The following is a 49,429-nucleotide window of genomic DNA, read 5'->3' on the forward strand; positions in this document are numbered from 1 at the left end:
GGCGGGCGGGGGGGGGGGCCCGGCCGGCCGGGGCCCGCCGCGGGGGGCGGGCGGCGGCCCCGGGCCGGGGTCAGATCACTCCGAGGTCCAGATGTCGCCGAGGGCCGACTCGTCCGCCGCGCCGCCGAGCGCCGGCAGGCCGTACATGTCCTCCAGCGTGCGCAGGACGCTGTAGTGGTTGATCTGCTGCTGCGACTCGTAGCCGGCCTTCACATGCGCGCCCACGAACGAGGTGTAGATCTGGTTGACCGAGGTGAAATTGTCCTCGTCGAAGGTCACCACGAGCAGGCTGTTGTGGGTCTTGGCCCACTGCGCGTAGTCGTCGAGGTTCTCCTTGAGCCAGCTGTCCCCGGTCCCGACCGAGCAGTCGTGCATGTCGTGGCACATGTCGGGCACCACGTACGACACCGTCGGCAGCTTGCTGTAGTCCGAGGGGAAGCTGGAGAACGGCAGGTGGTGAGTGGAGTCGCCGACCGTGGGGAAGTCGGCCCAGGGGGCGTGCTTACGGCGGTAGTCGCCGCTCTTGCAGCCGGTGTAGCCGGCGCTGGGCAGGTCCTCCGAGTACGCCTTGAAGGTCTTGCCCGCGTCGATGAGCTGCTGACCGAGGTTGCCGGTGGAGAAGTCGTTCGGGCAGCTGTCGTCGTCGACGCCCTGCATCGAGCCGGAGAACAGGCCGATGTAGTTCGGCTGACTGGGGTGGGTCAGGCCGAACGAGTTGGCGGACAGAGCGCCTTGCTTGGTGAGCGAGTTGAGGTAGGGCGCGGAGGAACTGCCCTTGATGGACGTGTAGTTCTTGTTCTCGAACGGCACGATCACGATGTGGTCGTACTGCGGCAGCGAGGCGTCCGCCGCCGTGGCGGAGGCGGCCTTCGTCGTGCGCGGACCGCTGCGCTGCCCGGGTTCGGACGCGAAGGCGCTGGCAGCCATCAGGGTCAGGGCCACCGCCGCGGCCGTGGTGGCGAGAGGGGCGAAACGCATGGGGTACCTCCTGAGGACGGAACGGAAAGGAACGGAAAGGAACGGAAAGGAAGGGGGCGGAACGTGCGGCGGAAGGTGGGCGCCGCGGCTGCGGCGAGCGTCAGGGCGCGCCCAGGCCGCCGGTGAAGAGCATCCGGTTGGGGCTGTCGCTGCCGGCGTCGGAGACCTTGCCGTCCGTGGCATGGTCGACGAGGGCCTGCTGGACCTCCGCCGGGGAGGCGTCCGGGTGCGCGGAGAGGTAGAGGGCGGCGGCGCCGGTCACATGCGGTGCGGCCATCGAGGTGCCAGTGAGGTTGTGGGTGTCCGTGTCCCCCGTGTTCCAGGCCGAAGTGATGCCCGTTCCCGGGGCGAACAGGTCGGTGCAGGGGCCGTAGTTGGAGTCGGAGCGGCGCCGGTCGTCGGAGGTGGCGTTGTTGACGACGAGGGCGGCGGCGATGTCGCCGGGTGAGTTGTCACAGGCGTCGGCGTCGTCGTTGCCCGAGGAAACGACCCAGGTGACCCCGGAGGCGATGGACTTCTTGATCGCGGTGTCCTCGCTGCTGTTCTTGCCGCCGTTGATGCTCATATTGACCACGGCGGGCTTGGCGGCGTGGGCGGTGACCCAGTCGGCGGCCGCGATGATCGACGACGAGGAGCCCTTGCCCTGGCAGTTCAGGGCACGCACGGACACCAGCTTGACGCCCTTGGCCACGCCGTAGTCCTTGCCCCCGATGGTGCCGGAGACGTGGGTGCCGTGACCGGCGCAGTCCTGTCCGTTCTGCCCGTCGCCCACTTCATCGGCCCCGACGGACGCCCGGCCCTGGAACTGGCTGTGCGAGGTGCGGATACCGGTGTCGACGACATACGCCGTGACGCCGCTCGCCGTCGTGGCGTACGAGTAGCTCCTGTCCAGCGGCAGGGCTTCCTGGTCCACCCGGTCGAGCCCCCACGACGGCGGGTCGCTCTGGACGGCGGAGCCACGGACCTCGGCGTCCTGCTCCACGTAGGCGACGCCAGGATCGGCCGCCACCCGCTGCGCCTGGCGGGTTGACATCGCGGCCGCGTAGCCTTTGAGCACCGTCCCGTAGGTCTGCCGGACGGTGCCCCCGTGCGCCTTCACGAGGCGGGCGCTCTCCTCCTCCACCGAACGGGCGGACAGCGTACGGTCCTTGAGGACGACGATGTACCGGCCCGGGAGGGCATGGGCGGAGGTGCGGACGGCGGGAACGGGCGGCGTGTCCTCCGCGTAGGACACGTAACCGGCGAGCAGAGGGACCGCCGTCGAGAGGGCGACGACCGTGGCGAGCCTTGATATTCGCAGGGGCACAGCTACTCCAAGGGGGTGCGGGAGCCCGGAAGCCCCGGGCTCCCTTTGTGTACCGGCCACCGAGGCGCAGTGGCGGCACAGCTGTGTCAGTGGCACAGATGCGCAACCCGCGCCCGGCCCTGCTCCCCCGCCGGGTCGGGAGGCCGTCAGATCCACTCCTTGCGGGCGGCGTGCAGGGCGAGCTGGAACCGGCTGGTGGCGCCGGCCAGTTGGTAGAGCCGCTCGGTGTGCCGGGAGAGGGTGCGGCGGCTGATGCCCAGCAGCTGCGCGATGGTGTCGTCGGTGACCCCCGTCCCCATGAGCTCCAGGATGCGGCGCTGTACGGGACGCAATGCGCGCGGCACCTGCTCGCTGAGGTGCATGGGGTGGCCGGAGCGCCACGATGTCTCGAACAAACCCAGGAGCGCGGTCAGCAGGCTCGACGGCCGCACCAGCAGCAGGGCCTCATTGGATTCCGCTTCGACGGACGACATCGAGACGATCGCCAGCCGCCGGTCGAAGACCGTGAGTTTGACCGGGACCGTCGTCAGCACCCGGGCCTGTTCGCCGGCCGCAATGCACGGCTCGATATTGACTGCGTAGTAGGCACAGTTCCGCACCGCGGAGCTGGAATACACCACGCGGTATTCCACCCCCCGTCGGAGATTCTCCACCTCGACGTCATTCGCGCCGCCATCCGTGTGATAAGGCGGCGAATCGAAGCGAATCACCTCGGACTCCACGGCCTTCTCGAACTGCCATATACGGTCCACGATCTGCGGCCCCGTCACCACCTCGACCAGATCATCGGTGGTCTGCGCACCGGTGCAGCGCCGGTAGTCCTGATAGGCATGCAGCGCGGCCATCTGGGCCCGCCGGACCTCGGCCGACCGGACATGGACGAGGCGGTCCAGCGCCATGCTCGGCTCAGCGGGAGACAGCGGCGCCGCGTGATCCGGGCCGCCGGCGACGACCAGCCCCAGGTCAATCAGCTGGTCGACGGATTCCTCCACCCGCTCCCGCTCCCAGCCCAGTTGCTCCCCCAGCTTCCCGGCGCTGCTGCGCCCGGCCTGAAGCAGCACCTGAAACACCTCGGCCTCCTGCCGAGCCACTCCGAGGTCCCTGAGATATGCCGTCAAATCCCTGTCATTCACATGAACTCCCCTCAGCAAGCGCACATCCGATAGCCGGCCGGATGCGGACCAAGAAGGCAAATGCGGTGAAGTAGATGGAGTTGTTCCGGTTGGCGAACGGGTCCCGCGTGGCCGACATCGTGCCACGGAAAGATCAACTGTCAAGTTGAATGCGCAATTAATTCCAAAAACACGCAGGAAGGATTCTTTTACGCCTGGACCGGACTCGGAAGTCATCGGCCCTTAGCTCCGCAAATTGCCCTGAGAGCAGTGATTCTGATGGCGCCACAGCCATCGGCTCGTCGCCGACCTCGTTCACCCACGCCAGGCCACCGAGGCCGCGGACCCGACGATCGCCGACGCTCCCGACGGCGTCGCACCGGTCGCCGGGGGCCGGACCGTACACCCCTCAGGCCCCCAACTCTCGAACTCAACACCCCTTGAACGAATGCAAGTTCGACCCCCGGTGGCCCCATCACACCCCTTGGCGTCTTCTTGTTCCGAATTCCTGGGTTACGGGGGTGGGTTCCGTCAGGATGTCGCGCACATCGCGTACCCGAGGCAAAGGGATCCCAGAATGAGAATGACCGATATATCGCTGGACTGGCTGGTTCCCGGCGCCTTGCTGCTCGTCGGTGTGTTCGCGGCCGCGGCGCTGGTGGTGCGTGGGAAGCGGGCGGCGGCCCGGGCCGCCGGTGAGGATTCCTGGGAGCGCAGTGAGGAGCGCCGCCGCCGTAAGGAGACCGTTTTCGCGTCGGCCTCCTATCTGCTGCTGTTCTGCTGTGCGGCGGTCGCCGCCGCGCTGTCCTTCCACGGGCTGGTCGGCTTCGGTGTGCAGAACCTCAACCTCTCCGGGGGCTGGGAGTATCTGGTGCCGTTCGGGCTCGACGGTGCGGCGATGTTCTGTTCCGTGCTCGCCGTGCGGGAGGCCAGTCACGGCGATGCGGCGCTCGGCTCCCGGCTGCTGGTGTGGACGTTCGCGGGCGCGGCGGCGTGGTTCAACTGGGTGCATGCGCCGCGCGGCCTGGGGCACGCGGGCGCACCGCAGTTCTTCGCCGGGATGTCGCTGTCGGCCGCGGTCCTCTTCGACCGGGCGCTCAAGCAGACCCGCCGGGCGGCGCTGCGCGAGCAGGGACTGGTGCCGCGGCCGCTGCCGCAGATCCGGATCGTCCGCTGGCTGCGCGCGCCCCGCGAGACCTTCGCGGCCTGGTCGCTGATGCTGCTGGAGGGCGTACGGACGCTGGACGAGGCGGTCGAGGAGGTCCGCGAGGACCGGCGGGAGAAGGAGCAGAACCGGCACCGCCGGCGCGAGCAGGGCAAGCTCGACCGGGCCCGCATCAAGGCCATCAACCGGCAGCACCGCAGCTGGGGCCTCGGCCGGGCCGGCGGCCGGCAGCTGGCGGTGCCCCAGGCGGCGGGCGCGGAGGTGGCCGGCCCCGACCCCGCCATAGTTGGTACCCCCCAGCCACTGCTCACCGGAGAGTCGCCGGTGCGCTCCCGCCCGGCCCTCAAAGCCGTGGCGGGCGCTGAGGCGGAGGGTGCCGGGGCTCCGGCCGGGCCCCCGCGGACCGTGGATCTCACCGCCGAGGACGACACCCAGACGATTCCCCGTCTGGACTCCCTCGAGGAGAAACTCGCCGAGATCGAACGGCAATTCGGCTGACCGGTGGCGGACCGCGCCGACCGACGCCCCCGCCCATGGGTCAGGCCGGTCCGCCGCCCAGCTCGAACCACACGCTCTTCCCGAGGCTCTCGGTGCGTATCCCCCATGCGTCGGCTAAGGAACGCACCAGCATCAGCCCCCTGCCGGAGGTCCCGTCGGTGGTCGGTGGGCGCGGCTCGGGGCGTCCGGGGACGAAGTCCCGGACCTCCACCCGCAGCCGGTCGCTGACCCGGGCGGTGACGACGGCGCCGCCCTCGGCATGCACCAGGGCATTGGTGACCAGCTCGCTGGTGAGCAGCGTCGCGACCTCCGCGAGCTCGCCGCCCCCCGGCACCGTCCAGCGGCTCAGCAGCTGGCGCAGCTCCCGCCGCACCTCACCGACCGCCTTCAGATCCGCATGCCGCACCTTCCGCTCCAGCACGCGTGGCCCTCGCGCGGTGGTCCCCCCGTTCCGGCCCCCCTCGGCCGTTTCCTGCCTTCTGTCCCGTTCCTCGCGCCGCACAGGCTGACGCATTTTCTCCCCCGCCCCCAACGAACCTCGGCGCTCTGCCTCGAACAGCCTCACGGTCAGCATGCCCATCGGATCTGCCGCCATGCTTCCGCGCGCCACGTCGCCGGTGCGCCGCCCGCGCGCCGGGTGGGCCGGGCCGGGCCCCAGTGGGTATGCCTGACCCCGAGCCTGTCGCGAACCCGGCCGCGCCCGGACACGAGGAAGCACCCCCCGGTTGCCGCCGGGGCAGCCCGCCCGCGTCCCGGGGCGTGGGAGTACGAGCGTGAGGAGCCGCTGTGCACGACGACCGACTGCTGGTGGAGGGGCGCCTGGAGCGGGCGCTGGGGCAGTTCATCCGGCCCGCGCAGTACGCGGCGCGGGTGCCCCTGCGGCTGGCCGTCTGGCACGCGCCCGGGGAACCGGGGCCGGTGAGCGAGGCGCTCGCGGCCACGTACGAGCCGTTCACGGTCGGCGAGCCCTGGGGGCCGCCGTGGTCCACCAGCTGGTTCCGGCTGGCGGGTGAGGTGCCGCAGGAGTGGGCGGGGCGGCGGGTGGAGGCCGTCATCGATCCCGGCTTCAGCGGCGACGGGCCCGGCTTCCAGGCCGAGGGGCTGCTGTACGACGCCGACGGGGTTCCGCTCAAGGGCATCCATCCGCGCAACCGGCACCTCCCCGTCGGCGCGCCGGTCAGCGGCGGCGAGGAGGTGCGGCTGCTGCTGGAGGCCGCCGCGAACCCGGCGGTGCTGCGGGATTTCCGGCCCACCGACCTCGGCGATGTACGGACCGCTCCGCACCGGCCGCTGTACCGCTTCGCCTCGGCGGACCTCGCGGTGCTCGACGAGACCGTCTGGCAGCTGATCCTGGACATCGAGGTGCTGTCGGAGCTGATGCACGAGGTGCCGGCCGACGGCTCGCGCCGGCACGAGATCCTGCGGGCCCTGGAGGACATGCTGGACGCGCTGGATCTGCACGATGTCGGGGGCACGGCGGCCGCGGGGCGGGCCGCGCTGGCGGACGTACTGAGCCGCCCGGCCACCGCGAGCGCCCATCGCGTGTCGGCCACCGGGCACGCCCATATCGACTCCGCCTGGCTGTGGCCACTGCGCGAGACCGTGCGCAAGGCGTCGCGCACCTTCGCCAATGTCACCCAACTGGCGGAGGAATACCCCGAGTTGGTGTTCGCCTGCTCGCAGGCGCAGCAGTACGCCTGGGTCAAGGAGCATCAGCCGCAGATCTGGGAGCGCATCAAGGAAGCCGTACGGAAAGGCAATTGGGCGCCGGTCGGCTCGATGTGGGTGGAGTCCGACGCCAATATGCCCGGCGGTGAGGCGCTGGCCCGGCAGCTCGTGCACGGCAAGCGCTTCTTCCTGGAGGAGCTGGGGGTGGAGACCGAGGAGATCTGGCTGCCGGACTCGTTCGGCTACACCGCCGCCTTCCCGCAGCTGGCCCGGCTGGCCGGCGCGAAGTGGTTCCTCACCCAGAAGCTGTCGTGGAACCAGACCGACAAGATGCCGCACCACACCTTCTGGTGGGAGGGCATCGACGGCACCCGCGTCTTCACCCACTTCCCGCCCGTCGACACCTACAACTCCCGCTTCCACGCCCGCGAACTCGCCCACGCCGCACGCAACTTCGCCGAGAAGGGCCGCGCCACCCGGTCCCTGGTCCCCTTCGGCTGGGGGGACGGTGGCGGCGGCCCGACCCGCGAGATGCTGGAGCGGGCCCGCCGGCTGCGGTCCCTGGAGGGTTCACCACGGGTCGAGATCGAGCCGCCGGCCCGGTTCTTCGAGGCCGCCCATGAGGAGTACGGGGCGGCGGCGCCGGTCTGGTCGGGCGAGCTGTACCTGGAGTTCCACCGCGGTACGTACACCTCACAGGCGAAGACCAAACAGGGCAACCGGCGCAGTGAACATCTGTTGCGCGAGGCGGAGTTGTGGGCGGCGACGGCGGCGGTACGGGCGGGCACCGACGGCTCGTACACCTACCCGTACGACGCCCTCGACCGTCTCTGGAAGACCGTACTGCTGCACCAGTTCCACGACATCCTGCCGGGCTCGTCCATCGCCTGGGTCCATCGCGAGGCCCGGGCCACGTATGCGGCCGTCGAGGCGGAGCTGACCGGGATCATCGAGACGGCGCTCGGCGCGCCGGCGGATCCCGGGGCCGCGCCGGCCGAGGTGCCGACGGTGTTCAACGCCTCGCCGTACGCCCGGGACGAGATCGTCACCCTGCCGGCCCCGGGACCGGACGGGGCGGCCGCCGTCGCGGTCCACGTACCCGCGCTGGGCTCGGCGCCCGTCCGCCCGCCCGGCCCGGACTCCCCCACACCACCGCCGCCGGCCGTACGGGCGAAGGCCGCCGCCGAGGGCACCCTCATCCTCGACAACGGCCTGCTGCGGGTATGCGTCGACACCGACGGTCTGCTGACCTCCGTACGCGATCTGCACGCCGGACGGGAGGTGCTGGCACCGGGCGCCCGCGGCAATCTGCTTCAGCTGCACCCCGATCACCCCACGCAGTACGACGCCTGGGACCTCGACCGGCATTACCGCCGCCGGCACACCGATCTGACCGACGCCGAGTCCGTGGAGCTGGCCACGGCCGGGCCGCTGTCCGCGACGGTCCGGGTGACCAGGGCGTTCGGCGCCTCCCGGATCACCCAGGAGCTGACCCTGCGGGCCGGCTCACACCGTCTCGACATCACCACCGACATCGACTGGCACGAGTCCGAGAAGGTCCTCAAGGCCGCCTTCCCCCTGGATGTGCACGCCGAACGGTCCACCTCCGAGATCCAGTTCGGACACGTCCACCGCCCCACGCACACCAACACCAGCTGGGACGCGGCCCGTTTCGAGATCTGTGCGCACCGCTGGCTGCGGGTCGCCGAGCCGGGTTACGGCGTCGCGCTGCTCAACGACTCGACCTACGGGCATGACGTGACCCGCACCCCGCACCCCGAGGGCCTGGGCACGACGGTACGGCTGACCCTGCTGCGCGCCCCGCACAGTCCCGACCCGGAGACCGACCAGGGCGCCCACCGCTTCACCTACGCACTGCTGCCGGGCGCCGGGGTCGGGGACGCGGTCGCCGAGGGCCTGGCCCTCAACCTGCCCCTCCGGACGGCCGACGTGCCGCCCGTGCCCCCGCTGATCCGCGTCGACCATCCGGCCGTCACCGTCGAGTCGGTCAAGCTCGCCGAGGACCGCAGCGGCGATGTGGTGGTGCGGCTGTACGAGTCCCACGGCGGCCGTGCCACCGGCACCGTCTCCCCAAGTTTCCCGGTGGCACACGCCACCGTGACCGACCTGTTGGAGCGTCCGCTGCACGAGGAGGAGGAAGGCCCGACGTCCGATGTGGCGGTCGAGCTGCGCCCGTTCCAGATCCTGACCCTCCGGCTCCGGCCGCAGCATCCGCCTGCCGGGTGAGCCCGGGTGTTCGGTGGACCGGCGGCGGACCGGCCGCGCGGGAAGGGGCCGGACAACGCGCCGGCCGGGGCCCCGTGGAACGGGACCCCGGCCGTGTGCCGGTGAGCGTGCGTGATCGTGGAGAGCCTCCTCACCGTGCGGTGCGGGCCCTTATCGGCGTAGGCCGGGCCCGCGGCGCGGTGCACGCACGCTTGCAACGATCAGATGATCCAAGCGAGCGGCCTAGCGCTCGACGTCGACCAGACCGCCACCGCCGGTGTGCACGCCACCGGACGGCCGGTGGTGGTGCTTCTTGTTGTGGTGCTTCTTGACGTGGTGCTTCTTCTTGGCGTGCTTGACGTGGTGGTGGTGCGTGACGTGGTGGTGACGGTGCACCTCCACCCGGCGCTCGATGTGACCGTTGAGGCAGGTGTTGCCGAAGGCCGGGTTCAGCAGCGCCACGATATTGACGGTGTTGCCGCACACGTTGATGGGAATGTGGATCGGGACCTGAATCGCATTGCCCGACACCACTCCCGGCGAATTGGCCGCGCCGCCGGCCGCGCCGGCGTCTGCGAACGCTGCCGACATGCCCCCCAGGGCGGTGCTTGCCGCAAGAGCGGCCACAGCAGTCACCCGCGTGATCCGTGACATAACAATCTCCCGATCGCTCCAAGCGGCTCACTGCCGCTTCCTGTTACTTCCCTTCGGCGCGTACGGCCCCATACTGAGAGAGTTTGCTAACATTTCACTCTTTCCGGGGATAAGTGTGGTTTAGAGATCGCGTGGCGAGGTCAAGGACATCGGCCGAACCCCGGGCGAGAAGCGGGGAAGCGGGCAGGTGAGCCCGTTCCGGCACGGTGTTCGACGTACGCTTGCGGCGTGACGCCGCACCACATCGTCGACGCAGACATCGACGCGATGACCGAGGACCTCAGGACGCTCGTCGAGGTCGAGTCCCCCTCCCGCGATCTCGACGCCTTGCGGGCGTCGGCCAAGGTTGTCGCCGGCGTCATCGAGCGTCGGCTCGGCGGGCGGGCCGTCCTCGTCGAGAGCGAAGCCGGGCCGCACGTCCACTGGTCCGGCGGCGGCGATCCGAAGGTCCTGATCCTCGGTCACCATGACACGGTGTTCCCGCTCGGCACGCTGGCGCGCCGCCCGTTCACGGTCGCGGACGGGCGGGCGACCGGCCCCGGCGTCTTCGACATGCTCGGCGGGCTGGTGCAGGCGATCCATGGCGTGGCGATGGCCGAGGACCGCTCGGGCGTCGAGATCCTGGTGACCGCCGACGAAGAGGTCGGCTCCCACTCCTCCCGGGCCCTCATCGAGGAGCGCGCCCTCGCCTGCGGCGCCGTACTGGTGGGTGAGGGTGCCGCGGAGGGCGGGGCCCTCAAGACCGCCCGTAAGGGCTGCGGCACGTTCCATGTCTCCCTCACGGGCCGGGCCTCGCACGCGGGCCTGGAACCGGCGGCCGGGGTCAATGCCCTGGTCGAAGCGGCCCACCAGGTCCTGGATATCGCGGCGCTCGGCCGGCCCGAGATCGGCACGACCGTGACCCCGACGGTCGCCTCCGCGGGAACCCTGGACAACGTCGTGCCCGCGGAGGCGACCATCACCGTCGATGTCCGGGTCGAGTCGGCCGAGGAGAAGGAGCGGATCGAGGCCGCCTTCGCGGCACTTGCTCCACACGTCGACGAGGCGGAGATCGCGGTGACGGGCGGCGTCGGCCGGCCGCCGATGCCCGAGTCGGCGGCGGCCGGGCTCTTCGCGGTGGCGCAGCAGCTGCTTCCCGGTATCGAGGCCGTGGCCGTCGGCGGCGGAAGCGATGGCAACTTCACGGCCGCGCTGGGGGTGCCCACCCTCGATGGCCTGGGAGCGGTCGGGGGCGGTGCCCACGCCGATCACGAGTATGTGGTGATCGACGCCATGGCCGAGCGGGCGGCGCTGATCGCCGGGCTGGTGAACGCCCTTCAGCGCCCGGAGGGGAACGGGTCCGTCCGCGCGCGGTGAGGGAGCGGGCGGCGGGGCCGCGGTACCGATCGCGTACCGGATCTCAGCGGGCGCTGCCCATGTTGCGGTCGGCGTCGGCGCCCTGGAGCATCAGGGTGGTCTCCTCGATACGGCGGAACCGGCCGTCGGGCGCGAAGTCGGCGAACACATAGACCTCCATGCGCACGGTCGAGCCGTCCTTCTTGGTGATGTCGACGGTGTGCCGGTCGGCGTACTTGCTGCCGTCGCACAGCTCCTCCTGGACCTGGACCTGACCGTCGGCGACGAGGGTGCGCAGGTGGGTGATGTGCTCGACGAACCCGGCGCGGTCGATCCACTCGCCGTCCGTGCGCTGGCGGTACTCCGGGGCGAAGTGGCGGTCGGCGGCTTCCTGCACGGTGATGTCGCGGGCGAAGAGCAGGTCGTTCATGGCGGCTTCGATGCCGGTGTGCGTCATGGGAGGTCCCCTCAAGGAAGAAGAAGTGCGTGCGTTGCGCACGCATCTCCCGCACTGTAGCAGCAGACGCGTGCGCAGCGCACGCTATTCTGGTGAGGTGGAGAACGAAGCAGGACATGAGATCGCAGAAGCGCTGGGCATCCTGCTCAGGCGCACCACCCGCACACAACTGCACCAGCAGCTCACCGAGGGCATGGGGGAGGCGGTGGACGAACTGACGTACCCGGTCCTCAGCGCACTGGCCCGGACCGGGCCCCGCAGCGCGGCCGACCTGGCGCCCGACGCCGGGGTCGACCGCTCCGGTGTCACCCGGCGGGCCTCACGGCTGGAGGCCGCCGGCCTCGTCCGCCGCGAGGCCGATCCCGCCGACCGGCGCGCGCAGTTGCTCGTCCTCACCGAGCAGGGCCACCGCGCGGTGGCCGAGCTGCGGGAGCGGCTGGCCGCCCACATCATGGCGAGTCTGTCCGAGTGGCCACCGGGCGAGGCCGAGGCGTTCGCCCGTCAGCTGCGGCGGTTCACCGTCGACGGCCCGTTCGGTTAGGGCGGCGGGCGGCGAAGGGCCGCGGGGCCCCGCACCACCGCCCCTCTCGGGCGTTTGACAGCGGACCCGGTCGTTCGGGCCTCCTTGTCAGCGCACCTGGTCGCTCTTCGGCCCGGCGTCTTTGATCCTGGTCGGAGTTCCGTCCGGGGCGAACGAGTGGTGGAAGGTGAAGGCGTGCGGTGCGGGGCCGTGGTCGTGGAGGTGTTCCAGGTGGGAGACCCCGTCCCGCCAGGTGGGTATCACGCCGTCGGAGACCCACCAGCACACGTAATTCGGGTGCTCTGTCCTCTCGAACCAGTCGTAGCGCCTGTTCAGTGCCTCGCGGTGCAGACCGGTGTAGATGGCGTCCAAGGCGGGGCGCAGGTCGGTCCAGAGGGAGAGGGTCGCGTCCAGGGCGGTGGTTTCCACCGTGCGGCCCTTGCCGTACCAGGTCGGTACGGTGAACTCTCCCCAGGCACCCCAGTCCAGGTCGAAGTGTGTGCCCCGGCCGCGGTTCACCGCTTCGGCGCGAGCGAGGTATCCGGGGTGCCGGCTGATCTTCCGGTAGATGGCCTCGCCGCGGACGTGGAGTTCGCGCGTGAGAGGGCCGGGATCGGTGAGAGGCGACTTCAGGACGCCGAAGGTGTACAGCGCAAGATGGGGCATGGTCTCTCCCTGGTCGGGGTGCCTGGTGTGGACCCGGTTCGGTGGCTTACGCATGGGGGCGAGGATTCCTGGGGCGTGACCAATGCATCCCGTCACGGGTGGCTCAGCCCGAAGGAACTCCTGTGCGACCGTGGGCGATCGCCGAAGACCAGGTGAAGGTAGCTGCCTCCGCGAGCCATGTCGAAGTTGCGTTTTCCCTGCCCAAGTGGCTTCGTGCACCGGTCATTTCGGGGGCTGGGGGGTGACGGGCGGGGCAGGCTGCGGGGTGCCATTGATCTGCTTCGGCCGGTCGGCTCGGCCGCCATGTGCACAGGTGGTGCGGCACGCCGCGCGTGGACGCTCCCACCGGCGGGGGATCGCCCCGTTCTTTACGGCGCCGACCCCTAAGGCCGCGGAATGTTCCGCAAGTTGGAGCGGGCCATTTGCAGCATGCGGCCGACTCCGCCGTCCAGCACCATCTTTCCGGCCGACAGGGCGAAGCCGGAGACCATCTCGGCGCTGATCTTCGGCGGCATGGACAGGGCGTTGGGGTCGGTGACGATGTCGACCAGGGCCGGGCCCTTGTGGCGGAAGGCGTCGCGCAGGGCGCCGCGCAGCTGCTTGGGCTTCTCCACCCGGACGCCGTGCGCCCCGGCCGCGCGGGCGATGGCCGCGAAGTCCGGGTTCTGGTTGGTGGTGCCGTACGACGGCAGACCGGAGACCAGCATCTCCAGCTCCACCATGCCCAGCGAGGAGTTGTTGAACAGCACCACCTTCACCGGCAGGTCGTACTGGACCAGGGTGAGGAAGTCCCCCATCAGCATGGAGAATCCGCCGTCGCCCGACATGGAGACGATCTGCCGCCGCCGGTCGATGAACTGGGCGCCGATGGCCTGTGGGAGCGCATTGGCCATCGAGCCGTGGCTGAACGAACCGATCACCCGGCGGCGGCCGTTGGGGGTGAGATAGCGGGCGGCCCAGACGTTGCACATGCCGGTGTCGACGGTGAAGACGGCGTCGTCGGCGGCCTCTTCGTCCAGGACGGAGGCCACGTACTCGGGGTGGATCGGGGTGTGCTTCTCGACCTTGCGGGTGTATGCCTTGACCACGCCTTCCAGCGCCTCGGCATGCTTCTTCAGCATCCGGTCGAGGAACTTACGGTTCTCCTTCGGCCGGACCTTGGGGATCAGCCCGCGCAGCGTCTCGCGGACATCGCCCCAGACGGCCAGGTCGAGCGTGGTGCGGCGGCCCAGGTGTTCGGGCCGGACATCGACCTGGACGATCTTGACGTCATCGGGCAGGAACGCGTTGTACGGGAAGTCCGTGCCGAGCAGGATCAGCAGATCGCACTCATGGGTGGCCTCGTAGGCCGCGCCATAGCCGAGCAGCCCGCTCATGCCCACGTCATACGGGTTGTCGTACTGGATCCATTCCTTGCCGCGCAGCGCATGTCCGACCGGGGACTTCACCCGCTCGGCGAACTCCATCACCTCGGCATGCGCGCCCGCCGTGCCGCTGCCGCAGAACAGCGTGACCTTGTCGGCCTCGTCGATCATCGTGGCCAGTGCGTCGAGTTCGGCGTCTCCGGGGCGTACGGACGGGCGCGCGGTGACCAGGGCGTGTTCGATGGCGCGCTCGGGGGCCTGCTCGGCGGCGATGTCGCCGGGGAGCGAGACGACCGCGACGCCGCTCTGCCCGATGGCGTGCTGGATCGCGGTCTGGAGCACCCTCGGCATCTGCTTGGTGCTGGAGATCAGCTCGCTGTAGTGGCTGCACTCGGTGAACAGCCGGTCGGGGTGGGTCTCCTGGAAGAAGGTGGTGCCGATCTCGCTGGAGGGGATGTGGGAGGCCAGGGCGAGGACCGGGGCCATCGAACGGTGGGCGTCGAACAGGCCGTTGATGAGGTGCAGATTGCCGGGGCCGCAGGAGCCGGCGCAGGCCGCGAGGGAGTTGGTGAGCTGTGCTTCCGCCCCGGCGGCGAAGGCGGCGGTCTCCTCGTGCCGGACCTGGATCCAGTCGATCGCGGAGTTCCGGCGGATGGCGTCCACCACCGGGTTCAGGCTGTCGCCGACGACGCCGTAGAGCCGTCGCACCCCTGCCCGCACGAGGATGTCCACGAACTGCTCGGCCACGGTCTGCTTCGCCATGTCGCTGTCGCTCCTTCGACGGGTGTGCGGCGGGCGGGTGACGGCCCGCTGGTGCGGTGGGCCCCGTTCCGGGAACCTCCGGGGCCCTGTCCCATGTACCCATGCGGCGCCCCGCACCGCCTCCGCTGCGCGGCTCCTTCCCGCCCGCGCTCCGGAACCGCGTGTGCCCGTCGCTACGACTCCCACACCCCGACGGCCGTACGGTCCTTCGAGTGACCCGCCACCTGAAGTTGCGCGGCGGCGAGGAATGCCACCAGGTCCGGGGGCTCGGCGGCGGACCACTGTCCGGCCAGCCGGGCGGCGAACGCGGGCTCCTGCTGGAGCGGCTCGGCGAGCCCGGCGCTGCACAGCAGCAGGGTGTCGCCCGGACGGGCGAAGGCCGTCCGGAAAAGGAACGGATCGGACCGGTCGGGGCCGTCGGCAGCTGACCGGCCGGCGGCGGAACGCGGCCGTCCGCCGGTGCCGTCCGCTCCCCCGTACACGGTCTGGTCCGGCGCCGCGGGCTCCAAGTCCTCCCAGGCGCCGTCGCGGAGCCGGAACAGGCCGCCCGCGCCGATGCCGAAGAACACCCGGGTACGGCAGTCCGGGTCGGCGGGCAGCAGCAGACAGCGCAGCACGGGGGTGTACCGCTCCGCTGCGGCGTCCGGCTCCCGGGACCGGCCGCGCAGCCTGCCGTAGCTGCGATCGGTGAGCCGCTGAAGCCCGGACTTGAGGGCGCTGCGGTGGTCCGTACGGATGTCCTCCGCCAGTCGGGTGTAACTGCGGCCGACCGCGCTGCCGATCCGGGCGCAGGCTTCGTGGGCGGCGCGATGGGCACCCTCACCGGCCGGCCGGCCGGTGGCGACGGCGACCAGGATCAGGGCGTGCCGGCCGGCCCCGAAGCGGGCGGTGAGCAGCGCGTCGCGGCGTACGTCACCGCGGTGGCGGGCGAGGTCGCCGCGCCGGGAGGTGGCGAGCAGGGTCAGCGAGCCGTACCGGGCACCGTCCAGCGCGGTGTCCGGCACCAGTTCGTCGAGGGCGGCCGGGTCGGCGGCGGGCAGGGTGCCCAGCTCGGGTCCGGACGGCGACGGCCGGTCGGCCGGGATTCCGGCGGGGGCCGGTTCGATGTCGCGGGGTGCCTCGGGCGTGGACGGGGCGGCGGGCCGGGCGGGGGATGCCGGGCGGGGGCCGGTGGCCTGGAGCGGGATCGGTGCCGGCGGGGAGGACGCGGCACGGGCCGGGGGCGGCTGGGGGGCCGGCGTCGGCCGCCGTGGTGTGGCGACCGCCCGGAGCGCCGAGGCGACCCGGTCATCGAGGGTGTCCGGGGCGTCGGACGGCCCGGCATCGCGCACCGCGGCGCGTCCCGGTGCGTCGTCGCCCCCTCCCTCGCCGTACAACTGCCGCCACCAGTCGTCCTCCTGGCCGCAATCGGCCCCCTGCTGGTTCATGTGCCGTATTGTCCCTGCGCGGCCGCGCCCTCAACAGGGCGCGAAAGAGCGTCCACCGGGCGTTCGGCCCCCGAAGGGTGACCGGCCGGCAGGTCGGTGATCAGCGCATGTCATCGGTGGGGGCGGGTCGGGTCGGGGGTGGGCCTGGGCTCCTTGGGTGGCGGCCGGTTCGGCCTCGGGGTGACGGATACGTCCGTCGCCCTCTCCGGCCCCGTGTTCCGGCCCGTACTCCGCCCGCCCGCCGGCAAGCGCTTCCGGGCCGCTTCCGGCACGCTGGGCCCATGAGAGTGTGCAGCGTACGAGCCGTCACGGGGCCTGCGCCCGCCGGGAGTGAGGCCGGCGCGTGAGCGAGCGCAGCGAGCGGACGGTTCAGGGGTGCGCGCGTCACGAAGGCAGGCGGGCCGAGCTCAGCGGGGGCGGCACATGAGCGAGCGGGCGACGCGACGGTGCGCGCGGGGCGACGGCGGGTGGGCCGGGCGGAACGCGGCCGGCGCATGAGTGCGTGGCAGCTGGTCGCGGCCGGTCTGGTGATGCTGCTCGGGCTGCTCGGGGTGCTGGTGCCCGGCATTCCCGGGCCGCTGATCGTCTGGGCGGGCGTCATGTGGTGGACGCTGTCCGAGAAATCCGGGCCCGCCTGGGTGGTGCTGATGTCCGCCACCGCCGTGTTGCTGCTCAATCAGGTGGTCAAGTGGCTGCTGCCGGCCCGCGATCTGCGGGCCGTGGGCACGCCGTACCGGGCCCTGTTCCTGGCGGGCGTGGCCGGCATCGTGGGCTTCTTCGTGATCCCGGTCATCGGGGGCCTGCTGGGCTCGGTCGGCGGTCTCTATCTGCTGGAACGCGTCCGGCTCGGCAGCCATGGCGACGCCTGGGCCTCGACCCGTACGGCCCTGCGCGCCATCGGGCTGAGCGTGCTGGTCGAGCTGTTCGCCTGTCTGCTGGTCGTCGGCGCGTGGACCGGGGCCGTGGTGGCGGGCTGAGGCGTCATCCGGCGTGGCCGGCCAGGGCGTAGGGGGGTGATGGCGGCGCCGCCGATGGCATCTCGCCCGCCGACGGCATCTCGCCCGCCGGCAGCAGCCCGGCCCGCCAGAGATGGTGCAGGGCATAGGCGCCCCAAGGCCGCCAAGCGGCCGGGCCCGCCGTCCCGCCCCGCTCCGCATCCGCCTCCGCCGCCGTCCCCACGTCGGGGTCGCCCAGGGCCCGCATCCTGAGGTACGCGGCGGTGCGCGGGCCGATGCCGGGCAGGGCGGCCAGGGCCCGTTCGGTGGTGCCGCGGTCCGCGCCCGCGTCCAGCGTGAGCGCGCCGTCGGCGAGTGCGGTGCACAGGGTGCGCACCGGCTCCGCGACCTCCGCGCCGGTCAGTTCCCCGGGCGCCGGGAAGAGGTGGGTGAGCCCGCCGTCCGGCGCGTCCAGCGGTTTGCCGTACGTCCGCACCAGTGCGGCGGCGCGTTCCGGCGGGCCGCCCAGCACGGTCCGGACCGCCAGTTCCTCGGGGTCGGCGGCGCCGGGTGACCGCAGTCCCGGCCGCTCGGCCACCAACGGGCCGAGCAGCGGATCGGCGCCCAGCCGCTCGGCGACCGCGTACGGGTCGGCGTCCAGGTCGAACAGCCGGCGGAGGCGCCGTACGGCCGTCGACAGATCCCGCAGGTCGGTCAGCCGCAGCCGGCACTCCAGCCAGCCGCCGTCCGTACCGCGCGCCGCCGGACACACCAGGCCCGCCGGTGGCCGACGCCGCCGGTGCGGCCCGGCGGGCTCGTCGACCTCGGCGATGCCGCTGCCATGGGTGAGCCGCAGCGTACGGCGGTAGGTGCGCCCGCCGCGGGGGCCACGGGTCTCCTCGACCCCCGGCACCGCCCGTACCTGGAGGAAGTCGAAGATCTCGGCGGCCGCGTACGGCCCGCGGTAGGCGAGCCGGAGCGGAATGCCGGTGGGCTCGGCGCGGTTCGCGGGGCCGGGTGCCGGGCCGGTCGCGGTCCCCGGACCGGCCGCGGCGGGGTGGCGGGCGGCGGCACCCCCGTTCCCGGCCGCCGCCCGCAGTTCGCTGGGCGTGCCCGCGTAGATCTCCCGGATCGTGTCGTTGAACTGCCGGATGCTGGCGAAACCGGCCGCGAACGCCAGCTCGGTGACCGGCAGCGCGGTGGTCTGGAGCAGCACCCGCGCGGTGTGTGCCCGGCGGGCCCGCGCCAGCGCCACCGGGCCCGCGCCGAGCTCCGCGGTCAGCTGCCGCTGTACCTGGCGCGGGCTGTAGCCCAGCCGGCGCGCCAGCCCGCCGACGCCCTCCCGGTCGACCACGCCGTCCCCGATCAGCCGCATGGCCCGACCGACCAGGTCGGCGCGTACATTCCACTCCGCGGATCCCGGCACGGCGTCCGGCCGGCAGCGGCGGCAGGCCCGGAAACCGGCCGCCTGCGCGGCGGCGGCCGACGGGAAGAACCGCACGTTCACCCGCTTGGGAGTCACCGCGGGGCAGCTCGGCCGGCAGTAGATACCGGTCGTCACCACGGCGAAGAAGAATTCCCCGTCGAACCGCGCATCCCGGCTGGTCACCGCTTCGTACCTGGCCTCGTCGTCCCTCACGCCCCCAGTGTGCGCCGGGTGCGGCGCACCGGGCTGGCGGAAATCGGACATGGCGTTTGGGGCGGTGAGGGCGGCCCCGGGCGGCCGCCCCCACCCCTTGTCTCACCGCTGCGGACCGCGCTTGCGCTCCATCAGATGGCGGCCCAGGGCCTGCTTCTGCTTCCAGTCGCGGCGGATCTCGGCGCGCAGCCGGGCGTCCGTCTTGGCCACGATGCGCTGGTTCTCGCGCTGTAGCTTCCGGTAGCTCTCCAGCCGCCGGTCGGACAACTCTCCGCATTCAACGGCCTCTTGGACGGCGCAGCCCGGCTCCGACCGGTGTGCGCAGTCGTGGAAGCGGCACTCCTCGGCCAGCGCCTCGACCTCCGAGAACGCCCGGGCGAGCCCGGACCCGGCGTCCCACATCCCGACGCCGCGCAGCCCGGGGGTGTCGATCAGCACCCCGCCGCCGGGCAGCGCCCGCAGATCCCGGGTGGTCGTGGTGTGCCGGCCCTTGCCGTCCCGGTCGCGGATGGCCTGCACCCGTTGCAGGCGCTCCCCGAGCAGGGCGTTGACCAGCGTGGACTTGCCCGCACCGGACTGCCCGAGCAGTACGGAGGTACCGCCCGCGAGCACGGCGGCGAGCACATCGATGCCGTCGCCGGTCTCCGAGCTGACCGCCAGCACCGGCACCCCGGGCGCCGCGGCCTCCGCGTCCTCGACGAGATGCGCCAGACTGCCCGGATCCCCGGCGAGGTCGGCCTTGGTCAGCACGACCACCGGCTGCGCGCCGCCCTCCGTGGCCGCCGCGGAGTCGGGCAGCGGTCCGGCATCGCCCGCGCCGGACATGGCCAGCGCGAGGAACCGTTCGATCCGCCCGAGGTCCAGCTGGTCCGCGAGCGAGACACAGATGACGATGTGGTCGATGTTGGTGGCCAGCACCTGGCCCTCGGACCGCTTCGACGAGGCCGACCGCACGAACGCCGTGCGGCGCGGCAGCAACGCCCGTACGACACCGTCGACATGATCGCCGCTGCGCCCGTTCTCCAGGTCGAGCACGGCCCAGTCGCCGGTGCACGGCACCCGCATCGGGTCACCGGTCGCCACCAGCGCGGTGTCGGCCAGAACGGTCCGGATGCCGTCACCGTCCGCCACTACGGCGTCCACCCGCCCGCGGTCCACGCGGACGATACGGCCGGGCACGAGCCCCTGCCCGGCGAAGGGGGTGAAGCTCCGCGCGAATCCGTCGTCCCAGCCATAGGCGGTCAGCGGGTGCGCAGCGGAGAAATCGAGGTCGAACAACGGGATGGCCCTTCGAGAAGGAGCGGTCCCGGCCGTGCGCGCGATACCCGCGCGCAGAAGTGAGGTCGAGTCAGCCGGAGACCACAGGGAGGAAGTTGATGATCTTCTGCATGCGGGCAGCGCCCTGCGCAACGACAGTCATCAGTACTCACCTCCGCGTATCTCAACAGGCCACGAGGGACAGCCTCAGGCCGTCGTCCTCTCGAACGCTGCGACTGTAGACCGGCGCCACGCGTCGGCGCCAACCATTTTTCCTGGCCCGGTTTCCATCCGTGCGCCCATGGGAGCGCGGCAGCTCACGGGCCACGGCCGTCCGGACGGCGCCCGGACGACGCCCGGACGGCGCTCGTGAAGGCGTCCGGACGGCGCGCCCGGGCAGCCGTGGCAGTCCTCGGTAGCGGGCCTTGCCCCTGAAACCCCCCGTCCTCAGGCGCCCGTGACGCCGTCGATGCGCTCCCTGAGCAGATCCGCATGCCCGTTGTGACGTGCGTACTCCTCGATCATGTGGACCAGGATCCAGCGCAGCGAAACCCGCTGGTCCCCGACGAAGCCGGCCTCCCGCTCGGAGAGCGTGCCGGAGTCGTCGAGCGAGGCGGTGGCGATCAGCTCACGGCTCCGGGCGACCTCCGCGCGCCAGTCGGCCAGCGCCTCGTCGATCCCGCGGTCCGGGTCGAGGAGGAACCCGTCGCCCTTCTCCGCCTCATACACCGGCGGTATGTCCTGGCCGGCGAACACCCGCTGGAACCAGTTGCGTTCGACCTCCGCCAGATGCCGGACCAGGCCCAGCAGCGTCATGGTGGACGGGGCCACCGAGGTCATCCGGACCTGCTGGTCGTCCAGTCCCGCGCACTTCAGCGGGAGCGTGGCGCGGTGAAACTCCAACCAGCTCTCCAGCATGGCGCGTTCATCGGCGTGTGGGGGCGGAACGAGCCGCCCGTCCGGTGTCATTCCCATGCTCCTCAGCCTCGCACAGGCCACTGACAACGGCGCGGACGAGCGGCACGGCGCGAGGGCGGGGGTGCTTCTGACGTGCGGCCGGGCCGACCGCACGGGTCAGCCGGCGCGCAGGGCCTTCTTGAGGATCTTGCCGGTGGGGCCTTTGGGCAGTTCGGCGACGATGCGGATCTCGCGGGGGTATTTGTAGGCGGCCAGCCGTTCCTTGCAGTGGGCGGTGAGGTCCTCGGCGGTGGCGGCCGCGCCCCGCTTGAGGCTGACCACGGCGATGACCTCCTCGCCGAGCCGGTCGTCGGGCCGGCCGATGACCGCGGCCTCGGCGACGGCGGGGTGGGTGTGCAGGACCTCCTCGACCTCGCGCGGATAGACGTTGTAGCCGCCCCGTATGACCAGGTCCTTCTTGCGGTCGACGATGAAGAAGTAGCCGTCCTCGTCGCGGTGGCCGAGGTCGCCGGTGTGCAGCCAGCCGTCGCGCAGCGTCTCGGCGGTCTCCTCGGGGCGGCGGTAGTAGCCCTTCATGACGCGTCGAGGACCGCGCCGGTCTCGAACCGCGGTACCAGGGCGAGGGTGCCGCCGTGGCATACGGCCAGGTTGAGGACGCTGGAGAGACCGAAGACGTGGAAGAGCGGCAGTACGGCGAGGGCGATGTCGTCCGGCCGGAAGCCGAACAGCTCGCCGGAGACGGTGCAGTTCATATGGAGCTGGAAGTGGGTGAGCTCGGCGCCCTTGGGGCGGCCGGTGGTGCCGCTGGTGTAGAGGAGAACGGCGGTGTCGTCGGCGTGGGTGGGCGCGGTCTCGCCGGTGTCGTCAGCGGCGTACAGCTCGTCGTACGGACGGGTGCCCGCGATCCGCCGGCCGCTGCCGGGCGGGTGGACGACATAGGTCCCGACGTCGCCGGGCCAGCTCCGCCCCCTTGACCGCTTCGGCCGCGAACTCCTCGTGGGCTATGAGGAGTTCGGCCTCGGAGTCCTGGAGGTGGTGGGCGATCTCGGGGGCCTTCAGGAGGGGGTGTTTGACTGCTGGTCTTCGAAGTCGGGTATGTGAGCGTAACCATGTATGAGTGAGTGTCATTGTCAGAGCGTGAATCTGACGGAGTGGGCGAAGATGCAGGGCGTGCATCCGCAGACCGCGTATCGCTGGTTCCGCGAGGGGACGCTGCCGGTACCGGCTCAGCGGGTCGGGCCGCGCACGATCCTCGTGAACGTGGATGCCAACACCGCGCCCGAAGCGGCCGGCGGTCTGGGCCTGTATGCCCGGGTCTCCTCCCACGACCAGAAGACCGATCTGAGGCGACAGACTGTCCGGCTTGCCGAGTGGGCGGCGAAGGCCGGTCACCGTATCGTCCGCGTGGAGGCGGAGATCGGCTCGGGCGTGAACGGCGGCCGGTCCAAGGCCCGTCGCCTGCTGGCTGATTCGGAAGTGACCACGATTGTGGTGGAACACAAAGACCGGCTCGGCCGGATGAACGTGGAGCTGATCGAGGCAGCGCTTGCCGCGCACGGCCGTCGCCTGGTTGTGCTGGATGACGGCGAGGTCGAAGACGACCTGGTGCGTGACATGGTGGAGGTACTGACCTCGTTCTGCGCTCGCCTGTACGGCCGGAGGTCGGCGAAGAACCGTGCGCGCAAAGCACTGGAGGCCGCCGAGCATGGCTGAGAAGAAGCCGCTGCGGCAGATCGCGCGTCCGTTCGTCGCCGACGGCCCGTCGGGTGTCAGCATCCGCGACCGGCTCAAGGGCCTGACGCCCGAGGATGAGAAGGTCTTGCGCCTGGTTGGCGAACACATGGGACGTCTGGCCTCCGCGGATCTGGCGCGGCGTTGCCGTGACGGGCTGGAACACTCCACCGGCACGTGGGCGGCCCGTAAGCGGGAGCTGACCGCGCAGTCCTCCTCCCGTTGGGCTGGTTCGGTCACTTCCCACACGCATGATCAGTGGGGCCTGTCCCGCCGAGCCCAGCACCAGCACTTGCAGTCGCTGGACGCCGGTATCCGCACCATCAGGCACCGTCTGTCCCTGCCGGTCGGCGAGAAGGGCAGCGGGGGCAAGCCCGGCGGCTACCGCTCCCGCTTCGAGTGGTTCCAAAAGACTCGCCGTCTGGCGATCCTCGAAACCCGGTACGAGCAGGGCCGCGCAGAACGGGAGGCCGGGAAGGTCTCCGTCGTACGCGGTGGGCGCCGGCTGCTCCACCAGCGACACAACCTGGATGCGGCCCGCAAGACGACCGAGCAGTGGCGTGCCGAGTGGGAAGTCGCCCGCTGGTTCCTGACCGCCGATGGCGAGTCCGGCAAGCGATACGGGAACGAGACGATCCGCGTCACCCCGGACGGCGAGGTCAGTATCAAACTCCCCGCGCCGCTCGCCGAGCTGGCGAACGCCCGGCATGGCCGCTACGCGCTGGCCGCCCGCGTCACCTTCCCGCATCGGGGCGCCGAGTGGCGCGACCGTATCGCCGGCAACAGGGCCGTGGCCTACCGCGTCCACCTGGACGTGGCCGCGACCGCTGGTACCTGAATGCCAGTTGGACCCGCAAAGACCTTCGCGTGATCCCGCTCGATGCCCTGCGGGCCGGGGGCATGATCGGCGTGGACACCAACGCCGACCACCTGGCCGCATGGCTGCTGGACGAGCACGGCAACCCGGTCGGCTCTCCACACCGGTTCGACTACGACCTGTCCGGCACCGCCAACCATCGCGACGCCCAGCTCCGCCACGCCCTCACCCGCCTGCTGCACTGGGCGCGGGACTGCGACGTGCAGGCCATCGCGATCGAAGACCTCGACTTCACCGACTCCACAACCCGCGAGAAGCACGGCCGGCGTAAGCGATTGCGGCAGCTCATCTCCGGCATCCCCACCAGCAAACTCCGCGCACGCCTGCTGTCCATGTGCGCCGAGGCCGGTATCACCGTCATCGCCGTCGATCCCGCATACACCTCGATGTGGGGCACAGAACACTGGCGGAAGCCGCTGACCAGCAAAAACCGTAAGACCAGCCGACACGCAGCCGCCTCGGTGGCGATCGGCAGGCGCGCCCTTGGGCACCGTATCCGGCGACGGACGACACCGCCCCGCGACGACCAGAGCGATCGCCGCGTGTATCGGACCGCCCAGGCCGGACCGCGTGACCGAGGGAGCGAGGGAAACCGCCCCCACATCCCCGGACCACGGACACGATCCGTAGGGGCCGGATGCGGACGGAAACGCGGTGGACCAGAACGCCCAAGACCGTTCGGGGTGTTCGGCTGAGCACGGGTTCTGGCAACAGGACTCACTCCCGCTCAGTATTTAGGAACGGTTGAGCGGGACCATGACCAGTCCCGCCTTGAGGATTCCGTAGTACGTGAACAGGAACTGCGGCACGTTGGGCAGCTGGACGGCGACCTTGGCGCCCCGCCGGAGGCCGAGCCGGCGCAGGGTGGCCGCGATCCGGCCGGACGCCTCGTCGGCACGGTCGTAGGTGACGGTCACATCGCCGAGGAGACACAGAGGTTTGCCGGGGTGGGAAAGACGGGACTCACGAAGGGCGGTCGCGAGATTGAAGGTCATCCGGGCTCCTGGCGTGCGGCGGCTCGTACCACGGACTGCATCGGACGCGCCGAGCATAGAGAGCGGCTGAGCGTTGCTCAATAGCGCGTACCGGCACGCCGCGGCAGCGCACGGCACCGCACGGCCGGGCACCTGGCACCTGGCACCTGGCACCTGGCACCTGGCACCTGGCACCTGGCACCTGGCACCTGATCGGCCGATCACCTGGCGCCGCACGGCCGAGCACCGCACGGTGGAGCACAATGCTAAATATGGGTCATGACGGAAATTTTCGGGCGAGAAGGTGACGATTCGCCGGCGTCACCACGCTCCCCGGGAACGCGCCCGCGCGCGCCGCTGAACGGTCATCGCGCCGCGGGCCGGATGGGCGTACGGCAGCTCGCCCGCGCGGTGCTGCTGGCGGTCGTGGCCGTCCTGGCGCTCGCCTTCCAGGCCCCCGGCGCGAGCGCCCGGGAGGACCGTCAGCTCTCGGCCGTCGGGGCCCGGACCTCCGCCCAGGTGCCGGAAATCCGTGCCGCCGTGCGCGCCGCCCACCCCCCGCAGCCCCGGGAAGCGGCGGCCCCGGAGCGCGCGGACGCCCAGGATCAGGACCAGTTTCCGGTGCTGCTCGGATCCGCCGCCGGGGTGCTGCTGCTGGTGGCCGGCGGGGCGGCCCTGGTGGCGTGGCGGCTGCGGCGGCAGACGGGCGGGCTGCCGCCGGCCGAGGTGCGGCGGAGGTACGACCACCACGACGCGGTGCTGCACGCCGTACGGGAGGGCGTGCTGATCCTCGGCAGTGACGGGCGGCTGCTGCTGGCCAACGACGAGGCCCGGCGGCTGCTCGAACTGCCCGCGGACGCGGAACGGCGCCCGGTCGCGGACCTCGGACTGGAACCGCAGCTCAGCGCGCTGCTCGCGTCGGGGCGGGCGGCGACCGACGAGGTGCTGCTGGCGGGCGACCGGCTGCTCGCGGTGAACGTCCGGCCGACCGCCCCGCGCGGCCGGCCCGCCGGGACCGTGGTGACGCTGCGGGACACCGGCGAGCTGCGCGCCCTGGCCGGCCGGGCGGGCGTGGCCCAGGAGCGGCTGAAGCTGATCTACGACGCGGGGCTGCGGATCGGCACCACACTGGACGTGGGCCGGACCGCCGAGGAGCTGGCCGCGGTCGCGGTGCCCCGGTTCGCCGACGTGGTCACCGTCGAGCTGCTGGAGCCGGTGCTGCGCGGCGATGAACCGACGACCGGGACGAGCGCCGAGCTCCAGCGGATGGCGGTCAAGGGGGTCGCCGAGGAATCGGCGATCTACCGGGTCGGCGAGGTGCTCCGCTATATGTCCGGCACACCGATGGCGACGGCCCTGACGAGCGGCCGGCCGGTCCTCGTCGGCGACCTGCCCGCCTCGGACGCCTGGCGGCAGCAGGATCCGGACGGCACCCAGCGGGTCCTGGACGCCGGCATCCGCTCGCTGATCACCACACCGCTTCAGGCGCGCGGCGTGGTGCTGGGGCTGGCCAATTACTGGCGGTCCGGCACGTCCGGCACCTTCGAGGCGGAGGATCTGGCCTTCGCCGAGGAGCTGACCGCACGGGCCGCGGTCGCGGTCGACAACGCCCGCCGCTACACCCGCGAGCACACCACCGCCGTCACCCTCCAGCGCAGCCTGCTGCCGCAGACCCTGCCCGAGCAGTCCGCGCTGACGGTCGCCCATCGCTATCTGCCCGCGCACGCCGGGGTCGGCGGCGACTGGTTCGATGTGATCCCGCTGCCCGGTGCCCGGGTCGCGCTGGTCGTCGGCGATGTCGTCGGACACGGTCTGCACGCCGCCGCCACCATGGGCCGGCTGCGGACCGCGGTCCACAACTTCTCCGCCCTCGACCTGCCGCCCGACGAGCTGCTGAACCACTTGGACGAACTGGTCACCCACATCGACACGGACGAGGCGCGGGCGGCCGGCCTCGGGACGGGCACCGGCACCGGGACCGGCACAGGCACCGGGGCCAGGGCCGGGACCGGCGGCACGGGTGGTGCCCCCGACGGCGCGGGGACGTGGCCGGGCGGCACGGACGGCGACCCCGACGGGGCGCCGACGCACCTGGGGCGCACCGGCATCACCGGCGCAACCTGTCTGTACGCCATCTACGATCCGGTCACCGGCCGGGTCACCCTGGCCACCGCGGGGCACCCCGGCCCGGCCGTGATCCACCCCGCCGGCACCGTCTCGTTCCCCGAGGTGCCCGTCTCCCCGCCCCTGGGCCTGGGCGGCAGCGTGCCGGTGGAGACCACGGAGCTGACGCTGAGCGAGGGCTCCCGGCTGGTGCTCTACACCGACGGGCTGGTCGAGAACCGCGACCGCGATATCGCCACCGGCCTGGAGCTGCTCCGTACGGCCCTGGCGACCGGGGCGGACCGTACCCCCGAGGAGACCTGTACGGCGGTCCTCGACGCGATGCTGCCCGCCCACCCCAGCGATGACATCGCCCTCCTGGTGGCCCGCACCCGGCTGCTGGACCCCACACGGGTCGCCGAATGGGAGGTGCCCTCCGACCCGGCGGCCGTCGCCCCCGTACGGGCGGCCTGTCTGCGGACGCTGGAGTCCTGGGGCCTGGCGGCGATCGACTTCACCACCGAGCTGATCCTCAGCGAACTGATCACCAACGCCATCCGCTACGGCGCCCAGCCGATCCGGGTCCGGCTGCTGTACGACCGCGCCCTGATCTGCGAGGTCTCCGACGGCACCAGCGCCTCCCCGCATCTGCGCCGCGCCGCGACCACGGACGAGGGCGGCCGCGGCCTCTTCCTCGTCGCCCAGTTCGCGCACCGCTGGGGCACCCGCTACACACCGGGCGGCAAGGTCATCTGGACCGAACAGTCCCTCGACGGCGGCCGCCCGGAGCCCGGCCCCGACTCGACCGAGGACGTCCTCGACCAGTGGGACGACGTGCCGGCGCTGTGAGGGGGCGGGGGCCGGGGGCCTGGGACCTGTGGCCCACGGCTGCCGGATGCAGCCCCCGTACCCCCTGGCTAAGCTCGTTGAGGGGGCCGACGACTGATCTTGGAGGCTCCCATGGTGCAGTTGCCCGAAGCGCGTGATCTGGCTCCGCGGCTGGCCGTCGGTGCGTTCATCCTGGACTCCGGGCTGACGCTGCTGCGGGCCGACGCGGCGACCGCCGAGGGCGTGCACGGTATGGCCCAGGTGGCCTATCCGTTCCTGGAGAAGATCCCCGCCGAGCAGTTCACCCGGCTGCTGGCGTGCTCCGAACTCGCGGTCGGCGGCGCGCTGCTGGCTCCGTTCGTCCCCACCCGGCTGGCCGGACTCGCGCTGACCGGCTTCTCCGGCGGACTGGTCGGGCTCTATCTGCGGACCCCCGGGATGCGGAAGCCGGGGAGCCTGCGGCCGACCCAGAACGGCATCCCCTTGGCCAAGGACGTCTGGATGCTGGGCATCGGCCTCGGCTTCCTGGGCGCGGCGAGCCGCCGACGCCGGGCCGCGGCCGCCCGCCACCGCCGCGCGACCCTCTCCCGGCGCCACAGGTGCTGGTGCCGGGGCTGACCCCTTCCCCGGCCTGCGGCCCCGTATGTGTTCCCCGTCCCGCGCCCCGTACGAGCCCGACGACCGGCCGGGCGGACCGGGCGCCGGCCGCCGCCCGGTCCGCCCTCCCCTACCGGCGCACCAGCCAGCCCGCGATCTCGTCGACCACCGCCGGGTCCACATGTCCGGGGCGCGCGTATTCGGCCGGGGTGGGCCGGCCGCTGCCGGAGAAGAAGAGGTGGTTGACGTCCCGGTGAATCCGGATCGCCACCCCGGGCCAGTGCGAAAGGCCCTCCTGCCAGCGGATCAGGTCGTCGGCGACGGTCACTTGGTAGTCCCGCCCGCCCTGAAGGATCAACATCGGGCAGACCAGTCCGGCTGCCGTGGCCACCGGATCGTAGGCACGCAGGTCGAGCCAGTAAGCAGCGGAGAAACCCAGCGGCAGCAGCGTTGGCGGTGTGTCAGGGGTGAGGTCCGGGCCGGCCACCAGCGCGGCCTGCCGTATGAGCGCCGACACCCGCTCGTCCGCGCTCGGCCCGGGGGCGAGTTCCGCGAGATAGCGGGCCACCCGGACGGCCGCCTCGTGCATCGGCTGGGTGTCCGCGGCGAGCAGGACCAGGCCCGCGACCGACGGGTCGGCGGCGGCGATCCGGGGCGCCACCTTGCCGCCCATACTGTGGCCGAGAAGGTGGATGCGGTCCGGGGCCACCTCGGGTTGCTGCCGGAGCAGCTGGACGGCGGCGCGCGCGGCCGGCAGGTACTCGTCGGCCATGGTGAAGTCCGAGGGCAGACGATCCGGGTGCGCGAAAGCCGCCTTGTCGAAGCGCAGCACGGCCACGTGCCGGGTGGCGAGCCCCCAGGCGAGGTCCTTGAGCGGCTTGTTCGGGCCGCTGCTCCCGTCCCGGTCGAACGGGCCGCCGCCGCTGAGCAGCACCACGGCGGGCCACGGTCCGGGACCGGCGGGCAGGCTGAGGGTGCCGGGCACGGCGAGCGGCCCCGTCCCGAGCATGACGTCCCGTTCGGTGAACCGGTCCTCGTCCGCGTAGTGCGGCGGCTGCCACTCGGCGTCACCGTGCGGATCGATCCGCAGTCCGTGCAGCAGGCCGTCGCCGCCGACCGATGTGACCACGGTGAAGCGGCCGTTGGCGCAGGTCACCGGGGTGCACATGCGCCCCGGGCCGGCCTCGCGGGCCGGCTCCCCGACCGCCGTGACCCCGCCGTGTCCGGCAGCCTCGGCCGCCCACGCCAGCCGCAGCGCCTCGGCGGAGACCGCGGCCCGCAGCGGCGGCGCGAAGAGCTCCACGATCTCGTCGAAACACTCCGTCCGCAGCAGCGCGGCGACGTCGCGCGCCACCTCCAGCGCCCTGCACTCAGCATCCGTTCTCATGATTGAGAACGGTAGCAGCCATGAGAAAGTTGAGGCATGGACTCCCTCGAACTGCTCGCCCACCCCATCCGGCTGCGGATCGTGCACGCGATGGGCGGTGGACGGCTTCAGACCACCGCTCAGCTCTGCGCACGCATCCCCGAGGCCTCCAAAGCCACCGTCTACCGGCACATCGATCTGCTGGTGGGCGGCGGGATCCTGGAGGTGGCCGAGGAGCGCCGGGTGCGCGGCGCGGTACAACGGCACTACCGGCTGCGACAGGACCGGGCCGTGATCGGTTCCGAGGCGGTCCGTGCGCTCACCCCCGAGGACCATCGGCATGCCTTCGCCACCGCGATGACCGCCCTGCTGGCCGAGTTCAACGCCTACCTCGACCGCGAGGGCGCCGACCCGGTGGCGGACCAGGTGGGGTACCGGCAGCATGCGCTCTGGCTCAGCCCGGCGGAGCTGACGGAGATGATCGGCGAGCTGCGCGCGGCCATCGCACCGAGGCTGGCACACCGGCCGAGCCCCGAGCGGGCGCAGTACCTGCTCAGCCCGATCCACTTCCCCGTGGAGGTCCCGCAGCGGGAAGCCGAGCCGTCATCGGGCGCCGGCGCCGGTCAGGAGACGGGCACCTGACCGGCCGCCCCCTCAGGCGGCCGGCCTCCGCCGCACGGTCCGTACGACGGCCGCGCAGCCCGCGCCCACGGCGGCGGTGAGGAGGAGGATGAGCAGGCTCGTCCGGTCCGGGGCGTGGAAGGCCAGTTCGGAGTGCTGGTGGAGGACGAAGCCGTCGTAGAACATCCAGGACACCAGGGCGGCGACGGGGGCCAGGGCCGGGCGGGTGCGGAGTGCCACGGCCAGCGTCAGCAGGGCGAAGAGGGCCAGTACGGCGGAGGTGTGGGCGGTCCCGCCGGTCAGCAGCAGGGCGGTCACCAGCAGGGCCGCCCCGACGGCGCCGAGCGGTAGCGCGAGGTCACGGCCGAGGGTGCGGTCCGGCGGCACCCGGTGGGCCGGCTGCGTTGCCTGCGGCCTGACCTGGGGGAACTGCGTGGTGTGGGGGCGGAGCGGGGGCGCCGGGCGGTGAAGGGTGGTCATGGGGAGCACCTCCTGCTGCGGCCCGTGCGGCGGACCGGGTGTGGCGGACCGATGTGGCGGGCCGGTGTGGTCCGGTCCCGTGGTTCCGCGGTGGGCCCTTGCCGCCAGGTTGCGCCCCAGGGGCGGGGCGGGAGCGTAGTGGCGCGGTTCTTAACGTCCTGCGTACGGGCAGTGGACGCTTTCTGACACCGCCTTGACGCCAGGGCGGGAACCGCCCGATGTCGCCGGACGCGGGGTGGGGCGGGGCGCCGCGCACGCGGTGATGCATACTCGCTCCTCGTTGCCCGAACCGACGACCGATGATCGGCAGGACGTACCCGCATGACCAGTGTCCAGGCGGACCCGGCGCCTCCCGCCACCCCCACTCCCCGACGCTGGCGCGGCTGGCTTCTGGACGGGCTGAGCAGCCAGGCCGCCCGCCACCCCGGGCCGCACGGCACCCCGCCGGCCGAGCACAAGGGGCACTCCTGGTGGCGGGTCATGTGCCTGACCGGTGTCGACTACTTCTCGACCCTGGGCTACCAGCCGGGTATCGCCGCGCTGGCGGCCGGGCTGCTGTCGCCGTTCGCCACGCTCGTGCTGATCGCGCTGACGCTGTTCGGCGCGCTGCCGGTCTACCGCCGGGTCGCCAAGGAGAGCCCGAACGGCGAGGGTTCGATCGCCATGCTGGAGCGGCTGCTGCCCTGGTGGGCGGGGAAGCTGCTGGTGCTGGTGCTGTTGGGGTTCGCCGCCACGGACTTCGTCATCACCATGACGCTGTCCGCCGCGGACGCCTCGGCGCACGTCGTGGAGAACCCGTTCGCCCCGCCGCTGCTGCACGGCGCGAACCTGTGGATCACTTTGGTGCTGCTGGCGGCCCTGGGCGCGGTGTTCCTCAAGGGCTTCCGCGAGGCGATCGGGATAGCCGTCGGCCTCGTCGGGGTCTATCTGGCAATGAACGTCGTCGTGCTGGCCGCCTCGGCCTGGCAGGTGCTGTCGCATCCGGTGGTGGTCGGTGACTGGTGGGGCGCGATGACCGCCGGGCACTCCTCGCCGCTGGCGATCGTCGGGGTGGCGCTGCTGGTCTTCCCCAAGCTGGCGCTGGGCATGTCCGGCTTCGAGACGGGCGTCGCCGTCATGCCGCAGGTCCAGGGCGATGCCGCCGACACCGCGGCGCACCCGGCCGGCCGGATCCGCGGCACCCGCCGGCTGCTGACCACCGCGGCGCTGGTCATGAGCGGTTTCCTGCTGCTGTCGAGCCTGGCCACCACCCTGCTCATCCCGCAGCACGAGTTCGAGGCCGGCGGCTCGGCCAACGGGCGGGCGCTGGCCTACCTGGCGCACCAGTACCTCGGCGAGGCATTCGGCACCGTCTACGACCTCTCCACCATCGCCATCCTCTGGTTCGCCGGTGCCTCGGCGATGGCGGGACTGCTCAACCTCGTCCCGCGCTATCTGCCGCGCTACGGCATGGCCCCGGAGTGGGCGCGGGCGGTGCGCCCGCTGGTGCTGATCTTCCTGGCCATCGCCTTCGGCATCACCGTCCTGTTCAACGCCAGCGTCGATGAGCAGAGCGGTGCGTATGCGACCGGTGTGCTGGTGCTGATGCTCTCGGCGTCCTTCGCCTCCACGGTCGCTGCCCGCCACCGCCGCCACCGGGCGGCCGCCGTCGGCTTCGGCGCCATCACCGTCGTCTTCGGCTACACCCTGATCACCAATGTCATCGAACGGCCGGACGGCCTGAAGATCGCCCTGCTGTTCATCCTGGGCATCCTGCTGACCTCGTTCGCCTCACGGGTGCACCGGGCCTTCGAACTGCGCGCCGTACAGGTCGACTTCGACGGGACCGCGGAGCGGCTGATCGACGCCGCGCTGGCGGCCGGGCCGCTGCGGGTCATCGCCAACGAGCCCGATGAGCGGGACGAGGCGGAGTACCGGGAGAAGGAGTACAGCCAGCGCGAGGAGACCCATATCCCCGACGGGCGGCCGGTGTTGTTCCTGGAGGTCACCGTCCGGGACTCCTCGGACTTCACCACGGACCTGCACGTCCAGGGCGAGGAGCGGTACGGGGCACAAATCCTGCGGGTGGAGGGCGCCGGCGTGGCGAACACCATCGCCGCCGTCCTGATGCAGCTGCGCGAGCACACCGGCCAGGTGCCGCACGTCTACTTCAACTGGACCGAGGGCCATCCGCTCAGCCATCTGCTGCGCTTCCTGGTCTTCGGCGACGGCGAGGTCGCGCCGGTCACCCGTGAGGTGCTGCGCCGCGCCGAGCCCGACCCGGCCCGGCGGCCCCGGGTCCACGTGGGCTGACACGCCCCGGTGCCCGGCGAAGGCTGACACACCCCTGGCCGGTGCCCGGCGAGGGCTGACGCACCCCGGCCGGTGCCCGGCGGCGCGGGCCGGGGCCCCGGCTCCCCCGCCCGCCGGCTGTGACAGGCTGCGCACAGATGCCCGGCCGTTCCGGTCGCCGGGCCGGAGAGATCGGGAACCACCGGCCATGCACACCTCTCACCCCGCGGGCCGGGCCGTCGGTCCCGCCGGACACCGCGCCGCCGTCGCGACCGAGACCGCCGCATTCGTGGCGGCGCTGGACGGCGCGGACCTGACGGCCCCGGTGCCCGGTTGCCCGGAATGGAACCTCCGCGACCTGGTCAAGCACACCGGGAGCGTGCAGCGCATGTTCTCCGTCCTGCTGCGCCGGCGGGTCCAGGAACCGCCGCGCAGCCGGGAGGTGGAGCTGCATCTCCCGACGGCGGAGGGCGGCTGGGCCGACTGGCTGTCGGCGAGTGCCGCGGAGGCCGCGGACGCCTTCGCCGGCACCGACCCGGACGCCCCGATGTGGGCGTGGGGCGCCGATCAGCACGCCCGGTTCTGGATGCGGCGGATGCTGTTCGAGACGCTGGTGCACCGCACGGACGCGGAGCGCGCGCTCGGCCGCCGGCCGGTGATCGACCCCGCCCTCGCGACGGACGGCGTCGACGAGTTCCTGACGAACCTGCCGTACGCCACGTTCTTCGCGCCTCATGTGGCCCGGCTGCGCGGCGAGGGCGAGACCCTCCGCTTCCGGTGCACCGACACGGACGGCGACTGGCTGGTCCGGCTGCGCCCCGACGGCTTCGCGGCCGAGCCGCCGGCCGGGTACGCGGCAGCCGCCTCCGCCGACGCCGGCGTCCGGGGCACCGCGGCGGATCTGCTGCTGCTCCTGTACGGGCGCCTGGACCGCGGCACGGACGCCGTCGAGACCATGGGCGACGAGGCGCTGCTGACGCGCTGGTTCACCAACTCCGCGTTCTGAGGCGGGAGTTGCCGGTTCGTCGGTCTCCGCGGACCGGCAACTCCTCCCTGTGCCGGACGGTCAGCTCCGTCGGCCGAGCGCCTTCGCCCGGGTGTGGGACCAGCCCGTCAGCAGCACGCCCACGGCGACCAGCGCCAGGTGCGCGGCCAGCGTGAGGGCGAAGCCACCGTCGAGCCGGCCGAGAAATCCGGTGTCGCTGTGGTCGAAGAGCAGCCGGATCGCGCCCTGCGCGAAAAGCACCATCATGACGGCGCCGGCGATCTGCAGGATGTCGTACTTCATCGGTCCCCCACGTTCTGTCGACAAGTCCTCTGTGCCCCGAGGGCGTTACGAACGTATCATTCAGAAAGTGGCCATCGGCGGCCTAATTGCAGGGGAATTCGATTTACGTCACACAATTTAGGGTTCCGGAAGGGGAATTGTGCGTGCGGAAATAGGGCGGACGAAAGGGCCCGTGTGCCGTATGTGCCGCACGGCTCTCCCTCCGGCGGGCCGGGGCCGGCCGGCGCTCTACTGCTCGCGCAGCTGCCAGGCCAAGGCGTACCGGCGGCGCAGGCAGACGCCGATCCCGGTGACCGAGCGGCAAGCGGCGGGTGACCCGTCGGGCAAGCGGCTGCGGATCGCCGAGGCGCTCTGGCGGATCGCGGCCGAGCGGGGACTGCACGCGGCGAGCCTGCGGGAGGTCGCGGCCGAGGCCGGGGTCTCACTGCGCTCGGTCCAGTACCACTTCGGGAGCAAGCACCGGCTCCTGGTCGACGCGCTGCATCTGCTGCACACGGAGAACGAGCGCATCGCCCGCTCCCGTATCCCGTTCGACGCCACGGAACCCCGGGGTCTGCTGCGGGGGGTACTGGAGGAATTCCTGCCGGTGGACGCCCAACGCGCCACCGCGCTGCGGGTGTTCGCCGCGTACTACGCCCGCAGCCTGACGGACCCGGACCTCGCCGAGGTCTTTCTGCCCGCCGAGCAGCCTCTGGAGCGGCTGGTGGCGGACCTGATCACCACGGCGCAGGCCGACGGGCGGACCGCGCCCGGTCTCGATCCGTGGTGCGAGGCCGATCTGCTGGTCTCCGGCGCGGTGGGGCTGGGCAGTGATGTGCTCCACCGGCGCCGCACGCTGGACGAGGTGCGCCGCACCCTGGACCACCACCTCGACCGGATCTTCGCCGGAGACCGGCGCGCAGGGCGCTGATCTCCGGCGAAGATGACGGGTCCGCCGGCCGCGGGCAGCGAGTGGCCGGGCCGGCCGCGGGCAGCGAGTGGCCGGGCCTGCCGCGGGCAGCGAGTGGCCGGGCCTGCCGCGGTCAGCGGGTGGCCGGCTCCGGGTAGAACTCCCGCGGCCGGCCGCGGTGGTCCTTGAGCCGGCTGAGGAGGCTCGCCGGATATTCGATGAGCCAGTAGCTCGCCGCCGCCACGGGCACCGCCACCAGGAACACGATCAGCAGGGCCGGCAGGAAGCCCGACTGCCCGGTGGGCAGCAGTCCGGCGTTGTGGAGCTGGAGCATGACCGGCTCGTGCCAGATGAAGAGGCTGTAGCTGACGAGTCCGGCGGCGGTGAGCCAGCGGGTCGTCAACAGGCCCTGCCAGAAGGTGTTTTGACGTACATGGAGGGTGCTGAAGATCAGCACCACCCACAGGACCGAGGCGATCGGGTGGTAGAAGGTGAAGGTGAAGTTCTCCGGGCCGGAGTCCAGGGAGAGCGCGAACAGTCCGGCCGGCGCGAGCGCGGCCAACGGCAGTGCGGTGCGCGGCCCGAGGCGGCCCCGGTCACCGAGGGCGGCCGTCAGCACGGCCAGCCCCATCCCGGCCGCGAAACCGCCGAAGCGGGCCTGCGGGCCGAAGTACACCACCCAGTCGGTGTGCGGCACCCCGAACCGGTAGTGGGCGACGGCGATCCAGGCGAGCGGCGCGGCGTACAGGAACAGGCAGCCCGCCGCGCACACCGCCACCCTGGTACGGCGCCGGCGCAGCGGTCGGCAGGCACGGACCGCCAGCGGCCCGAGCGCCACCAGGACGAGGTAGAAGAGCACCTCCAGCGACAGCGACCAGGTGGGGCCCAGGGTGTAGAAGATCCGCTGCTGGTCGAAGACATGGGTGAAGGTGAGGTGCTCGACCAGGTCCCGCCAGTTGCCCGGCAGGGTCGGATTGCGGGTCGCCCAGACGACCAGCACCGCCAGGAAGTACAGCGGCAGGATCCGGATCGCCCGCCGGAAGAGGAACAGCCGGGCCGGCCGGGTCGATCCCCCGTCGAGGGCGGCCCGTGCGTACGACAGCGTCAGCAGATACGCCGACAGCACGAAGAAGAGGTCGATGACTTCGAGGGAGAGGACGGCGCCGAGGGCCGGGTTGTCGACCGGCGGGTGGCTGCCCTGTGCGTCGTAGCGGAAGTACTGCTGCCAGACGTGGAAGGCGACGGTGCTGAGCGCGGCGAGCCCGCGGAAGCCGTCGATGGCGCTGGCCCGGCCGCGGGCCGGAGCGGCGTCCGTACGGCTCATCGGCGGGCCACCGCCTTCGCGCCGGCGGCCCGCGGGGTGACCCGCCACTGCCGGTCCCCCAGCGCCTCCTTCAGATGCGCCTGCCGGGCCACCATGTTCTTGAAGTGGCTGTAGAAGAAGGTCGAGACGAGGAGGTAGGACCAGAACCACCGGGTGCGGGCGCGGAGTTCGGGCACGGCGAGCCGCCAGGCGAAGAGAGCCTGCACCGGTCCGGCCGCCATGGTGAACAGCACCGCCAGTACGCATACCGGCACCGCCCAGTCGAGCCGGTGCAGCCCGCCGGCCTTCCAGGCCGAGTACAGCAGGATGGGCAGGATCTGTAGCGTCAGCCACGGCTGCACCTCGCGCCAGCCCAACAGGACGCAGAGGCCCAGTTTCTGACGGGCCGTGAAGGCAGGGGAGCGCAGGCTGCGCCACAGATGCCGGAGCGAGACCTGGAGCCAGCCCTGTGCCCAGCGGGAGCGCTGGTTCCACAGCGCCTTCAGGGTGGTGGGCGCCAGTTCGCGGGAGATGAGGGTGCGGTCGACGGCGAACCGGGCGCCCTCGCCCAGGGCGCGCAGGGTCGAGTCGATGTCCTCGGTCAGCATCGAGCCGTGCATCCGGGTCCGGGCGAGCAGATCCGTACGCCAGAAGCCGTTCGAGCCGCCGAACACGCCGAAGCCGTACAGCCGGGTGCGGCCCGGGTGGCTGACCGCGTAGATCGCCTCGAACTCCACCGCCACCAGCTCGGCGGTCCGGGAGCTCTCGCCGTTGCGGATCACGCAGTGCCCCTGGACGACGTCATGGCCGTTGGACAGCCAGTGCCAGGCGTCCCGGAACGCGGTCCGGGCCGGGTGGTGGTCGGCGTCGAAGATGCCGACGAACTCGCCGCGGACCCGGGTGACCGCGGCGTTGATGTTCTGCGCCTTGGAGGTGCTGCCCGCGACCGGCAGCAGCACCAGCCGGGGGTCGCGGGCCGCGATCTCGCGGAGGGTGTCCTCGACGGGCAGCGGATGCGGCGTGTTGTACGCCAGCAGGATCTCCAGCTCGCCGGGGTAGTCGAGACGGAGGAAGGACTCGACGGTCTCGACGATGGTCGCGGCCTCGTTGGGCAGGTACGCGGCGATGACGGCGCTGGCCGGCGGGTAGGGCGCGCCGGGTGACTCGGGCCGGGCGGCCGCGTCGAGGGAGAAGAGGCACTCCAGGACGATCAGCAGCGCGGACAGCACCAGTCCGGCCACCACCACCCAGTACATGGCGGAGCCGAGGTCCCAGCCCAGCGCGTACGTCTGGAGGTAGAGCGCGAACGGCACCGCGACGCCGAGCAGCAGCGCCAGGACCGGGGAGAGCGCCGAGAGGGCGGGCCGGACCAGCGCGCTGAACGACGGGCGGCGGTGGCGGTGCGGGGTGCCGCGCATCCACGGGGCGTACCGCACGGGGCGCAGATCCCGGTGCCGGAGCGCCTCTTGTACCGCGTCCCGGGCCTGGCCGGCGGCCCGGCCGCCGTCCGCGCAGCCGGCCAGCGGCAGCCAGCCGATCGCCGGGGTGAGCCGGACGTTCTCGTCCGCGACGATGAACCGGGTGCCGGCCACGGTCGCGGCGAACTTCTCCAGCCCGCGGCGGGCCGTCTCCTCGTCGACACCGGGCAGCAGCATCAGCAGCTGCCCGTCGTCGTCCCAGCCGAGCCGGTCGCAGAAGCTGCCGAGCCGCTCCGCGACGCCCGCCAGGCGCTCGGCGACCTCACGGCGTATTCGCGGTCCGAGCCGGGCCTCCAGCGCGGCCATCTCGGCCAATCCGACCACGGCGAGCACCCCGCCGTTGCGGGCGGCCTCGGGGCGCCGCAGTTCACGGTTGAGCTCGTCCAGGAAGTGCGCGTGGGAGTAGAGGCCGGTGCGCGGGTCCCGCGGCAGGTTCTCGACCGGTACGGGGACGCGGCGGAGCTTGGCCTCGATACGGGCGGAGAGTTCGTCCGGGTCGGAGGCTTCCGGAACGCAGTCGTCGGCGCCGTGGCGCAGCAGGTCCACCACTCCGGAGGGTTCCGGGCCGGTGGTGACCATGAGCAGCGGCAGCGCCCGGCCGGCGGGGACGGTGCGGACCTCGCGGATCACGTCGAGGCCGCTGTCGTCGTGGGTGCCGGGTGCGCCCGGGTCGTCGAGGGCCACGATGGCGTCCGGGTGTGCCTGCCCCATCCGCCGGTCGACCTCGCCGGGCGGGGCGTGGCTGACCTCGTGGCCGGTGGCGCGCAGGGTCCGGGTGAGGCGCTCCAGGCGGGGCCCGGGGGCGCCGACCACCAGCACATGCCCGCCGCCGCGGGAGCCGTCGGCGGGGAGGGTGGGGGCGGAGGGGTCCGCGGAGTCGAGCAGGGCCATGGGGGAGCCCTGGGAGGTGGTGGGGTGCGAAGTGAGCACCTGGGGATGTCCTTTCGTGCAAGGAGGCATGCGAAAGCGGGCCCGGGCCGCGCCGCGTCGGCGGCAGCGGTCCGGACCTCTCAGCCGGCTGTCGGATGCAAGACAGGGACACGGAGCGCGGTCGCTCTTCGGGTCCGTCTCTCGGCGGTACGGACCCGGGCGCGCGGGCGCACGGCTGCTAAGGCAGGCTCCAAGCCTCGGAACGCATGGGCGCGTTCCAGCACTGATCGCATATATGGGGTCCCATCCTGATCGGATTGTGGGGGAGGACCGGATGTCGGGTGTGCCGTCGCCGGGCCCGCGCTGCGGCGCCCGTCGACGACTTCAGCCTCGACGCGAACTGTGACGCCACTCCTGCTTCCGCGTAACGCTCTGATTACGTCCCGCCGTCCGCACGGTCTCAACGCATCGCTACCACCCGGTAAACACCGGGGCTTCGGCTATACCCAGTAAGCGAGTTGCGGCGTGAAATCGGACAGATAGCGCACATCTCCCGCAGGCGCGTCCGCACGCCGCCGCCTGCCTTCGAGTCGAAGGGGAACTGTGGATTCGTACCTATCGACCATCTGTTAATCTGCCCGCTCCTGGATGTTCCTCCATGCCCTCTCCCCCCAAGCACCCCTCGTTCGCCGGGTGCAGCGAGGTGTCCCGTACGTGTACAGCACTCCCTTCTCCCCCGCCGAGGCCAGATCCGCGCGGGCCCGGGTGGGCCTGAGTACGGCTCAGGTCGCCCAGTCCATGACGGCCTGCGGTACGCCGGTCCGCCCCGAGCTGGTCGAGGCATGGGAGTACGGATCCCAGATGCCGACCGAGGCGCAGCTGTTCGTCCTGGCCGATGTGCTGTGGTGCCCGCCGACGGTGCTGATGGGCGTCGAGCCGCGGACCCTGGCCGAGCACCGGATGGCCCGCCAGCTGAGCGTGGAGCGGCTGTCGCAGCTGATCGGGATGACCCCGGAGCTGTACTGGGCGGCCGAGTCGGCACGGCAGTGGAGCGGCGACTACCGGCAGACCAAGGCACTGGTGGAGGCGCTGGGGCTGTCGCTGCGGAAGCTGATCGGGGTGATGGGGCGGGACGAGGAGCTGTCCGGGCATCTGCGGGCGGCCATCGACGGGCGCTGGAAGTCACATGTCGGGCCGGTCACCAAGATCACCACATTGAACAAGACGCGGGTGAGCGACGCACTGCGCACGATGCACGGGGAGTTCGCGGAGTTCTCCGAGCGCTACATGGGGCATGTGGTGGCGCGGAACGACGACTCCCGGCTGAAGGAGGTCGCGGCCGAGCGCTCGGCGTATCTGCGCCGGCTGGTGGACCACTTCTGGGACCTGATCGGGGACGCGGGCGAGGCGCCGCCGTTCAACACGGTGCCGACGCACTGACGCGGGCCGCGCGGACACTTACCGGCGGACAAGCGGGCGGGGAGGGAACCGGACATCGGTTCCCTCCCCGCCCGTGGCCGTCGGCGGACTCAGTGGCCGGGTATCCCCCAGTCCGGTCCGCCCTGCGGGTGCTGCGGCCCCGGAGGGCGGGGCGGGCCCGGGCGGTGGTGCGGCTGCGGGGCGTAGGGGTCGGCCGCCTGCGGGGCGTAGGGGTCGGCCGCCTGCGGGGCGTACGGGTCCGCCGCCTGCGGGGCGTAGGGGGCCGCCGGAGCGGGCGCGCCGAACGGCACATGCGCTTCCGCCGGTTCGTCGCCCTCGATCTCGTCCCAGTCGATCTCCATCGTCTTCCGGCGGGTGAAGACGTTGAAGAAGAGGTTCAGCAGGACGGCGGTCAGACTGCCCAGCGTGATACCGCTGTTGAGGACCGCCCGGACGTCCTCCGGCATCCGCGCGAAGAACGGCTCGACCGCGTTCGGCAGGAGCGCGGCGGCGAGGCTGACCGCGAGGATCAGGGCGTTGCGCTCCTCGCGCAGATCCACCTTGCCGAGGATCTGGACACCGACCGCGGCGACCATGCCGAACATCGCGACCGCGGCACCGCCGAGCACCGGATGCGGAATGGCGGCCACCACACTGCCCGCCTTCGGCAGCAAGCCCATGACAATCATGAAGCCGCCGGCCGCGACCACCACGAAACGGCTCATGACCTTCGACATCCGCACCAGGCCGATGTTCTCGGCAAAGGCCACGTAGGGGAAGGAGTTCAAAATTCCGCCGAGGACGGTGGCGACTCCGTCGGCGCGCAGCGCATTGGCGACGGTGTCGTTGTCGACCTTTTTACCGGTGATCTCCCCGATGGCGTAGACGTCTCCGGTGGTCTCCACCATGGTGATCAGCATGACGACGACCATGGCGATGATCGGGAACAGCTCGAACTTCGGCATTCCGTAGTGAAAGGGCGTGCTGACGCCGAACCAGGCGGCATTCTTCACGCCGCCGAAATCCACATCGCCGAGGAGCCAGGCGACGCCGGTGCCGGCGACCAGGCCGAGCAGCACGGCGAGGCTGCTCAGGTGCGACTTCCCGAACCGGACCACGAGCAGAATGAAGAGCAGGGTGCCCAGCGCGTAGGCGAGGTTCTTGGGATCGCCGTATTCGGGGTGGCCGATCAACTGCGCACCGCCGGCCGCGTCCTTCAGTCCCTGCGGGATCAGGGTGAGGCCGATGATGGTGAGGATCGTGCCGATGACGATCGGCGGGAAGTACTTCACCAGCTTGCTGAAGAAGGGCGCGAAGAGGAAGGTCGCCATGCCCGCGGTGATCACCGCGCCGTAGACGACGAGCAGACCGGCGGTGCCGCCGCCCGCGCCCAGCCCGATGGCGATCATCGGGGAGACCGCGGTGAAGGTGACGCCCTGGACCAGCGGCAGCCTGGCACCGATCCTCCAGACGCCGAGGGCCTGGATGATCGAGGCGACACCGCAGGTCAGCAGGTCCGCGTTGATCAGATAGACGAGCTCCGCGCGGGACAGACCCAGGGCGTTCCCGAGAATGATCGGGACGACCACCGCTCCCGCGTAGAACGCGAGGACGTGCTGGAAACCGTAGAGGGTGAGTTTGCCGGCGGGGAGTACCTCGTCGACGGGGTGAGCCCGCTGCTGGGAGAACTGCTCGGGGTCTTGTCGGGAGACTCGTGCCATCTCTGCCTTGCCTTCGGGAGGTAGGTGAATAAGAAGGGACCGGCCCGTCATGTCCCGGAGGACGGACGGGCCGGCTGGGTCTTACTGAGCCGACGTTCAGCGGTGTTACCGACACCACGTAGCCCTGCACCGCACTGTGCGTCCCGGGTTCCGCAGGACTTCTTTCGACCAGCGCGGCAAATTCCGGCATTTCCATGGAATTTGCAGGTGGGACCAATCGGAGCGCTCACCCTAGTTGACCTGTGCCGTTTCTCGCGAGTAACCGGCCGTATTCGCTCGTATAAAGGGCGATCATGCCCCGAAATACCGTTTTGGGAAGGGGACTTTGTCTGCCGCGGGCGTTCTCGTGCCGACAGGCGGAGCCCGGCTCGCGGCCGTAGCATTTTGGTATGGCTGAGCGGCAGGATGCGCCCACCGCGCCGGAACTCGTCATCGAGTCCGACGGCAGCACCCAGGTGATGAGCCCCAGCCGCACCTATCACGTCGGGCGGGACCCGGCCTGTGAACTCGTGCTGCACGATGCGCGGGTTTCCTGGCATCACGCGGTGCTGCGGACCAAGTCGGGCCACTGGACGGTGGAGGACGAGGACAGCACCAACGGCACGTTCGCCGACGGACGGCGGGTGCACGAGACCGGTGTCGGGCCGGGCAGTGTGATCCGGTTCGGCAACCCCGCGGACGGTCCGTGTGCGGTGCTCTCCAAGGCGTCACCACCACCGGCGCCGCCCACCCCGCCGGCCCCCTCGGCACCGTCGCCACCGCCCACCCGCGTCGAACGGCCCTCCGCCGTCTCGCACCCCGCCGGCACCCACACCTTCCGTCAGCCCAGTTCCGTACGCCCGCTGCCCGCCGCCCGGACCACCCGCATCGGCCGCGCACCCGACAACGACCTGGTCGTCGACGACCTCTCGGTCTCCCGCCGGCACGCGGAGCTGCGGGCCGGTGCCGAGGGCTTCGAGATCGTCGACCTGGGCAGCCACAACGGCACCTACCTCAACGGCCGGCCGGTGGACCGGGCGCCGATGATCCCCGGCGATATCGTCGGCATCGGCCACTCCGCGTTCGCCCTGGTCGGCGACGAACTCCAGGAGTTCATCGACACCGGTGAGGTGTCGCTGGACGTGCAGGATCTGGCCGTCCGGGTCGACAACGGCAGAAAGACGCTGATGGAGCAGGTCTCCTTCCCGGTGGGCGAGAAGACGCTGCTCGCCGTGGTCGGACCCAGCGGCGCCGGCAAGTCGACCCTGCTCAACGCGCTGACCGGACTGCGCCCCGCGGATGACGGCACGGTGCTCTACGACGGCCGTGACCTCTACCGCGACTACGCCGAGCTGCGCCAGCGCATCGGGCTCGTACCGCAGGACGACATCCTGCACCTCCAGCTGACCGTGCGCCGGGCCCTGAGCTACGCCGCGGAGCTGCGCTTCCCCGAGGACACCGCGAAGGCCGAGCGGCAGGCGCGGGTCGACGAGGTGATCCATGAACTGGGCCTCGACCAGCGGACGAATCAGCCGATCCACAGCCTCTCGGGCGGCCAGCGCAAGCGCGTCAGCGTGGCCCTGGAGCTGCTGACCAAGCCGTCGCTGCTCTTCCTCGACGAGCCGACCTCCGGTCTCGACCCCGGGATGGACCGCTCCGTGATGCATATGCTGCGCGGGCTGGCGGACGACGGCCGTACGGTCATCGTCGTCACCCACAGCGTGCTGAGCCTGGACGTCTGTGACCGGCTGCTGGTCCTGGCGCCGGGCGGCACCATCGCCTACTACGGGCCGCCTGAGGAGGCGCTGGCCTACTTCGGGTACCAGCAGTGGCCGGAGGCGTTCGAAGCCTTCGAGAACGACAAGGAGCGCGACTGGGCGGGGCAGTTCCGCGCCTCGCCCCAGCACCGGCGCTATGTCGCCGCGGACTCCCATCAGCCCACGCGCACCCCCGAGGCCCCGGCGGGACCGGTGACCGCGCCGAAGGCGCAGAGCTGGGCCAAACAGCTGCACACGCTGGTCCGGCGCTATGCGGCGGCGCTGACCGCCGACCGGACCTTCCTGATCATCATGGTCGCGCTGCCCTTCGTGATGGGAGCGATGGCGCACGCCCTGGCCGGGTCCGCGCTCACCCAGGACTCGGCGGTCAACGCGCTGCTGATCCTGTGCGTCGGGGCGGTGCTGACCGGTGCCGCCAACGCGGTGCGGGAGCTGGTCAAGGAGCGGACCATCTATCAGCGGGAGAGAGCCGTCGGCCTGTCCCGCTCGGCGTATCTGATGTCCAAGGTGCTGGTGCTGGGCGCGATCACGATCGTCCAGGCCGTGGTGCTGACCCTGGTGGCGCTGATCGGCGTCAAGCTGAACGCGCCCGGCGGCAAAGGGGTGTTGATGCCGCCACTGATCGAAATCACCCTCGCGGTGGCGCTGTTGGCGTTCACCGCCATGATGCTCGGCCTGTTCGTTTCCGCGCTGGTGCGGAAGGAAGAGGTCACCATGCCCCTGCTGGTCCTGATCGCGATCATCCAGGTCGTGTTCTGCGGCGCGCTGCTCAAACTGAACGGGGTGCTGGTGCTGGAGCAGCTGGCCTGGCTGGTGCCGTCCCGGTGGGCGCTCGGGGCCATGGCGGGCACCATCGATCTGCACCACATCATGCCGCAGGGGACCGCGGACCCGCTGTTCCAGCACAAGCCGGGGACCTGGCTGCTGAACATGGGCATGATGATCGTGCTCTCCCTGCTCCTGGGATTCGTGGTCACCAAGCTGCTGCGGCGGCACGAGCCCGAGATCATGCGCAAGTAGTGCCGAGGAGCCGCCTGTGACCTCGCCGGAATTCCTCCCCAGCCATGTCGTCCCCCCGGAGGGTATGGCGACCTGGTCGGCGCCGGACACCACCCGGCCGTCCGCACCGCTCGATCCGCTGCTGCCGGTCCAGATCATCGACCGCCGCGGCGACTGGGCGCTGGCGCTGTGCTCCAACGGCTGGTCGACCTGGGTCGACGGCCGGCTGCTGCTGGCCCTCCCGCGCGAACCGCCGGCCGCCGCGCAGGCCCCCGCCCGGACCGCGGACCCCCGCCCGCTGCTGGGCGCCGCGGAGGGCGAACTGAGCCGGTACCGGAAGCTGATCGAGGAGCTGGCCGCCGGGCAGCTGGACGGCGAGTCGTTCGCCCGGCGCACCCGCGGCACCCGGCTGGGGATCGTCGTGGACGGCGATGCGCTCTGGCTCTACGACGCCCGGCACGAGCGGTGGTGCTACTGCGACGGGGTGTCCCTGGAGACATACGCGGTGACGGCGGGGCCGTCGTCGCGCTCCGGGGAGCGGCCCGGGGCCGGGTCGGGCCCGGAGGCGCCGGACGAGCCGGGTCCGGTGGCGGATCCGTCGGCCCCCTCGGCGGCCGGCGGGCCCGGCCCGGCGCCGGACCCCGGGGCGTCGGGCCCGCCGGAAGGGCCGCCCCAGGACCCCGCCGCGACCCGCGCCCTGCACCCCGGCGAGCGGCCGCCCCTGCCGCCGAACCGCGTGGGTGAGATCCGGTGAACGGTGCGCCACCGGACCGGCCTCCGGGCCGCTCCACCGCTCCCGACTCCTCCGGGCTGCGCGGGCGGCAGATCGCCGAGTATCTGCTCAAGGACGAGATCGGCCGGGGCGGGATGGCGGTCGTCTACCGCGCGGAGGACCTGCGGCTCGGCCGTACGGTGGCGCTGAAGCTGCTGGCGCCCGAGCTGGCCCGGAACGACACCTTCCGGCAGCGCTTCGCCCATGAGTCGCGGGTCGCCGCGGCGATCGACCACCCGCACATCGTGCCGGTCTTCGAGGCCGGGGAGACCGAGGGCGTGCTCTACATCGCGATGCGCTACGTCCAGGGCCGGGATCTGCGGGCGCTGCTCGACCGCGACGGGCCGCTGTCACTGGAGACCGCCTGCCGGATCGCCCTCCAGGTGGCCTCCGCGCTGGACGCCGCCCATGCGCACGACCTCGTGCACCGGGACGTGAAACCGGGCAACATCCTGATCGCCGAGGGCACCGACAGCGACCGCCCCGAGCACGCCTATCTCACCGACTTCGGGCTGACGAAGAAGTCCCTGTCGCTGACCGGGTTCACCAGCGTCGGCCAGTTCGTCGGCACGCTGGACTACGTCGCGCCCGAGCAGATCTCCGGCCGCCCGGTGGACGGCCGCTGCGATGTCTACAGCCTGGCCTGCGTGCTGTTCGAGATGCTGACGGGCGCGCCGCCGTTCCGCCGCGACGACGACATGGCGCTGCTGTGGGCGCATCAGTACGATCCGCCGCCGGCCCTGACGGAACTGCGGCCCGATCTGCCGGAGACCGTCGACGCGGTGTTCGCCCAGTCCCTGGCCAAGGCGCCGGAGAACCGCTACGAGACCTGCCGGGGCTTCGTGGCGGCACTGCGCGCGGCCGGCCGGGCCACGGTCCCCGCGACACCGGCCGGCACCCCGCAGGCGCACCCCATGACCAAGGTCGACACCCCGGTGGACCAGGGCGGCCGGCGCAGCGCGGCACCCCCGCCACCGCCGCGCTGGGCGACGCCGATGTTCCCGGGGAGGACAGGGGGCTAGGGGGGCTAACTCCCGCCCGGTTCCCGCCCGCCGTCCGGCTCCCGTCCTCCGCGCGACTCCCCCACCTCACCCGGATGCCGTACGCCGCGCGCCAGCAGGCTGCCGAGGAAGCCGGTGACCAGCCCCCAGGCGAGGCCCACGCCCACCAGCCGGAGCAGCTGCGGTTCCAGGGTGACCTCGCCGCCCAGGTCGCCGCCGAGGTCGCCGACGCCGATCACGGAGAGCCCGTAGTGTGCGGAGATCCGGGTGAGCAGCCCGACGACGAACAGGGTGAGCGCCAGCGCCACCGCCATCTCGACGGCGTGCCGCCAGGCCGGCAGCCGGGCCGGGGAGCGGACCGCCGCGGTGAAGGCGGCGGCGAGCAGCACCACGGCCGCCACCGCCACCAGCAGCCAGGCCCGGCGGTCCTGTTCGGCGAGCGAGCCGAGGTCGAGGGTCCGCTGCCCATGGGTGTGGAGCACCTGGTCGAGGGCGTGCGGCAGGGGCAGCCCCAGGGCCTTGTCGACATGTCCCACCCAGGCGCCGCCGGTGCCGATGCCCAGCGCCATCCAGGCCACGTTCGGCAGCCCGAGGAAGATGACCGCGAGGGTCTCGGACGGGCGGTCCTTGGCGATGAGCTCGACGATGCCGACGACCAGCCCGATCACGGCGTAGGCGAGCAGCGTCAGCACCATCGCGTGGGCGGGTGGCCGTACGGAGCCCTGGTAGTGCAGCAGCCGGGGCGACAGCGGGGCGCGCCGGGAGACGAGGAAGGTCAGCGCGAGCAGCGCCAGCACCCACAGCAGCCCGACGCCGAGCGTCGCGGGCACATCGGCGCGGAAGCCGACGGTGGGGGTGGCGCCCAGCTCGGATCCGATCTGGTCGGCGAGGTCGTTGCCCACCGAGATCCGGAAGCTGTGCCGGGCGGCGAGCGCGAGCAGCAGCAGAAGGACCAGCCAGCACACCGCCGTTCGGGCGATCCGGGCGAGCAGCTCGCGGGTGCCGGCCACCGCCCGGTGGCGCAGCGGCAGCAGGAAGACGAAGGCCAGCACCAGCGCTCCGGCGAGGGTGACCGACAGCGGGACGACGTCCAGGGCGGCATTGGCCTCGGCGATGACCCCGGCGTCACCGGACAGCCCCACCGAGCCGCCGGCCGCGACGAGCACGGTGGCCGCGACCACGGACGGGAACGCCCCGCCCGGGAGGTCGGTGGCGCCCGCCGCCCACAGCCCGATGGCGGCGACCACGATCATGGTGACCAGGGCCGCCACGGCCGCGCCGAGCGCTTGTGCCCAGGCCCGGAGGGCAGGCGGTGCGCCATGGGAGCGCACCGGGCCCGGGGAACCGGCTGACGCGGGGCCTCGCATCTTGCTCAACCTCTCTTCTGCCGGGCACCGGACCGCGGTGGCCACGGTCCGCCTGGGGTGGCGCATGCGCCGACGGGCGACGGAAGGTGCTTCCCGGTGCCGCGGAACACGCGTTTCCGTGCATTTACCGCAGGGACGGCATGCACGCACCACCGTAAGCACCGGCGTGCCGCCCCGCTTGCGGACGGCGCGACTCCCGGACACACAATGTCCTTGACCTAGACAAACCGGGCAAAATTCGCATAGCCGGATGGCCCACACGCGTCGGAAGAGGCACCCGTGACATCTCCACCGCCGCCTGACAGCCACCCGACAGGACCGCCGTCGGGCCCGCTCTCCGGTACGCCGTCCAGCCCCGGGCACGAGCCGACCCAGGTGGGCTCGTGGCCCGGACAGGCACCGCCGGAGGAGCCCACCCAGCCCGGCTACGGCCCGCCACCGGGCGGCACCGGCAAGGGCGGCGGAGGCGGCGGGGGCGGCGGCGGGCGCGGCGGCGGGGGTGCCGGCGCCGGCGGGCCCTGGTGGCGGTCCGCGCCCCGGGTCGCGATCATCGCCACCGCCGTGGTCGTGGCGGTGATCCTGATCGTCGTCTTCACCCGCCCGGGGGGCGGCACCAGTGAGGTGTTCGCCGAACCGGCCGCCTCGACCGGACAGGACCCGGTCACCCCGTCGTCGGCGAACGAGTCCACCCCGCTCCCGTCCGCCACACCCAAGAAGCCGTCCGGCGGCGGCAACAGCGAGTTCTCGGGGGCGACGCCCGGCCTCTACGGCGGGACCGAGAACAGCGCGAGCTGCGATGTCGAGAAGCAGATCAGCTATCTGACCAGCGCCCCCGCGAAGAACCAGGCGTTCGCCGGCGTCCTGGGCAAGAAGCCGGGGGACGTCCCGTCCTATCTGCGGTCGCTGACGCCCGTTCAGCTGACCTACGACACCCGGGTCACCAACCACGGCTTCAAGAACGGCAAGGCCACCACCTTCCAGTCGGTGCTCCAGTCCGGCACCGCGGTGATGGTCGACTCGTACGGGGTGCCCCGGGTGCGCTGCAAGTGCGGCAACCCGCTGACGCCGCCGACCGCGCTCAAGGGGGATGTGAAGACGGTCGGCACCAAGTGGCCCGGATACCAGTCCTCGAACTCGGTCGTCGTCACGCCGACGAAGTCCGAGATCAAGGAATTCACCCTGCGCGACCCGAAGACGGGCAAGTGGTTCAAGCGCCCTGCCGGCACCACCGGCGCCGAGGACCGCTCAACGGCCCCGCCGGCCGAGACCCCCAGCGGTCCCACCTCGTCCCAGCCCCCGCCGGGCCAGTCGCCGCCGGCCACACCCGGGTCCACCGAACAGCCCACCGGGGGCACCGGCACCTCTCCGACGGAGACCGGCGGGACGGAGACCACCGGCGGCACGACCGGCACCTCGACCGGGGGGACCACGACCGGCTCGCCGAACGGCGGCGGCACCACCACCGGGAGCACCACCAACGGGACCACGACCGGGAGCACCACCAACGGGAGCACCACCGGCGAGAACACCACCGGGAGCACCACCGGCGAGAACACCACCGGGAACACGACCGGGAACACCACCGGCGACAACACCACCGGCGGGAACACCGGCGGTCAGTCGGCTCAGGCCGGAGTCACCGGCGGCGGGTCCTCCTGACACCGGGCGGCACGGAGAAGTGACGAGGCGGGGGGGGGGCGGGGGGGCCCCCCCCCGGTGGGTGTCCGGGGGGGGGGGGGGGGGGGGGGGGGGGGGGGGGGGGGGGGGGGGGGGGGGGGGGGGGGGGGGTGCGGGCCGGACGGCCGGCGGGGACCGGCGCGGTGGATGGAG

General features: G+C 72.0%; 39 protein-coding genes and 1 pseudogene. 18 read left to right on the forward strand and 22 right to left on the reverse strand.

Translation table 11 applies throughout. From position 1 onward, the window contains the following. Positions 1-75: 75 nt before the first annotated feature. The 3 genes from ACFWJW_RS30955 to ACFWJW_RS30965 all read right to left on the reverse strand — a co-directional run bounded on the left by ACFWJW_RS30955 (position 76) and on the right by ACFWJW_RS30965 (position 3,441). Positions 76-978 carry an alkaline phosphatase family protein gene (locus ACFWJW_RS30955; protein ID WP_387247490.1) on the reverse strand — a complete coding sequence of 301 codons (903 nt, stop codon included), beginning with the start codon at positions 976-978 and terminating at the stop codon, positions 76-78. A gap of 100 nt (positions 979-1,078) precedes the next feature. Beyond that, the gene (locus tag ACFWJW_RS30960; protein ID WP_387247491.1) at positions 1,079-2,284 is read right to left on the reverse strand and encodes a S8 family peptidase; all 1,206 of its coding nucleotides are present in this window, start codon (positions 2,282-2,284) and stop codon (positions 1,079-1,081) included. 146 nt (positions 2,285-2,430) lie between these two features. After that, on the reverse strand, positions 2,431-3,441 hold the full coding sequence (locus ACFWJW_RS30965; RefSeq protein WP_387247523.1) for a helix-turn-helix domain-containing protein: 1,011 nt from the start codon (positions 3,439-3,441) through the stop codon (positions 2,431-2,433). A gap of 532 nt (positions 3,442-3,973) precedes the next feature. On the opposite strand from ACFWJW_RS30965, the gene ACFWJW_RS30970 reads away from it, so the two are divergent. Further along, on the forward strand, positions 3,974-5,059 hold the full coding sequence (locus ACFWJW_RS30970; protein WP_387247492.1) for a DUF2637 domain-containing protein: 1,086 nt from the start codon (positions 3,974-3,976) through the stop codon (positions 5,057-5,059). A 40-nt stretch (positions 5,060-5,099) separates the two neighbouring features. Here the strand turns inward: ACFWJW_RS30970 and ACFWJW_RS30975 are convergent, their stop codons facing one another. Continuing rightward, positions 5,100-5,477, reverse strand: a complete 378-nt coding sequence (locus tag ACFWJW_RS30975; protein ID WP_085923925.1) for an ATP-binding protein — start codon at positions 5,475-5,477, stop codon at positions 5,100-5,102. Positions 5,478-5,845: 368 nt separating this feature from the next. On the opposite strand from ACFWJW_RS30975, the gene ACFWJW_RS30980 reads away from it, so the two are divergent. Further along, positions 5,846-8,974, forward strand: coding sequence for an alpha-mannosidase (locus ACFWJW_RS30980; RefSeq protein WP_387247493.1), 3,129 nt, complete (start codon positions 5,846-5,848; stop codon positions 8,972-8,974). Between the two features lie 222 nt (positions 8,975-9,196). Here the strand turns inward: ACFWJW_RS30980 and ACFWJW_RS30985 are convergent, their stop codons facing one another. Continuing rightward, positions 9,197-9,544 (reverse strand): chaplin, encoded by a 348-nt coding sequence (locus tag ACFWJW_RS30985; RefSeq protein WP_387247494.1) that lies wholly within the window; start codon positions 9,542-9,544, stop codon positions 9,197-9,199. A 330-nt stretch (positions 9,545-9,874) separates the two neighbouring features. On the opposite strand from ACFWJW_RS30985, the gene ACFWJW_RS30990 reads away from it, so the two are divergent. Beyond that, the gene (locus tag ACFWJW_RS30990; protein ID WP_387247524.1) at positions 9,875-10,963 is read left to right on the forward strand and encodes a M20 family metallopeptidase; all 1,089 of its coding nucleotides are present in this window, start codon (positions 9,875-9,877) and stop codon (positions 10,961-10,963) included. Positions 10,964-11,006: 43 nt separating this feature from the next. Here ACFWJW_RS30990 and ACFWJW_RS30995 read toward each other — a convergent pair whose 3' ends face one another. Then, positions 11,007-11,399 (reverse strand): nuclear transport factor 2 family protein, encoded by a 393-nt coding sequence (locus ACFWJW_RS30995; protein ID WP_387247495.1) that lies wholly within the window; start codon positions 11,397-11,399, stop codon positions 11,007-11,009. A 97-nt stretch (positions 11,400-11,496) separates the two neighbouring features. On the opposite strand from ACFWJW_RS30995, the gene ACFWJW_RS31000 reads away from it, so the two are divergent. After that, complete coding sequence (locus ACFWJW_RS31000; protein ID WP_387247496.1) at positions 11,497-11,940, forward strand: MarR family winged helix-turn-helix transcriptional regulator; 444 nt, start codon at positions 11,497-11,499, stop codon at positions 11,938-11,940. An 87-nt stretch (positions 11,941-12,027) separates the two neighbouring features. Here ACFWJW_RS31000 and ACFWJW_RS31005 read toward each other — a convergent pair whose 3' ends face one another. The 3 genes from ACFWJW_RS31005 to ACFWJW_RS31015 all read right to left on the reverse strand — a co-directional run bounded on the left by ACFWJW_RS31005 (position 12,028) and on the right by ACFWJW_RS31015 (position 16,138). After that, positions 12,028-12,585, reverse strand: coding sequence for a DUF3291 domain-containing protein (locus ACFWJW_RS31005; protein ID WP_387247525.1), 558 nt, complete (start codon positions 12,583-12,585; stop codon positions 12,028-12,030). Positions 12,586-12,968: 383 nt separating this feature from the next. Further along, positions 12,969-14,711 (reverse strand): pyruvate dehydrogenase, encoded by a 1,743-nt coding sequence (locus ACFWJW_RS31010; RefSeq protein WP_387247497.1) that lies wholly within the window; start codon positions 14,709-14,711, stop codon positions 12,969-12,971. A 173-nt stretch (positions 14,712-14,884) separates the two neighbouring features. Then, positions 14,885-16,138 (reverse strand): protein phosphatase 2C domain-containing protein, encoded by a 1,254-nt coding sequence (locus ACFWJW_RS31015; RefSeq protein WP_387247498.1) that lies wholly within the window; start codon positions 16,136-16,138, stop codon positions 14,885-14,887. 494 nt (positions 16,139-16,632) lie between these two features. Here ACFWJW_RS31015 and ACFWJW_RS31020 point away from each other — a divergent pair, with 494 nt between their 5' ends. Continuing rightward, positions 16,633-17,115 (forward strand): DUF456 domain-containing protein, encoded by a 483-nt coding sequence (locus ACFWJW_RS31020; protein ID WP_387247499.1) that lies wholly within the window; start codon positions 16,633-16,635, stop codon positions 17,113-17,115. Positions 17,116-17,119: 4 nt separating this feature from the next. Here the strand turns inward: ACFWJW_RS31020 and ACFWJW_RS31025 are convergent, their stop codons facing one another. The 5 genes from ACFWJW_RS31025 to ACFWJW_RS31045 form a co-directional block, all read right to left on the reverse strand. After that, entirely contained in the window at positions 17,120-18,763 is a 1,644-nt protein-coding gene (locus tag ACFWJW_RS31025) for a DNA-3-methyladenine glycosylase 2 family protein (RefSeq protein WP_387247500.1), read from the reverse strand. A gap of 51 nt (positions 18,764-18,814) precedes the next feature. After that, positions 18,815-19,990: a ribosome small subunit-dependent GTPase A gene (gene rsgA, locus ACFWJW_RS31030; RefSeq protein WP_387247501.1), complete on the reverse strand. Its 1,176-nt coding sequence runs from the start codon at positions 19,988-19,990 to the stop codon at positions 18,815-18,817. 426 nt (positions 19,991-20,416) lie between these two features. Then, positions 20,417-20,944 carry a DinB family protein gene (locus tag ACFWJW_RS31035; protein ID WP_387247502.1) on the reverse strand — a complete coding sequence of 176 codons (528 nt, stop codon included), beginning with the start codon at positions 20,942-20,944 and terminating at the stop codon, positions 20,417-20,419. 99 nt (positions 20,945-21,043) lie between these two features. Then, entirely contained in the window at positions 21,044-21,463 is a 420-nt protein-coding gene (locus ACFWJW_RS31040; protein WP_387247503.1) for a hypothetical protein, read from the reverse strand. Then, entirely contained in the window at positions 21,460-21,792 is a 333-nt protein-coding gene (locus ACFWJW_RS31045) for an AMP-binding protein (RefSeq protein WP_387247526.1), read from the reverse strand. Before ACFWJW_RS31045 ends, ACFWJW_RS31040 begins: the two co-directional genes overlap by 4 nt. A gap of 232 nt (positions 21,793-22,024) precedes the next feature. Between ACFWJW_RS31045 and ACFWJW_RS31050 the strand changes: the two genes are divergently transcribed. Together ACFWJW_RS31050 and ACFWJW_RS31055 are read left to right on the forward strand one after the other, a co-directional pair. After that, entirely contained in the window at positions 22,025-22,600 is a 576-nt protein-coding gene (locus ACFWJW_RS31050; protein ID WP_387247504.1) for an IS607 family transposase, read from the forward strand. After that, positions 22,593-24,233, forward strand: a pseudogene (locus ACFWJW_RS31055) (IS200/IS605 family accessory protein TnpB-related protein). The gene ACFWJW_RS31050 and the pseudogene ACFWJW_RS31055 overlap by 8 nt, the downstream one beginning before the upstream one ends. Here the strand turns inward: ACFWJW_RS31055 and ACFWJW_RS31060 are convergent. Next, the gene (locus tag ACFWJW_RS31060) at positions 24,230-24,490 is read right to left on the reverse strand and encodes an AMP-binding protein (protein ID WP_387247505.1); all 261 of its coding nucleotides are present in this window, start codon (positions 24,488-24,490) and stop codon (positions 24,230-24,232) included. The pseudogene ACFWJW_RS31055 and the gene ACFWJW_RS31060 overlap by 4 nt on opposite strands. 363 nt (positions 24,491-24,853) lie before the next feature. Between ACFWJW_RS31060 and ACFWJW_RS31065 the strand changes: the two genes are divergently transcribed. Together ACFWJW_RS31065 and ACFWJW_RS31070 are read left to right on the forward strand one after the other, a co-directional pair. Beyond that, positions 24,854-27,421, forward strand: coding sequence for a SpoIIE family protein phosphatase (locus tag ACFWJW_RS31065; RefSeq protein ID WP_387247506.1), 2,568 nt, complete (start codon positions 24,854-24,856; stop codon positions 27,419-27,421). A gap of 111 nt (positions 27,422-27,532) precedes the next feature. Continuing rightward, a complete protein-coding gene (locus tag ACFWJW_RS31070) occupies positions 27,533-28,018 on the forward strand; it encodes a hypothetical protein (RefSeq protein WP_387247507.1) in 486 nt (161 codons plus the stop codon). Between the two features lie 109 nt (positions 28,019-28,127). Here the strand turns inward: ACFWJW_RS31070 and ACFWJW_RS31075 are convergent, their stop codons facing one another. Further along, positions 28,128-29,384: an alpha/beta hydrolase family protein gene (locus ACFWJW_RS31075; protein WP_387247508.1), complete on the reverse strand. Its 1,257-nt coding sequence runs from the start codon at positions 29,382-29,384 to the stop codon at positions 28,128-28,130. A gap of 36 nt (positions 29,385-29,420) precedes the next feature. Here ACFWJW_RS31075 and ACFWJW_RS31080 point away from each other — a divergent pair, with 36 nt between their 5' ends. Continuing rightward, positions 29,421-30,005 carry a helix-turn-helix domain-containing protein gene (locus ACFWJW_RS31080; RefSeq protein WP_387247509.1) on the forward strand — a complete coding sequence of 195 codons (585 nt, stop codon included), beginning with the start codon at positions 29,421-29,423 and terminating at the stop codon, positions 30,003-30,005. A gap of 12 nt (positions 30,006-30,017) precedes the next feature. Here the strand turns inward: ACFWJW_RS31080 and ACFWJW_RS31085 are convergent, their stop codons facing one another. Then, complete coding sequence (locus ACFWJW_RS31085; protein ID WP_387247510.1) at positions 30,018-30,464, reverse strand: DUF4118 domain-containing protein; 447 nt, start codon at positions 30,462-30,464, stop codon at positions 30,018-30,020. A 321-nt stretch (positions 30,465-30,785) separates the two neighbouring features. Here ACFWJW_RS31085 and ACFWJW_RS31090 point away from each other — a divergent pair, with 321 nt between their 5' ends. Both ACFWJW_RS31090 and ACFWJW_RS31095 read left to right on the forward strand, forming a co-directional pair. Beyond that, positions 30,786-32,756: an amino acid transporter gene (locus ACFWJW_RS31090; protein WP_387247511.1), complete on the forward strand. Its 1,971-nt coding sequence runs from the start codon at positions 30,786-30,788 to the stop codon at positions 32,754-32,756. A gap of 187 nt (positions 32,757-32,943) precedes the next feature. After that, positions 32,944-33,741 (forward strand): maleylpyruvate isomerase family mycothiol-dependent enzyme, encoded by a 798-nt coding sequence (locus ACFWJW_RS31095; RefSeq protein WP_387247512.1) that lies wholly within the window; start codon positions 32,944-32,946, stop codon positions 33,739-33,741. A 60-nt stretch (positions 33,742-33,801) separates the two neighbouring features. Here ACFWJW_RS31095 and ACFWJW_RS31100 read toward each other — a convergent pair whose 3' ends face one another. Then, positions 33,802-34,023 (reverse strand): hypothetical protein, encoded by a 222-nt coding sequence (locus ACFWJW_RS31100; protein ID WP_387247513.1) that lies wholly within the window; start codon positions 34,021-34,023, stop codon positions 33,802-33,804. A gap of 289 nt (positions 34,024-34,312) precedes the next feature. Between ACFWJW_RS31100 and ACFWJW_RS31105 the strand changes: the two genes are divergently transcribed. Then, positions 34,313-34,933 carry a TetR/AcrR family transcriptional regulator gene (locus ACFWJW_RS31105; RefSeq protein WP_387247514.1) on the forward strand — a complete coding sequence of 207 codons (621 nt, stop codon included), beginning with the start codon at positions 34,313-34,315 and terminating at the stop codon, positions 34,931-34,933. A gap of 112 nt (positions 34,934-35,045) precedes the next feature. Here ACFWJW_RS31105 and ACFWJW_RS31110 read toward each other — a convergent pair whose 3' ends face one another. After that, positions 35,046-36,236, reverse strand: coding sequence for an acyltransferase family protein (locus tag ACFWJW_RS31110; RefSeq protein ID WP_387247515.1), 1,191 nt, complete (start codon positions 36,234-36,236; stop codon positions 35,046-35,048). Further along, a complete protein-coding gene (locus tag ACFWJW_RS31115; RefSeq protein WP_387247516.1) occupies positions 36,233-38,623 on the reverse strand; it encodes a glycosyltransferase in 2,391 nt (796 codons plus the stop codon). Before ACFWJW_RS31115 ends, ACFWJW_RS31110 begins: the two co-directional genes overlap by 4 nt. A gap of 654 nt (positions 38,624-39,277) precedes the next feature. On the opposite strand from ACFWJW_RS31115, the gene ACFWJW_RS31120 reads away from it, so the two are divergent. Then, on the forward strand, positions 39,278-40,003 hold the full coding sequence (locus ACFWJW_RS31120; RefSeq protein WP_387247517.1) for a transcriptional regulator: 726 nt from the start codon (positions 39,278-39,280) through the stop codon (positions 40,001-40,003). An 89-nt stretch (positions 40,004-40,092) separates the two neighbouring features. On the opposite strand, the gene ACFWJW_RS31125 is transcribed toward ACFWJW_RS31120, so the two are convergent. Continuing rightward, a complete protein-coding gene (locus tag ACFWJW_RS31125) occupies positions 40,093-41,703 on the reverse strand; it encodes a nucleobase:cation symporter-2 family protein (protein WP_387247518.1) in 1,611 nt (536 codons plus the stop codon). Positions 41,704-42,092: 389 nt separating this feature from the next. Here ACFWJW_RS31125 and ACFWJW_RS31130 point away from each other — a divergent pair, with 389 nt between their 5' ends. The 3 genes from ACFWJW_RS31130 to ACFWJW_RS31140 are packed head-to-tail and all read left to right on the forward strand — an operon-like array spanning position 42,093 to position 46,253. Beyond that, entirely contained in the window at positions 42,093-44,480 is a 2,388-nt protein-coding gene (locus ACFWJW_RS31130) for an FHA domain-containing protein (protein ID WP_387247519.1), read from the forward strand. A gap of 16 nt (positions 44,481-44,496) precedes the next feature. Beyond that, positions 44,497-45,213, forward strand: coding sequence for a hypothetical protein (locus ACFWJW_RS31135; RefSeq protein ID WP_387247520.1), 717 nt, complete (start codon positions 44,497-44,499; stop codon positions 45,211-45,213). After that, positions 45,210-46,253 (forward strand): serine/threonine-protein kinase, encoded by a 1,044-nt coding sequence (locus tag ACFWJW_RS31140; protein ID WP_387247521.1) that lies wholly within the window; start codon positions 45,210-45,212, stop codon positions 46,251-46,253. Before ACFWJW_RS31135 ends, ACFWJW_RS31140 begins: the two co-directional genes overlap by 4 nt. Positions 46,254-46,258: 5 nt before the next feature. Here ACFWJW_RS31140 and ACFWJW_RS31145 read toward each other — a convergent pair whose 3' ends face one another. Then, positions 46,259-47,599, reverse strand: a complete 1,341-nt coding sequence (locus ACFWJW_RS31145; RefSeq protein ID WP_387247527.1) for a streptophobe family protein — start codon at positions 47,597-47,599, stop codon at positions 46,259-46,261. A 279-nt stretch (positions 47,600-47,878) separates the two neighbouring features. On the opposite strand from ACFWJW_RS31145, the gene ACFWJW_RS31150 reads away from it, so the two are divergent. Further along, positions 47,879-49,258 (forward strand): DUF6777 domain-containing protein, encoded by a 1,380-nt coding sequence (locus ACFWJW_RS31150; RefSeq protein ID WP_387247522.1) that lies wholly within the window; start codon positions 47,879-47,881, stop codon positions 49,256-49,258. Positions 49,259-49,429 lie beyond the last annotated feature (171 nt).

The sequence above is a fragment of the Streptomyces sp. NPDC127097 genome, from assembly GCF_042724075.1.
Lineage (GTDB): Bacteria > Actinomycetota > Actinomycetes > Streptomycetales > Streptomycetaceae > Streptomyces.

What these genes read in the sequence shown, in the direction of transcription:
- ACFWJW_RS31080 (WP_387247509.1), top strand. Translation starts at nt 29,421, where the DNA reads ATGGACTCCCTCGAACTGCTCGCCCACCCCATCCGGCTGCGGATCGTG.
- ACFWJW_RS31090 (WP_387247511.1), top strand. Translation starts at nt 30,786, where the DNA reads ATGACCAGTGTCCAGGCGGACCCGGCGCCTCCCGCCACCCCCACTCCC.
- ACFWJW_RS31035 (WP_387247502.1), bottom strand. Translation starts at nt 20,944, where the DNA reads ATGGGAATGACACCGGACGGGCGGCTCGTTCCGCCCCCACACGCCGAT.
- ACFWJW_RS30970 (WP_387247492.1), top strand. Translation starts at nt 3,974, where the DNA reads ATGAGAATGACCGATATATCGCTGGACTGGCTGGTTCCCGGCGCCTTG.
- ACFWJW_RS31110 (WP_387247515.1), bottom strand. Translation starts at nt 36,236, where the DNA reads ATGAGCCGTACGGACGCCGCTCCGGCCCGCGGCCGGGCCAGCGCCATC.
- ACFWJW_RS31095 (WP_387247512.1), top strand. Translation starts at nt 32,944, where the DNA reads ATGCACACCTCTCACCCCGCGGGCCGGGCCGTCGGTCCCGCCGGACAC.
- ACFWJW_RS30995 (WP_387247495.1), bottom strand. Translation starts at nt 11,399, where the DNA reads ATGACGCACACCGGCATCGAAGCCGCCATGAACGACCTGCTCTTCGCC.
- ACFWJW_RS31100 (WP_387247513.1), bottom strand. Translation starts at nt 34,023, where the DNA reads ATGAAGTACGACATCCTGCAGATCGCCGGCGCCGTCATGATGGTGCTT.
- ACFWJW_RS31085 (WP_387247510.1), bottom strand. Translation starts at nt 30,464, where the DNA reads ATGACCACCCTTCACCGCCCGGCGCCCCCGCTCCGCCCCCACACCACG.
- ACFWJW_RS31075 (WP_387247508.1), bottom strand. Translation starts at nt 29,384, where the DNA reads ATGAGAACGGATGCTGAGTGCAGGGCGCTGGAGGTGGCGCGCGACGTC.
- ACFWJW_RS31005 (WP_387247525.1), bottom strand. Translation starts at nt 12,585, where the DNA reads ATGCCCCATCTTGCGCTGTACACCTTCGGCGTCCTGAAGTCGCCTCTC.
- ACFWJW_RS31025 (WP_387247500.1), bottom strand. Translation starts at nt 18,763, where the DNA reads ATGTCCGATTTCCGCCAGCCCGGTGCGCCGCACCCGGCGCACACTGGG.
- ACFWJW_RS31145 (WP_387247527.1), bottom strand. Translation starts at nt 47,599, where the DNA reads ATGCGAGGCCCCGCGTCAGCCGGTTCCCCGGGCCCGGTGCGCTCCCAT.
- ACFWJW_RS31020 (WP_387247499.1), top strand. Translation starts at nt 16,633, where the DNA reads ATGAGTGCGTGGCAGCTGGTCGCGGCCGGTCTGGTGATGCTGCTCGGG.
- ACFWJW_RS31040 (WP_387247503.1), bottom strand. Translation starts at nt 21,463, where the DNA reads ATGAAGGGCTACTACCGCCGCCCCGAGGAGACCGCCGAGACGCTGCGC.
- ACFWJW_RS31010 (WP_387247497.1), bottom strand. Translation starts at nt 14,711, where the DNA reads ATGGCGAAGCAGACCGTGGCCGAGCAGTTCGTGGACATCCTCGTGCGG.
- ACFWJW_RS31070 (WP_387247507.1), top strand. Translation starts at nt 27,533, where the DNA reads ATGGTGCAGTTGCCCGAAGCGCGTGATCTGGCTCCGCGGCTGGCCGTC.
- ACFWJW_RS30990 (WP_387247524.1), top strand. Translation starts at nt 9,875, where the DNA reads ATGACCGAGGACCTCAGGACGCTCGTCGAGGTCGAGTCCCCCTCCCGC.
- ACFWJW_RS30955 (WP_387247490.1), bottom strand. Translation starts at nt 978, where the DNA reads ATGCGTTTCGCCCCTCTCGCCACCACGGCCGCGGCGGTGGCCCTGACC.
- ACFWJW_RS31015 (WP_387247498.1), bottom strand. Translation starts at nt 16,138, where the DNA reads ATGAACCAGCAGGGGGCCGATTGCGGCCAGGAGGACGACTGGTGGCGG.
- ACFWJW_RS31065 (WP_387247506.1), top strand. Translation starts at nt 24,854, where the DNA reads ATGGGCGTACGGCAGCTCGCCCGCGCGGTGCTGCTGGCGGTCGTGGCC.
- ACFWJW_RS31060 (WP_387247505.1), bottom strand. Translation starts at nt 24,490, where the DNA reads ATGACCTTCAATCTCGCGACCGCCCTTCGTGAGTCCCGTCTTTCCCAC.
- ACFWJW_RS30985 (WP_387247494.1), bottom strand. Translation starts at nt 9,544, where the DNA reads ATGTCGGCAGCGTTCGCAGACGCCGGCGCGGCCGGCGGCGCGGCCAAT.
- ACFWJW_RS31125 (WP_387247518.1), bottom strand. Translation starts at nt 41,703, where the DNA reads ATGGCACGAGTCTCCCGACAAGACCCCGAGCAGTTCTCCCAGCAGCGG.
- ACFWJW_RS31130 (WP_387247519.1), top strand. Translation starts at nt 42,093, where the DNA reads ATGGCTGAGCGGCAGGATGCGCCCACCGCGCCGGAACTCGTCATCGAG.